This window comes from Salinimicrobium xinjiangense DSM 19287, assembly GCF_000423585.1.
GTDB classification, from domain to species: domain Bacteria; phylum Bacteroidota; class Bacteroidia; order Flavobacteriales; family Flavobacteriaceae; genus Salinimicrobium; species Salinimicrobium xinjiangense.
On sequence record NZ_AUIG01000032.1, the window covers coordinates 1 to 41,947 of the forward strand.

At 41.0% G+C, this 41,947-nt stretch carries 43 protein-coding genes; 34 read left to right on the forward strand and 9 right to left on the reverse strand.

Annotated elements, in window-relative coordinates:
- Window positions 1–538 precede the first annotated feature (538 nt).
- On the reverse strand, window positions 539–1,054 hold the full coding sequence (locus G564_RS0111835; RefSeq protein WP_029037852.1) for an inorganic diphosphatase: 516 nt from the start codon (window positions 1,052–1,054) through the stop codon (window positions 539–541).
- 363 nt (window positions 1,055–1,417) lie between these two features.
- Window positions 1,418–2,398, reverse strand: coding sequence for a pyruvate dehydrogenase complex E1 component subunit beta (locus G564_RS0111845; RefSeq protein WP_029037854.1), 981 nt, complete (start codon window positions 2,396–2,398; stop codon window positions 1,418–1,420).
- Between the two features lie 166 nt (window positions 2,399–2,564).
- Between G564_RS0111845 and G564_RS0111850 the strand changes: the two genes are divergently transcribed.
- The 11 genes from G564_RS0111850 to asnA all read left to right on the forward strand — a co-directional run bounded on the left by G564_RS0111850 (window position 2,565) and on the right by asnA (window position 12,400).
- Window positions 2,565–3,311: an electron transfer flavoprotein subunit beta/FixA family protein gene (locus tag G564_RS0111850; RefSeq protein WP_029037855.1), complete on the forward strand. Its 747-nt coding sequence runs from the start codon at window positions 2,565–2,567 to the stop codon at window positions 3,309–3,311.
- Between the two features lie 84 nt (window positions 3,312–3,395).
- Complete coding sequence (locus G564_RS0111855) at window positions 3,396–4,364, forward strand: electron transfer flavoprotein subunit alpha/FixB family protein (protein ID WP_029037856.1); 969 nt, start codon at window positions 3,396–3,398, stop codon at window positions 4,362–4,364.
- Between the two features lie 84 nt (window positions 4,365–4,448).
- Window positions 4,449–5,072 (forward strand): bifunctional nuclease family protein, encoded by a 624-nt coding sequence (locus G564_RS0111860; protein ID WP_029037857.1) that lies wholly within the window; start codon window positions 4,449–4,451, stop codon window positions 5,070–5,072.
- 11 nt (window positions 5,073–5,083) lie between these two features.
- Window positions 5,084–6,796 carry a NupC/NupG family nucleoside CNT transporter gene (locus tag G564_RS0111865; RefSeq protein WP_029037858.1) on the forward strand — a complete coding sequence of 571 codons (1,713 nt, stop codon included), beginning with the start codon at window positions 5,084–5,086 and terminating at the stop codon, window positions 6,794–6,796.
- 389 nt (window positions 6,797–7,185) lie between these two features.
- The gene (locus G564_RS0111870) at window positions 7,186–8,040 is read left to right on the forward strand and encodes a thymidylate synthase (RefSeq protein ID WP_029037859.1); all 855 of its coding nucleotides are present in this window, start codon (window positions 7,186–7,188) and stop codon (window positions 8,038–8,040) included.
- Window positions 8,041–8,072: 32 nt separating this feature from the next.
- Complete coding sequence (locus G564_RS0111875; protein WP_029037860.1) at window positions 8,073–8,447, forward strand: energy transducer TonB; 375 nt, start codon at window positions 8,073–8,075, stop codon at window positions 8,445–8,447.
- A 19-nt stretch (window positions 8,448–8,466) separates the two neighbouring features.
- Complete coding sequence (locus G564_RS0111880; RefSeq protein ID WP_029037861.1) at window positions 8,467–8,880, forward strand: energy transducer TonB; 414 nt, start codon at window positions 8,467–8,469, stop codon at window positions 8,878–8,880.
- Window positions 8,881–8,889: 9 nt separating this feature from the next.
- Entirely contained in the window at window positions 8,890–9,672 is a 783-nt protein-coding gene (locus tag G564_RS0111885) for an energy transducer TonB (RefSeq protein WP_029037862.1), read from the forward strand.
- Between the two features lie 112 nt (window positions 9,673–9,784).
- Complete coding sequence (egtD, locus tag G564_RS0111890; protein WP_029037863.1) at window positions 9,785–10,753, forward strand: L-histidine N(alpha)-methyltransferase; 969 nt, start codon at window positions 9,785–9,787, stop codon at window positions 10,751–10,753.
- 2 nt (window positions 10,754–10,755) lie between these two features.
- Entirely contained in the window at window positions 10,756–11,037 is a 282-nt protein-coding gene (locus G564_RS0111895) for a DUF427 domain-containing protein (RefSeq protein ID WP_029037864.1), read from the forward strand.
- A gap of 340 nt (window positions 11,038–11,377) precedes the next feature.
- Window positions 11,378–12,400 carry an aspartate--ammonia ligase gene (gene asnA / locus G564_RS0111900; RefSeq protein WP_029037865.1) on the forward strand — a complete coding sequence of 341 codons (1,023 nt, stop codon included), beginning with the start codon at window positions 11,378–11,380 and terminating at the stop codon, window positions 12,398–12,400.
- A gap of 59 nt (window positions 12,401–12,459) precedes the next feature.
- On the opposite strand, the gene G564_RS0111905 is transcribed toward asnA, so the two are convergent.
- Window positions 12,460–13,533: an aminotransferase class V-fold PLP-dependent enzyme gene (locus G564_RS0111905; RefSeq protein ID WP_029037866.1), complete on the reverse strand. Its 1,074-nt coding sequence runs from the start codon at window positions 13,531–13,533 to the stop codon at window positions 12,460–12,462.
- A gap of 64 nt (window positions 13,534–13,597) precedes the next feature.
- Between G564_RS0111905 and G564_RS0111910 the strand changes: the two genes are divergently transcribed.
- The 5 genes from G564_RS0111910 (at window position 13,598) to fabD (ending at window position 16,947) form a co-directional block, all read left to right on the forward strand.
- Window positions 13,598–14,047, forward strand: coding sequence for a 2TM domain-containing protein (locus tag G564_RS0111910; protein WP_029037867.1), 450 nt, complete (start codon window positions 13,598–13,600; stop codon window positions 14,045–14,047).
- A gap of 3 nt (window positions 14,048–14,050) precedes the next feature.
- Window positions 14,051–14,545: a dihydrofolate reductase gene (locus G564_RS0111915; RefSeq protein WP_029037868.1), complete on the forward strand. Its 495-nt coding sequence runs from the start codon at window positions 14,051–14,053 to the stop codon at window positions 14,543–14,545.
- Window positions 14,526–15,386 carry a fructosamine kinase family protein gene (locus G564_RS0111920; protein ID WP_029037869.1) on the forward strand — a complete coding sequence of 287 codons (861 nt, stop codon included), beginning with the start codon at window positions 14,526–14,528 and terminating at the stop codon, window positions 15,384–15,386. The genes G564_RS0111915 and G564_RS0111920 overlap by 20 nt, the downstream gene beginning before the upstream one ends.
- Window positions 15,387–15,477: 91 nt before the next feature.
- Window positions 15,478–15,978 (forward strand): pyridoxamine 5'-phosphate oxidase family protein, encoded by a 501-nt coding sequence (locus G564_RS0111925; RefSeq protein WP_029037870.1) that lies wholly within the window; start codon window positions 15,478–15,480, stop codon window positions 15,976–15,978.
- Window positions 15,979–16,065: 87 nt separating this feature from the next.
- Complete coding sequence (gene fabD / locus G564_RS0111930) at window positions 16,066–16,947, forward strand: ACP S-malonyltransferase (protein ID WP_029037871.1); 882 nt, start codon at window positions 16,066–16,068, stop codon at window positions 16,945–16,947.
- 128 nt (window positions 16,948–17,075) lie between these two features.
- Here fabD and G564_RS0111935 read toward each other — a convergent pair whose 3' ends face one another.
- On the reverse strand, window positions 17,076–18,350 hold the full coding sequence (locus G564_RS0111935; RefSeq protein ID WP_029037872.1) for a metal-dependent hydrolase family protein: 1,275 nt from the start codon (window positions 18,348–18,350) through the stop codon (window positions 17,076–17,078).
- Between the two features lie 6 nt (window positions 18,351–18,356).
- Window positions 18,357–19,490, reverse strand: coding sequence for a DegT/DnrJ/EryC1/StrS family aminotransferase (locus G564_RS0111940; RefSeq protein WP_029037873.1), 1,134 nt, complete (start codon window positions 19,488–19,490; stop codon window positions 18,357–18,359).
- A gap of 84 nt (window positions 19,491–19,574) precedes the next feature.
- Between G564_RS0111940 and G564_RS0111945 the strand changes: the two genes are divergently transcribed.
- The 4 genes from G564_RS0111945 (at window position 19,575) to G564_RS0111960 (ending at window position 22,501) form a co-directional block, all read left to right on the forward strand.
- Window positions 19,575–20,810, forward strand: coding sequence for a 3-deoxy-D-manno-octulosonic acid transferase (locus tag G564_RS0111945; protein ID WP_029037874.1), 1,236 nt, complete (start codon window positions 19,575–19,577; stop codon window positions 20,808–20,810).
- 103 nt (window positions 20,811–20,913) lie between these two features.
- Complete coding sequence (locus tag G564_RS0111950; RefSeq protein ID WP_029037875.1) at window positions 20,914–21,132, forward strand: hypothetical protein; 219 nt, start codon at window positions 20,914–20,916, stop codon at window positions 21,130–21,132.
- Window positions 21,133–21,201: 69 nt separating this feature from the next.
- Window positions 21,202–21,426, forward strand: a complete 225-nt coding sequence (locus G564_RS0111955; protein WP_029037876.1) for a hypothetical protein — start codon at window positions 21,202–21,204, stop codon at window positions 21,424–21,426.
- Window positions 21,427–21,640: 214 nt separating this feature from the next.
- Window positions 21,641–22,501, forward strand: a complete 861-nt coding sequence (locus G564_RS0111960) for a glycerophosphodiester phosphodiesterase family protein (RefSeq protein WP_169578129.1) — start codon at window positions 21,641–21,643, stop codon at window positions 22,499–22,501.
- Here G564_RS0111960 and G564_RS0111965 read toward each other — a convergent pair.
- The 4 genes from G564_RS0111965 to G564_RS20725 all read right to left on the reverse strand — a co-directional run bounded on the left by G564_RS0111965 (window position 22,498) and on the right by G564_RS20725 (window position 26,813).
- A complete protein-coding gene (locus G564_RS0111965) occupies window positions 22,498–22,872 on the reverse strand; it encodes a response regulator (protein WP_037373949.1) in 375 nt (124 codons plus the stop codon). The two genes, G564_RS0111960 and G564_RS0111965, sit on opposite strands and share 4 nt — an antisense overlap.
- Window positions 22,865–25,510 (reverse strand): PAS domain-containing sensor histidine kinase, encoded by a 2,646-nt coding sequence (locus tag G564_RS0111970; RefSeq protein WP_029037879.1) that lies wholly within the window; start codon window positions 25,508–25,510, stop codon window positions 22,865–22,867. The genes G564_RS0111965 and G564_RS0111970 overlap by 8 nt, the downstream gene beginning before the upstream one ends.
- A gap of 416 nt (window positions 25,511–25,926) precedes the next feature.
- Entirely contained in the window at window positions 25,927–26,259 is a 333-nt protein-coding gene (locus G564_RS0111975; protein WP_029037880.1) for a hypothetical protein, read from the reverse strand.
- Window positions 26,260–26,339: 80 nt separating this feature from the next.
- The gene (locus G564_RS20725; RefSeq protein ID WP_029037881.1) at window positions 26,340–26,813 is read right to left on the reverse strand and encodes an N-6 DNA methylase; all 474 of its coding nucleotides are present in this window, start codon (window positions 26,811–26,813) and stop codon (window positions 26,340–26,342) included.
- A gap of 180 nt (window positions 26,814–26,993) precedes the next feature.
- Between G564_RS20725 and G564_RS0111985 the strand changes: the two genes are divergently transcribed.
- From G564_RS0111985 to G564_RS0112050, 14 genes are all read left to right on the forward strand, one after another.
- Window positions 26,994–27,866, forward strand: coding sequence for a hypothetical protein (locus tag G564_RS0111985; RefSeq protein ID WP_029037882.1), 873 nt, complete (start codon window positions 26,994–26,996; stop codon window positions 27,864–27,866).
- A gap of 117 nt (window positions 27,867–27,983) precedes the next feature.
- On the forward strand, window positions 27,984–28,496 hold the full coding sequence (locus G564_RS0111990) for a cupin domain-containing protein (RefSeq protein WP_029037883.1): 513 nt from the start codon (window positions 27,984–27,986) through the stop codon (window positions 28,494–28,496).
- Window positions 28,497–28,941: 445 nt separating this feature from the next.
- A complete protein-coding gene (locus G564_RS19200) occupies window positions 28,942–29,433 on the forward strand; it encodes a hypothetical protein (RefSeq protein WP_156879225.1) in 492 nt (163 codons plus the stop codon).
- Between the two features lie 142 nt (window positions 29,434–29,575).
- Entirely contained in the window at window positions 29,576–30,592 is a 1,017-nt protein-coding gene (locus tag G564_RS19965; RefSeq protein ID WP_051205442.1) for a S41 family peptidase, read from the forward strand.
- Between the two features lie 270 nt (window positions 30,593–30,862).
- Entirely contained in the window at window positions 30,863–31,150 is a 288-nt protein-coding gene (locus tag G564_RS0112005) for a hypothetical protein (protein WP_029037884.1), read from the forward strand.
- Window positions 31,151–31,163: 13 nt separating this feature from the next.
- On the forward strand, window positions 31,164–31,616 hold the full coding sequence (locus G564_RS0112010) for a hypothetical protein (RefSeq protein ID WP_156879226.1): 453 nt from the start codon (window positions 31,164–31,166) through the stop codon (window positions 31,614–31,616).
- A gap of 145 nt (window positions 31,617–31,761) precedes the next feature.
- A complete protein-coding gene (locus G564_RS0112015) occupies window positions 31,762–35,958 on the forward strand; it encodes an AAA family ATPase (RefSeq protein ID WP_029037886.1) in 4,197 nt (1,398 codons plus the stop codon).
- 2 nt (window positions 35,959–35,960) lie between these two features.
- Entirely contained in the window at window positions 35,961–36,617 is a 657-nt protein-coding gene (locus G564_RS0112020; protein WP_029037887.1) for a response regulator, read from the forward strand.
- Between the two features lie 263 nt (window positions 36,618–36,880).
- Complete coding sequence (locus G564_RS0112025) at window positions 36,881–37,765, forward strand: SDR family oxidoreductase (RefSeq protein ID WP_029037888.1); 885 nt, start codon at window positions 36,881–36,883, stop codon at window positions 37,763–37,765.
- A 110-nt stretch (window positions 37,766–37,875) separates the two neighbouring features.
- On the forward strand, window positions 37,876–38,631 hold the full coding sequence (locus G564_RS0112030; RefSeq protein WP_029037889.1) for a hypothetical protein: 756 nt from the start codon (window positions 37,876–37,878) through the stop codon (window positions 38,629–38,631).
- A 186-nt stretch (window positions 38,632–38,817) separates the two neighbouring features.
- Window positions 38,818–39,576 carry a DUF5602 domain-containing protein gene (locus G564_RS19210; protein WP_051205444.1) on the forward strand — a complete coding sequence of 253 codons (759 nt, stop codon included), beginning with the start codon at window positions 38,818–38,820 and terminating at the stop codon, window positions 39,574–39,576.
- Between the two features lie 82 nt (window positions 39,577–39,658).
- Window positions 39,659–40,243 carry a hypothetical protein gene (locus G564_RS0112040; protein ID WP_029037890.1) on the forward strand — a complete coding sequence of 195 codons (585 nt, stop codon included), beginning with the start codon at window positions 39,659–39,661 and terminating at the stop codon, window positions 40,241–40,243.
- Between the two features lie 10 nt (window positions 40,244–40,253).
- Window positions 40,254–40,706, forward strand: coding sequence for a cupin domain-containing protein (locus G564_RS19215; RefSeq protein ID WP_037373952.1), 453 nt, complete (start codon window positions 40,254–40,256; stop codon window positions 40,704–40,706).
- 45 nt (window positions 40,707–40,751) lie between these two features.
- Window positions 40,752–41,444: a hypothetical protein gene (locus G564_RS0112050; RefSeq protein ID WP_029037891.1), complete on the forward strand. Its 693-nt coding sequence runs from the start codon at window positions 40,752–40,754 to the stop codon at window positions 41,442–41,444.
- The last annotated feature ends 503 nt before the right edge of the window (window positions 41,445–41,947 follow it).

Below are 41,947 nucleotides of genomic sequence, written 5' to 3' on the forward strand. Positions count from 1 at the left end.
GATTCCGTCCTATCCTTTTGCAGCCAGGTACCTTTCGATATTTTCTGCATTCTTCCCTTCATAAGGTAACAGTCATTGACTACTTACTTCTTAAGGTTCACCCCTTCCCGGTGTAGTCGATTCTTCCGGTACTATGGGCTCGGCTGACTTCTCACAGTAAATCTTATTTCAACCACAGCTTCATACTCTGTTTCAGTCTGTGTCTGTGAGACCTCCCGCGATAAGACGTATCACTTTCATTCCATGTGCCTGCATCATCTACACCCCGATCTCTGTATAGCTTTAGGACTTCGCTTTGTATTGCAAGCTCATCCAGATCGGATATGCCTTATATGATGTTCGTGTTCCTCGGGCCGGAACTTTGCCGCCGGCTTCCTTCAGATTCCACCTCGCGATGGACACCCTTACCCTTGGCTAATGATAGGTAGCTATAAACCCTCATAGCGGACTTGCACCGCCTAGTGATACGCCATGCACGGCGCACAATAAAAAAGGCAGCTATATTTCTACAGCTGCCTTGAAAAAATTTTAGAAAATTTTAAAGAATAGAGAAATTTCCTTTTTCTCCATTACTGTCTTTATATCGCTGAATACAATCTTCAATGATCTGCTTTGCTTCACTTAAGTTTCCCCAACCTTCAACATCTACCTTCTTCTGCTCAAGATCCTTGTACACCTGGAAAAAATGCTCGATCTCCTTTAAAAGGTGGCCGTTCACATCATTAAGATCATTTAATCTGTTCCAAATGGGATCTGAAACCGGAACGCAGATCACCTTTTCATCGGGACCTTTTTCATCAGCCATATGGAAAACGCCGATCGGTTTAACCTCCATAATACAACCCGGGAAGGTTGGCTCGGTAACAAGCACAAGTACATCCAAAGGGTCTCCGTCTAAGGCAAGTGTTTCGGGAATGAATCCATAGTCTGCAGGATACATCATTGAAGAAAAGATCATCCTGTCGTAGCGGACCTTCTTAAGGTCAAAATCATATTCATATTTGTTTCGGCTCCCCTTGGGGATCTCGATAAGAACGTCGAATGTTTTAGTCATTATTATATGTTTAGGTCTGTTTTTCTCTTAGGGGCGGCAAATATACTACTTCATTCTGTTTTTAACAGGCTTAAAATGTTGAGAAGTTGCTCCTTGCAGAAAGTTTAGCTTTTTTTTCACAAAAAGCCGAAGGCAAATTCCAATAAATAATTTCCAAATTCCAATTTGGATCATGGGGTGGGCTTCCTGCATTTGGAATTTGGTGCTTGGAATTTGGTGCTTGATGCCTGGTGCCTGGTGCTTGGCCCTCCTGCGCTTAAAAGCTTCGGCGGGTAAATGCCTGGAATTTGGTGCTTGGAATATGGAATTTTCAATAAAAAAGCCTCCATAAAGGAGGCTCTGAAATATCATTTTTGGAAGGATTTATTCCTTGTACATTACTTTCTTTACAGCTTTGATCACATCATTGTGATTCGGCAACCACTCTTCCAGTAGTACGGGAGAATATGGCGCGGGAGTATCTGCAGTGTTGATCTTTACAATAGGAGCATCAAGATAGTCGAATGCCTGTGACTGCACCTGGTAAGTGATCTCTGTGGCAACGTTGCCAAACGGCCATGCTTCTTCTACAATAACCAATCTGTTGGTTTTTTTCACCGACTCCAGGATAGCTTCATGGTCCATCGGGCGAATAGTACGAAGATCAATGATCTCACAGGAGATCCCTTCCTTTTCCAATTCTTCAGCAGCCTTGTAACAGATCTTGATGATCTTTCCGAAGGAAACTATAGTCACATCGCTACCTTCTCTCTTAATATCGGCTTTACCAATTGGCAGCACATATTCTTCTTCGGGCACTTCTCCCTTGTCACCATACATTTGTTCAGATTCCATGAAGATCACAGGATCGTCATCGCGAATAGCGGCTTTTAAAAGTCCTTTTGCATCATAAGGATTAGAAGGCACAATCACTTTAAGCCCCGGAGTATTCGCATACCAGCTCTCGAAAGCCTGGGAGTGCGTCGCTCCTAATTGTCCTGCAGAGGCTGTTGGTCCGCGAAAAACGATAGGAATATTGAACTGTCCGCCACTCATTTGACGCATTTTAGCAGCATTGTTTATGATCTGGTCAATTCCCACCAAAGAGAAGTTAAAGGTCATGAATTCGATAATAGGCCTGTTACCGTTCATGGCACTACCTACGCCAATCCCCGAAAAACCTAATTCTGAAATAGGGGTATCAATCACCCTGTCCGGACCAAATTCGTCCAGCATACCCTTTGAGGCCTTATAAGCTCCATTATATTCAGCAACCTCTTCACCCATAAGATAAACAGTTTCATCCCTGCGCATCTCTTCGCTCATTGCCTGGGCAATTGCTTCCCTGAATTGAATTGTCTTCATTCTATGTATAGATTAATTTTTTTCGAACCACAAAAATAGTAATTCAAAAAAGGATAACCGACTACTTCAGAACAAAATTTTCTTATGCATGCACAGTAAATTTCCTCACTTTTTCCGTATCTTCGTAGACCATTTTATAAACTTTATTTAAAAATTTCTGAGAAATATGAAAATATTAGTGTGTATTAGTCACGTACCTGATACTACGTCAAAGATCAATTTTTCTGAAGGCGATACAAAATTTGATACAGCGGGAGTACAGTTCGTGATCAATCCAAATGACGAATTTGGCCTTACAAGGGCCATGTGGTTCAAAGAAAAACAAGGTGCCAGCGTGGATGTGGTAAATGTTGGAGGAGCCGAAACAGAACCTACTTTACGAAAAGCTTTGGCTATTGGAGCCGATAATGCCATTAGGGTGAACACCCCGGCTACAGACGGGATCTATGTTGCAAAACAAATCGCAAAAGTAGCAAAAGACGGAGGTTACGACCTTATAATTGCCGGACGTGAATCTATCGACTACAACGGCGGAATGGTACCCGGAATGGTAGCAGGCCTTATAGATGCTAATTTCGTAAATACCTGTATTGGTCTTGAAGTAGAAGGCAATGAAGCTACTGCGATCAGAGAGATCGATGGCGGAAAGGAAACCCTAAAAACCAGTTTACCACTTGTGGTTGGTGCTCAAAAAGGAATAGTTCAGGAAAGCGATCTTCGTATTCCAAATATGCGGGGTATCATGCAGGCACGCAAAAAGCCGCTGAATGTTGTAGAACCTGTGGAAGCAGGAACACATTCTGAAGCCGTGAAATTTGAAAAACCGCAGCCTAAAGGAGATATTAAACTAGTTGATGCAGATAATCTGGATGAATTAGTGAACTTGCTTCACAATGAGGCTAAGGTAATTTAAAACAATTGAGAGTCTAGAATCTAGACTCTAGAATCTAGATTCTTTCGTAGTCAATATTCACTATAAAATATTCAATAAAAAGATATGTCAGTTTTAGTATATACAGAATCAGAAGAAGGAAAATTCAAGAAGACAGCTTTTGAGGTGGCTTCTTATGCCAAAGGAGTGGCCGACATGCTGGGAACAGATGTTACAGCAGTTTCCTTTAACGCCCAGAGTGCAGGAGACCTTGGAAAATACGGTGTGAGCAAGCTGCTGAAGGTAAACGATAGTAAGCTTGAAAAATTTAACGCAAAAGCCTATGCCGATGCTATAAAACAAGCTGCGGAAAAAGAAGGATCAAAAGTGATCGTTCTCAGCCAGAGTGCAAACGCAAAATATCTTGCACCTCTTTTAGCAGTGCAACTGGAAGCAGGATATGCGTCAAACGTAGTTACCCTGCCCGAAGGCACAGAACCTCTTAAGGTTAAAAGAACTGCCTTCACCAATAAAGCCTTTAGTTTCACCACTATTTCTACAGATGTAAAGATCATAGGTCTTTCAAAGAATGCTTTTGGATTAAAGGAAAACGCAACAGAAACCAGTGAAGAAGATTTCTCACCTTCTCTTTCTGAAGGAGATTTCGCCATTAATGTAGTCTCTGTAGACAAGGCAGCAGATAAGGTTACCATAGCTGATGCCGAGATTGTAGTTTCCGGCGGAAGAGGAATGAAAGGACCGGAGAACTGGGGCATGCTGGAAGAGCTTGCTGAAACTCTGGGAGCGGCAACAGCCTGTTCCAAACCTGTAAGTGATATGGGTTGGAGACCTCACAGTGAACACGTGGGACAAACAGGAAAACCTGTAGCTGCAAACTTGTACATTGCCGTGGGTATTTCAGGTGCTATTCAGCATCTTGCCGGAGTAAGCGCATCCAAAACAAAGGTGGTGATAAACAATGATCCCGAAGCTCCCTTCTTCAAGGCGGCTGACTACGGAGTAGTAGGAGATGCATTCGAGATCGTCCCCAAACTCACCGAAAAATTAAAGGAATTTAAGGCTAATAACGCATAATTTTTATAAATTGCGTGCCGTTAAAAGGGCTGTCTAAATTAGGTTTTTTGCCCGTTTAGACAGCTTTTTTTGTATTTTTGATGTATGAGTTTAGTGCGCCTTAATATTAAAGGAATTTCTTACAGTCAAACCCAGAACGGGGCCTATGCCCTCATCCTGAGCGAGGTAGAAGGAGAACGTAAACTCCCCATTGTTATAGGAGCCTTTGAAGCACAATCTATAGCAATTGCTCTTGAAAAAGAGATCAAACCTCCGCGACCCCTTACCCATGACCTTTTTAAAAATTTTGCCGACAGGTTTGAGATCATTGTAAAACAGGTGATCATTCATAAACTTGTTGACGGGGTATTTTACTCCAGCCTCATTTGTGAAAGAGATAAGATCGAAGAGATCATTGATGCCAGGACCAGCGATGCCATTGCGCTCGCATTAAGATTTCAGGCTCCCATTTTTACTTATAAGAATATCCTGGATAAGGCGGGTATTTATTTAAAAGGGGATGAGAAAAAGGAGGCAGAAGAAGAGCAGGAAAAAGAAGATATCATCGTAGAAGAATTGTTTTCCAACGAGGCCAAACCGGCAACTGACAGGCCCGATTATAAAAAACTTTCCCTCAGCGAACTAAATAACATGTTAGATCAGGCCGTGAAAAGCGAGGACTATGAAAAAGCGGCCCGTATTCGAGATGAGATCTCGAAGCGAAAATAATCCCCCCATTTATGAATAGAATCTGGTGCTGCCTGTTCCTGATCTTCTTCGGAATATCCCCCTCTCTTGCCCAATCGATTTCTAAAACCTGGAATTTTGAAGCTGTAGAAGACAGCACGGCAAATGCCTTTTTTGAAGTCTCTCCCGGAGTAGATTATCTCAAACTTGACAACGGAAGCTTTGAGCTTTCCCTAAGCCAGGAATCCACACCCCGTTCCAGCGGAAATTATGTCTTTCAAAACGAAGTGCTCGTACTTTTTCACGACAGTCCGCAAGACAGTATACAAAATTTCAGGGTAAAGACCCTTACCGATTCCACCATGGTACTCGCATCAAAGTATGGAGAATATTTTCTAACAGAGTTACCTCAAACAGTAGGAGAAGTACTGCCGGTAGAAACTGCAAAGACAGTCATACCCAATCAGGGTTTCACCTTCACCAGCTTCTGGCGAGGAGCAGTGGGAATGATTTCCCTGATCTTACTTGCCTTTATCTTTAGCAGCAATCGCAGGGCCATTAACTGGAAAACCGTTTTGGTAGGCCTTGCTGCCCAACTTCTGCTTGCCATAGGGGTGTTAAAAGTGACAGTTATTCAGAATATTTTTGAATTCGTAGGGAGTATTTTTGTACTGATCCTGGACTTTACAGCCGCCGGAAGTGAATTCCTGCTCGGCGGCCTGATGAGCGTTGAGAGTTACGGCTTTATTTTCCTATTCCAGGTGTTACCTACCATCATCTTCTTTTCGGCACTTACTTCTGTCCTGTTTTATCTTGGAGTGATACAGGTTATTGTAAAAGGAATGGCGTGGGTACTTACAAGGCTAATGGGTATATCGGGGCCTGAGAGTTTGAGTGTGGCCGGAAATATCTTTTTAGGACAAACTGAAGCTCCTCTAATGATCAAAGCCTATCTGGAAAGGATGAGCCGCTCGGAGATCCTGCTTGTAATGGTTGGTGGGATGGCCACTGTGGCAGGCGGTGTACTTGCAGCTTACATTGGTTTTCTGGGAGGAGATGACCCTGCCCTACGTCTGGAATTCGCAAAGCATCTTCTTGCTGCATCTGTAATGGCTGCGCCCGGGGCAATTGTGGTTTCCAAGATCCTTTACCCACAACAGGATAAGATCACTACAGATGTTGAAGTTTCTTCAGAAAAAATAGGTTCGAATATTCTTGATGCTATAGCCAACGGTACTACCGAAGGATTACGACTTGCAGCTAATGTAGCCGCGATGTTGCTGGTTTTCATCGCTTTTATAGCTCTTATAAATTACGTTTTGGGCTGGTTTGGGGATTTCACCACCCTTAATGCAGTAATGGCCGATAATACACCGTATGCGAAACTTTCGCTGGAGTCACTGCTGGGGCTCATCTTTGCGCCACTCATGTGGCTTATTGGAGTGGCTACCGAAGATATGATGCTCATGGGACAACTTCTCGGGATCAAACTGGCTGCCAGTGAATTTGTAGGTTACATCCAGCTCGCCGATCTAAAGAATCCGGTGAATGCGCTGAGCCTTACCTATGAAAAATCCATTATTATGGCTACCTATATGTTGTGTGGATTTGCAAACTTTGCTTCCATCGGGATACAGATTGGAGGAATTGGTTCCCTGGCTCCCGGGCAGAGAAAAACCTTATCTGAATTCGGAATGAAAGCCCTTATTGGAGGTACTATTGCTTCCCTGCTTTCGGCCACCATCGCAGGTATGATCATTGGTTAATTTGCATTTGTAGCTCTTGAGGGAACCTGGAACCAAGAGTCTAGAATCAAGACATATAATTTTTTATATTTTTAGGGTCGTATCTTATTAACAGGTACACTTTGTCCTAAATGCTATGGTTAATAAGTCTGTAAAAACTCCTTTCCGGAATTAACTTTTTTAATCGGGGTAGTTTTCTATTTTAGCTGAAAGTCAGCCGGAATTGAATAGGTTCTGACCTGCAAGGTTTTAAAAACCTTGTAGGTCTCAACGCTTCATGAGACCTGCAAGGTCAGAAAAAGACCTTGCAGGTCTCATGAAGTAATTATCGGCAGCAGTTTTTAAATAAGAAATATTCCAGACTTACAAGGTTGAAAAAAAAGCTTGCAGGTCTACATAAAAATTAAATCATGAAGCAGTATCACGACCTGATCAAACATGTCCTTGAAAACGGAAATGAAAAAGGAGACCGTACGGGTACCGGCACCAAAAGTGTATTTGGTTACCAGATGCGCTTTGACCTGAGTGAAGGATTTCCCATGGTCACCACAAAAAAGTTGCACCTCAAGTCAATTATCTATGAACTGCTATGGTTTCTCAACGGTGACACCAATATAAATTACCTGCAGGAAAATGGTGTGCGCATCTGGAATGAATGGGCAGATGAGAATGGCGACCTGGGACCGGTTTATGGACACCAATGGCGTAACTGGAACAGCGAAGATATTGACCAGATCAAAGAGATCGTTGAAACCTTGAAGACAAATCCGAACAGTCGCAGGATGATGGTCACCGCCTGGAATCCTTCCGTTTTACCGGACACCTCAAAAAGCTTTTCAGAAAATGTAGCTAACGGCAAAGCCGCGTTGCCACCCTGCCACGCTTTTTTTCAGTTCTATGTAAGCCCCCCTGCCGGCGAAGGGGGAGAAAATGCAAAACCCAGATTATCCCTACAGCTTTACCAGCGGAGTGCCGACATTTTTTTAGGAGTACCTTTTAACATCGCCTCCTATGCTTTGCTTACCATGATGATGGCGCAGGTTTGTGGTTATGACCCCGGAGATTTCATTCATACTTTTGGGGATGCCCATATTTACAATAATCACCTTGAGCAGGTTAACCTGCAGCTTTCCAGAGACTTCAGACCTTTACCGGTAATGAAAATCAACCCTGAGGTAAAAAATATTTTTGATTTTAAGTTTGAAGATTTTAAATTGGAAAATTATGATCCGCATCCGGCTATAAAAGGCAAGGTTGCGGTATAATTAATTTCTAATTTTTAAAATTTTAAAGACTTATGAAGAAGTTCTTAATGATCACCTGTTTTTTCTTTGGAGGATTGGCAGTAAGCCAGGCACAGCAAACTTCGCCGGTATGGCCGGGATGCGAAGATACTGAGGACAAAGCAAAGTGTTTTAATGAGAAACTAAGTGCCCATGTAAGAGAACATTACGAGTACCCAATGAAAGATAATGAGTACATTAGGGCACAGGTAAAAGTTTCTTTCGATGTCAATGAAAAGGGAGTGGTTGTTGTGAAATCGGTTGAAGGTCCTGAACCACTGGTCAACGAAGCAGCAAGAAAAATGCTGGAAAAGATCCCAAACATGCAACCGGGAACTTTAAACGGAGAGCCCGATTCCCGTAACTTCTCTACCACCTACAAATTCTAAAAACCAAAAGCCCCTGAAAATGAAAAACTTATTTCTAATTGTATTTTTATTTGCAGGGGCTACTGTCTTTGCCCAGGACGGCGTAAATTTCTCCGGTAATACAATGACCACCAAGGAAACCCCGCCTGTGTGGCCGGGTTGCGAACAATCCGAAAAATCCAAAAAAGCCTGTTTCCAGGAGAAGCTTGTTCAGCATTTAAAGGAGAATTACAAATTCCCAAAAGACGCCGATGGTAAGATCATAAGAGGGAAATCTGTAGTTTCTTTTATCATCAATAAAGAAGGTCAACCGGAAATTACAAAAGTAGAAGGCCCAAGGAAAGAATTGAATGACGAAGCTAAAAGGATCATTCTTTCGATTCCAAAGATGCAGCCGGGAGAACTGGCAGGAAAACCTGTAGCAGTGAGCTATAAAGTGCCATTCACCTTTTAATCTTTCTCCTTGAAATATTTACTCCCTTTCCTGTTCATCTTTTTCCTCACATCTCAGGTATTATCCCAACAACAGGAGGACACTTCTGTCGCCTTTGTTCATATTTTAAAAGCTGAAAAATATCCCTTTTCTGCAAATTGTGTAGAAAGATCTCCTGCCTGTGCGGCCACAGAAATTCAGAATTATATTTTCAGAGATATCCATCGAATAGGTCCGTTGTCTGAGCTGCAATCAGGCAAAATTGAGATCCCGGTGAGGGTGATCATTGACACAGAAGGAAAAGTAAGTTGGGCTTCAGTAAAAGAATTGCCGGCCGACAGTGCGGAACTGCTTGCCGATCTTCTTAAAAAAATGCCTGCATTCACGCCCGGCGAACACGAGGGTAAAAAAGCTAATATCATTGTGGATCTCAGGCTCCCTCTGTATTTTTCGGAATCAGACGACCTTGATACTGAGGTAGTCTCCTTTGAAGATGTAGCAACTAAGCCTGCATGGAAGAACTGTCGAAAAGCCGGGGATCCCTCCTGTACGACAATAGCAATTAATGACTGGATGAACAGGAGTGTCAGAACTTCAGTCATTAAGGAGCCCGGGAGCTACAAATTGACCGCCACGTTTGTAATAGGTACCGATGGAAAAACCGGAAGAATAGTAGTGTTTGGCGGCGGAGATGAATTCGCAACAGAAGTAATTCACCAACTAAAAAAAATGCCACGCTTTGAGCCCGGAAGTGAAGCAGGTAAACCTGTAGCCGTAAATTATACTCTACCAATGTCTTTAAAAAAGCGCTGATCCATTGTTAGTATTCCTTTAACTAAAAAGGAATTATAAAATTCTAAATTTGAAGGAAACCCGTCGGTTTCCTTTTTTTTATATGAAAGGAGCTACGGGAAATTCTTTTCATATGAACGACACCAAGCCGCCTGAATTTAAAACCCAGTTTGCCGAAGATGTATTTCACGGCCTTACCTCCTATCCGAAAAAGATAAGTTCAAAATTCCTTTATGACGAAAAAGGAGATGAACTCTTTCAAAAGATCATGGAGCTGCCGGAATATTATCTCACCGGGAAGGAATACCAGATCCTTATGCGCCACCGGGAGGAAATAGGGAATGCCTTTGCTTCTCTTGAAGGATTTGACCTCATAGAACTCGGGGCAGGAGACGGTAAAAAGACCAAGGTCCTGCTAAGACATTTTGAGCAAAAGAATTATGATTTTAAATACCTACCGGTTGATATAAGCCATAGCGTACTGGACCAGTTAAGCCAAAGCCTAGATCGGGAGATCCCGGGAGTGGAGGTAGAACCACAGCAGGGAACCTATATGCAGGTTTTAGGAAAGCTGGCAGATTATAAAGAACGAAAAAAGGTGATCCTTTTCCTCGGTTCCAACATAGGAAACCTATCCCAGCAGGAAGCGGTATCCTTTCTTCAGAAGATCAGGAATTCCATGCATAAAAAAGACATGTTCTTTATGGGAGTCGATCAAAAGAAAGATCCTCAGGTGATACTGGATGCCTACAACGACAAAGCCGGAGTGACAGAAGCTTTTAATAAGAACCTCCTGCACCGCATGAACCGGGAACTGGAAGCCGATTTCGATCCCGATACTTTTTTGCACTGGCCGCTGTACAATCCCGAAACCGGAACAGCAAAAAGTTACCTGGTAAGCACAAAGGAACAAAGCGTTCAAATCAACAGTCTTGATCTTGAGGTACATTTTCAGAAATGGGAGACTATCCACACAGAAGTTTCCCAGAAATACGACGACACCTCTATTGCCTGGCTGGCTGAAGAAGCCGGATTACAAATTGCAGGTAGCTGGACAGATAAGGAAAACTGTTTTAAAAATTACCTTTTTCAAACTATATAATTATGAAAGCAATCTGGAACAATACAGTTGTAGCCCAAAGCGACCAAACCATTGAAGTAGAAAATAATCATTATTTTCCTCCCGATGCCATTAATTCTGAATTTTTCCAGCTTAGTGACACCCATACAGTTTGTCCATGGAAAGGCAGAGCCTCCTATTTTCATCTGAAAGTTGGAGAAGAAAAAAATCCCGATGCCGCCTGGTTTTATCCACATCCCAAACCTGAAGCTTCAAAGATCAAAGATCATGTGGCCTTCTGGAAAGGAGTGGAAGTGAAAAAATAATTTGGCGGTAAAGAAAAAAGAATTAAGTTTACAAAAATCAAAAGAAACAGAACAGGTGATCCTGAACAACAACAATAATAATTTCAATAACAATCTTAATCAACTAAGATTGCGGAAAGCTATTATTGTTTAACAAGATCCCTTAAACAATATTCAAAGCCTTTCCGTCACCAGGAAAGGCTTTTTTTTTTGCACTAATATGAAACGACTTCAAATAAATAATATCAATAATAATAGTCCGCCACCCGGGGGAGAGGATCTCTGTGCCTAAAAGCCTGCCTCCCTCCCGGGGCGGGCTTTTTTATTTCCAATAAATAATAAAAACCTAAAGAACAAGAATATGAAAACTACAGTACAACAATTATCAGAAAAACTAGCAACCGAAGAAGCGGTTCAATTTGTAAAGACAGGATTTGAAACACATTTGAAAGAGCAGCTATCACTGCTAAAGGTATCGGCTCCAACAGTGGTGCTCCATGGTACAGGGATCAACGATGACCTCAACGGCATTGAAAGACCTGTAAGTTTTCCGATTAAATCCATGCAGGAGCGCCGGGCCGAAGTTGTTCAATCCCTTGCGAAATGGAAGAGATTAAGACTTAAAGAATATGAACTGGAACCCGGTTTCGGAATAGTGACCGATATGAAGGCCCTGCGTCCTGATGAAGATCTTGGACCGCTGCATTCAATCTCGGTAGACCAGTGGGACTGGGAAAAAGTGATGAGCCCAGAAGAGCGGCATCTGGATTTCCTAAAGCAGCAGGTAAGCCGTATCTATAAAGCTTTACTGGAAACAGAAGCTGCTGTTGCTAGCTCCTATCCTCTTCTCACACCTTTTCTACCTTCAGAAATCACCTTTTTACACGCTGAAGACCTGTTAAAGCAGTATCCTCACCTCACTCCAAAGCAAAGGGAAGATAGAGCCGCGAAAGAGTTCGGCGCTGTTTTCCTGACAGGCATTGGCGGACAGCTGGAAAGCGGAGAAGCTCACGACGGCCGTGCACCCGATTATGATGATTGGAGCACCCCCACCTCGGCTACTACAAAAGGTCTCAATGGTGATATTTTAGTATGGCATCCGGTCCTGGAACAGGCTTTTGAACTCTCTTCAATGGGAATAAGAGTTGATGCGGAAGTGTTAGAAGAACAACTAAAACTAAGACAGGCCGAAGGCAGAAAAGAACTGTTCTACCACAGTGAACTTTTGAAAGGTAGTCTGCCGCAAACGATTGGTGGTGGAATAGGACAGTCGAGATTATGTATGTTCCTGTTAAGAAAAAAACACATTGGAGAAGTGCAGGTAAGTATCTGGCCCGAAGCTATGAAACAGGAAATGGCAGGTGCCGGAATATTTTTACTTTAAAGACCACAAACAACCTATCAAATTAAAGGGTACCCAAAAATGTCATTTTTGGATACCCTTTAATTTATGTTCTTAAGCAGATGATCGATATCGGCCTCAGAATTGAAATAATTAAAACTAACTCTTAATCCATCTCCACGCATGGAGCAAATGATCTTGTTGCTTCGCAGTTTTTGGAACAGTTGCTCGTCTCCTTTGATGTTGAAAATAGAAGAATGAAGCTTCCTCCTTACCACTGAGGGTTCTAAAAGCCCTTTCTCGGCAAGTTTTTCTTTTGCCTGTAAAGAGAGTTCTTCAATTCGGGCTTCAATTTCTTTCATTCCCACCTGATTTATGAGGTCAATCGCAACTTTTAAACTTCCGAAGTTAAGAGTGTCCAGATGTCCGGGTTCAAACTTCCCGATAAAGCTGCCTTTGTGAGGCTTATTTTTTCCCTGAAGTTCCATTAGCTCCAGTTCTTTAGGTGCTATAATGTCTTTCATATGCTCCTTAAAAAGAAAAAAACCATTCCCGTAACCGGCATTGAGCCATTTGTAGGCACTTGCGCCAAGCACATCAATACCTGAAGCTTCAAAATCAAATTCTTCGGTTCCGCAATACTGGGTACCATCAGCGAAAAGCAGCAGCTGCGGATGCTCTCGTTTTAGCTTCAGAAGAAAATCCGGATCTATTTTGATACCGTTGATGTACTGCACAAGGCTAAAGGCGAAGAGATGAGGTTTTTCTTTTTCTACAGCTTCAGCAATATTCTCCTCCAGGTGCTCATTGATTTCAGCATAACACACTTCAAAACCACGGGATTTTACTGCCCAGTTTACTGAAGGATAATCATTGTGAAGCAGAAGAACCTTTTTCTTCCTGTCGATTCCCTCCATGAGCAGGTTAAAACCATAGGAAAAATTTGGCGTTAGTGCCACCCGGTTTGGAGCGCATCCCAGTAATTCTCCCACTGCCTTTCTTGTTTTGAGAAAGAGGCTGTCCCTCTTTTCCCTAAACAGGCTTCCTCCAATCAAAAAATCGAGGTCATGATCCTGCCGGAATTCCAGGACCACTTCAGGCAAAAGACCCGAAGCAGCTGTATCGAGATATATGTATTGCTCAAGTAAGGGGAATTGTTTCTTAAAATTCTTCATTATTCCAAAATTTTCCGAAGTAAAATCTATAAATTTGAGAGAATCTCTAAAATAGTCCTTTAAAATGACCTCCAAAAACAAAAGTTCTTCAAAAATTGATCCCGAACAGCGGGAGTTAGTTGAACGTGCTCAACATAGAGCAAGACAAAAGCGACGGTTGTATCAGCATTTTGTCGTCTTCCTGCTGGGATCTGTGGTTTTGATCCTCATCAATGTCATTTTTGAGATTGGAACAGACATCAATCCTTTTGGACTGGACTGGTTTGTGTGGGCGATCATTTTTTGGGCGCTAATTCTCCTTATCCACGTCTTTAATGTTTATGTTACAAATAAATTCTTTGGAAAAGATTGGGAAAATGAGCAGGTAGACCGGCTGGTTGCTAAACAGCAAAGAAAGATTGCCGAGTTACAGAAGCAGGTAGAAAAGGATCATCCTTTGCCGCACAGGAATGAACCCTATATCCCACCCACTACAGAAAGACCCATTGATCCAGATGAACCTATAAATTCCTGAGAAATGGGAAAAGTGACTTTAATAGCCGCCGCAGGCGAAAATAATGAACTTGGCAAGGATAAGGACCTGGTTTGGCACCTCCCCGATGATTTCAAAAGATTTAAGAGCCTTACCACCGGCCACTACATAATTATGGGTCGCAAGACCTTTGAAACCTTTCCAAAACTGTTACCTAATCGCACCCACGTCATCATCACCCGGAAAGAAGATTATAATCCCAAAGGAACCATTGTGGCCAATTCGCTTGACGAGGCACTCGAAGTTGCAGAGGAAGACCCGCAGCCTTTTGTCATTGGGGGTGGAGAGATCTATAAACTTGCACTTGAAAAAGCAGATGCTATAGAGCTCACCCGTGTCCACGGAACTTTTGAGGCCGACACTTTTTTTCCCGAGCTTGATGAACAAAACTGGAACCTGGTAGCTTCTGAAATGCACCCAAAAGATGATCGCCACAATTATGCTTTCACCTATCTAACCTATGAGCGTGCCGGCCGATGAGAAATTTCTGAAGATCCTGGGAGATGATCTGGGTTTTGAGATAAACAATATCCAGTCGCTTGCCGGGGGCAGCATCAACAATGTTTATCTTCTTGACACTTCCGAAGGAAAAAGGGTCATCAAGATCAACTCTGCCGGAAAATTTCCGGGTATGTTCCCTGCAGAAAAAAAAGGGCTTGAGACTCTTGCCGGTGCTGAAGCATTTGATGTTCCAAAAGTTTATGCCAGCGGAGAACTGGAAGGTACAGCCTACCTCCTGCTGGAATATAAAAAAGAAGGGGCTCAAAAATCACATTTTTGGAAGGTATTTGGGGAGCAGCTTTCACAATTGCACCAAACTTCATCTGAATATTTTGGATTTTCTTCTTCCAATTATATTGGAAGTCTGCCGCAGTACAATGAGCAGCGGGAATCTGCAGCCGACTTTTATGTGAATCAGCGGCTGGAACCACAAGTGAAGATGGCTTCCGAAAGAGGATTTTCGCTGGGAGATCTTTCAGATTTCTACAGAAACATTTCCGAAGAAATCCCTGATGAACCTCCCGCACTATTGCACGGTGACCTTTGGAGTGGGAACTATCTGGTCAATGAAGAAGGTCTCCCCTGTTTAATTGATCCTGCAGTCTGCTTTGGTCAAAGGGAAATGGATCTTGGCATGATGAAATTATTTGGAGGTTTCCCTTCTGAAGTCTTTGAAGTTTACCATCATCAGTTTCCGCTTCAGCCGGGATGGGAAGAACGAATGCCCCTTTGGCAGCTTTACTACCTTTTGGTACACCTTAATATCTTTGGGAGCAGTTATCTTCCGCAGGTAAAAAGAATTATAAGCCGGTTTTCATAATCTTAACAGGCTTGCAGGTTCTTTTAGCAGTTCTTTAGTGGAGCTTCCATGTTAAATCATTTATATTTAAATAGTTAAATAAAATGATGATATGAGCACAGAAAATCTAAATAAAGAAGAATCCTGGAAAAAACTAAGAGATCTTGTGGATGATATAAAAGTAGCCATGATGGTGACCGGACTTGAAAAGAGGCCAATTAACGCCATTCCCATGAGAACAAAAAAAATTGATGATAATGGACATATCTGGTTCATTAGTTCGGCAACCAGCGAGCATAATAAAAACCTGCAGATCAATGAACAGGTACATCTTTTATATAGTGATCCCGATGACAACGAGTTTGTAACTCTTTACGGACAGGCAGAGATCACCAAAGACAGAACTATTCTTGAGGATCTTTATAGCGCCACAACAGACAACTGGTTCGATGGGGCAGATGATCCTAATCTAACTGCAATTAAAGTAAAACCTGTAGAAGCCTATTACTGGGACTCTAAAACAAATAAGTACGTAACCCTGCTAAAAATGGGAGTTGGAGCCCTAACAGGAAATAAGCAGGACATTGGTGAAAAAGGAAAATTGAACCTCTAACCTGAAACCGGCAAGCCCGAAAACCTTACAGCCCGAAACTGTAAGGTTTTTTATTTTTGTAATTTTGCATACCTAATCAATAAAATTATGAAGGCATACATATTTCCGGGACAGGGAGCCCAGTTCAAAGGAATGGGACAGGACCTGTTTGAAAAGTCCCCTCTTGCAAGAGAGCTTTTTACGAAAGCGAACGAAATACTTGAATTCTCCATTACCGATATCATGTTCGAAGGTACAGACGAGGACCTGAAGCAAACAAAAGTGACTCAGCCGGCTGTTTTCTTACATTCGGTCATCCTTTCTAAAGTTTTGGGAGATTCTTTCCAGCCAGATATGGTGGCAGGACATTCTTTAGGAGAATTTTCGGCCCTGGTTGCCAACGGGGTACTTAAATTTGAAGATGCCCTGAAGCTTGTTTCAAAACGGGCGCGGGCTATGCAGAAAGCCTGTGAGCTGGAAGAGTCAACCATGGCTGCTGTTCTGGGATTGGAAGACCACCTGGTAGAAGCCATTTGCGCAGATATTAATGGGGTTGTTGTGGCAGCAAATTACAATTGCCCGGGACAGCTTGTAATATCGGGAGAACTTTTAGCCGTAGAAAAAGCCTGTGAGGAATTAAAAGATCGTGGTGCCCGTCGTGCGATGGTCTTGCCTGTAGGTGGCGCATTTCATTCACCTCTAATGGAACCGGCACGCGAGGAATTGGCCGCTGCTATTGAAGAGACTGAATTTCACAAACCTCTTTGTCCAATATATCAAAACGTTTCGACCTTTGCCGTTACAGACCCTGCCGAAATAAGAAAGAACCTCATCTTTCAACTGACTGCTCCCGTGAAATGGACCCAGAGCGTTCAAAATATGATCAAAGATGGCGCAACAGAATTCATTGAAGTTGGACCGGGTAAGGTACTGCAGGGACTGGTGAAGAAAATTGACAGGAATGCAGAGGTGAGATCGGCGGAATTTTAAAAAAGAATCAAGATCGCTGCGCTTCCAGAGCCAAGAGCCAAGACGACAATAAAAAACCCCTGGCTAAAACCCGGGGTTTTTATTTAATTCTATTTTTTCACTGATCACTGATCACCGGCCACTGAACACTAATTTTTATAAACCTTCCCCTCTTTCATTACAAATTCCACTTCTTCAAGGGTTTTTACGTTCTTAGTGGGATCTTCTTTTACAGCAATGATATCAGCGAAGAATCCGGGAGCTACCTGACCCAGTTCATTTTCCATTTTCAAAATCTTTGCCGGTTCTATTGTGGCTGACTGAATGGCTTCCATTGCAGGCATCCCTGCTTCTACCATATAACCAAATTCTTTTGCGTTCTTCCCGTGCACAAAAACTCCCGCATCGGTTCCAAAAGCTATTTTCACTCCTTTTTTATAAGCTCGGCCAAAAGTGCTCTGTAACTTAGGTCCTATATCCCTGGCCTTTGGCACTACCAGTTCGGGATAATAATTTTCTATCTCTGCCTTTTCACTCACTTCTTTTCCCGCGGTGATTGTGGGAACCAGATAAGTGCCATACTGTTTCATGAGATCCATGGTAGCATCGCTCATTAAAGTACCGTGCTCTATGGTAGTTACTCCACCTTTTACCGCACGCTGCATTCCTTCATCGCCATGGGCGTGAGCTGCAACGTGGAAATCATAATCTTTAGCAATATCTACAATCGCTCTGATCTCTTCAACAGTAAATTGTGGATTAGAGCTGCTCTTAGCAACACTTAAGACACCCCCGGTTGCGGTGATCTTGATCAGATCGGCTCCGTTCTTATAACGTTGTCTAACAGCTTTACGAGCGTCTTCTTCACTATTCACTACGCCCTGTGCGGGACCGGGATCACCTGCCAGCAAGCGGTTCATTCCATTCGAAGGATCTGCATGCCCTCCTGTGGTGGCTAAAGATTTACCCGAAGTAAAAATACGGGGACCATTGATCTTTCCTTTGTTGATCGCGTTGCGTAGTGCAATATTCACCCCTGTACCTCCCAAATCTCTTACGGTTGTAAATCCTGCGAGCAGCGTAACTTCTGCAAAACCTACTGAATTAAAGGCATCATCTGCCTCATTATTGGTAAAGCGCTCCAGGTATTTTGAAGGATTGGTTTCACTCTCCAGGTGCACATGCATATCGGTAAGGCCCGGAAGCACCCACATATCTTTCAGATCAATAAGACTGTCTGAAGCTCCTGGCTGAATAAAACCATCTTCGACACTTTTAATTTTATCTCCGGAGATTATGATTGTCTTGTTGCCCAGGACTTTGCCTGATTTTGTATCTACAAGATTTCCGCTGTGAATATAAATGTCTTGTGCAGCAGCCGTGAAAGTAAAAAGCAGGCAGAAAGCCCTGAGTAAAATTTTCATAGGATCTTATTTCTTTAAGAATTCTTTTATTGTGCTGGTAATATAATCAATTTGCTCATCATCGAGCTCCGTATGCATAGGCAACGATATTACTTCTTTCACCAGCTGATTGGTAACAGGAAAATCCTCTTCCCTATACCTGTCGTCCCTATAAGCCTTTTGACTGTGTAAGGGTATTGGGTAATAAATTCCGAAGGGTATTCCCTTTTCCCCCAAATGCTTTGCGAGAGCATCTCTTTTTCCATCGGCGATCTTAATCGTATACTGGTGGTATACATGAGTATCTTTTTCACCTGCAGTGAATGGAGTGGTGATTTGCTCAAAATTCTCAAAGGCTTTAGAATATTTATTTGCCGCTTCCTGCCTCGCTTGGTTGTATTTGTTAAGCTTCGGAAGTTTTGCCCTGAGCACAGCCGCCTGTATACTGTCCAGTCTTGAATTCACACCCACAACATCATGATGATAACGTTCATACATCCCGTGGTTCACAATTCCCCGGATAGTATGTGCGAGTTGATCATTATTAGTAAAGATTGCGCCACCATCCCCATAACATCCCAGGTTCTTGGATGGGAAAAAGGAGGTGGAAGCCACATCTCCAATAACTCCGGCTTTTTTTGTACTGCCATCTTTAAAATGATAGTTTGCCCCAATAGCCTGCGCATTGTCTTCAATTACGTAAAGATTATGCTCCTGTGCGATCTCCATGATAGCGTCCATATTGGCAGTCTGTCCAAAAAGATGTACCGGCACTATGGCTTTAGTCTTAGGAGTAATTGCTCTCTTTATAGCCTCTGGATCGAAGTTAAAGGTGTCCGGTTCCACATCTACCAATACCGGAGTGAGTTGTAGTAAAGCAATTACCTCAACTGTAGCCGCAAAGGTGAAGTCGGCCGTGATCACCTCATCACCGGGTTTAAGATCCAGTCCCATCATAGCAATTTGTAAAGCGTCTGTTCCATTAGCACAGGGAATCACATTTTTCACACCTAAATAATCCTCCAGCTCCTTTTGAAAGCTATGAACCTCCGGGCCGTTAATAAAGGCGGTAGTATCTATAACCTCCAGAACAGATGAATTTACCGTATCTTTTATTTTTTCGTATTGACCTTTAAGGTCTACCATTTGAATTTTCTTCATCGTATAAAGTTGTAGCTACGAAAATACGAAGAATGCCACTTTTGCCAATGCGATTTTCTTAATTTAGCACTCAAACTACAAGGCTTGAAGTTTCTATATAATTTCGCTATATCCTCTGCTGAAAAGCTTCTCCCGGTTGCAGCCAGGTTTAATCAAAAACTGAAGTCTTTTACTGAAGGCCGGAAAAATCTTTTTGAGAAGCTCGCTGCTGAAGTTTCTCCCACTGACAAAACAATCTGGATCCATGCTGCATCTCTTGGGGAATATGAACAGGCTGTACCTGTCCTCGTGGAAATGAGGAAAATTTTTCCACAGCATAAAATTATTGTCAGCTTTTTTTCACCCTCGGGATACGAGGTTAAAAAGAACTCCTCCCTGGCCGATGTGGTTACCTATCTTCCTTTAGACACAAAAACCAACGCACAAAAATTCCTTGACATTGTTCATCCGGAGCTTGTACTGTTCGTAAAATATGAATTCTGGCCTAATTTTTTGAAGGAACTGCAGCGGAGGAAAATCCGCAGTCTTTTGATCTCAGGAGCTTTCAGGGAAGACCAGGCATTTTTCAAGTTCTACGGAAAATGGTTGCGGAAATATCTTAAAAGTTTTGAGTTCTTTTTCCTTCAGAATAAAGAATCATTAAAACTCCTGGAAGGAATGGGCTTTATTAATGCCCGGGTAAGTGGAGACACCAGATATGACCGGGTTTATTCCCAGCTTTCACAGGATAACCGGCTGGATTTCATTGAGGAGTTCGTAGATGGCCGGTTATGTGTAGTAGCCGGTAGTACATGGCCTGAAGATGAAGAACTGCTCCTTGACCTGATTAACAATGACAAAACCGGCACAAAATTCATAATAGCACCTCATGCGCTTAAAGTCGAAAAACTGAAGCAATTACAGGAAAAACTTCATGTTCCATGGGTTCTTTATTCCAAAAAAGATAAGAAACAGCTGCAGGAGCAAAAAGTTTTTATCATTGACACCATAGGTTTACTAACCCGCATATACAGCTATGCAGATATAGCTTACGTAGGTGGTGCTGCGGGAGAAACCGGCCTCCATAATGTGTTGGAGCCGGCAGCTTTTGGTGTTCCGATTGTTATAGGCAAGAACTTTTCCAAATTTCCGGAAGCCGGTGAAATTCAAAGCCTTGGCGGCCTTTTTTCAGTGAAAAACAGCAGCGAAGCACAGGAAGTTTTCGATAAGCTCATATCTGACAAACAATTTAGAAACAGCAGGGGTTCTGTAGTAGCTGAATTTGTAGAAAATAACCGGGGTGCAACAAAGAGGATCGCAAAATATATTTCTGATAAATAATAAAAACTCCCATGTCTTCGTCTCCTGCTGCACTTTATCCAAAGACTTCTTTGGATATATAAAAAATAGTTTAAATTTGTTTTAACTAATTAAACATACTAACATGAAAAAATTATTTTTAGGACTACTTGTTGCCGCATTTACTCTATCTATCTACTCTTGTAGAGAAACTACTGAAGAGAATGTAGAAACTGACATAGAGCGTACAGAAGAAGACATTGAATCTGGTCTTGAAGAAACCGGAAATGAAATCGAACAAGCCGGTGAAGAAGCTGAACAGGAAATAGAAGAAGAAGTTAACGAAACTGACGACGTACAGTAGTTTCTAACTTCAAAGAAGTCTAAAGCCATAAGTTCACTTATGGCTTTTTTTAATCAAAAATTTTATACCATGAAAAAATTCTTTTTAAGTTTGATGCTAAGCCTGTTTGCGCTAAGCATTTATTCCTGCCGGGAGACCACCCAGGAAAAAACAGAAGATGCCCTTGAAGCCATTGGAGAAGATGTAGAAGATGGTACCCGCCGTGCAGCCGATAAGCTGGAGGAAGGAGCAGAGAATATCGAAAAAGAAGTGCATGAAGAAATGCATGAGACCGATGACCACATGGAACATTAGTCAGCCCAAATTAAATTGGCTAAGACCTTTTATCATTGTTGTCCGGAAATAGAATTTAGCTCGCTCCGCTAAAAAATATCATTAAAGCAGGCCGCTCGAAATGAGCGGCTTTTTTTATTTTCACATTTCCGGTAATTTCCTATCTTATAATAAAGAGATTACGATGATAAAAAATGTGATCTATTTGTTTCTCCTAATTCTCCTTAATTCCTGTATGGGTATAAAGCATCAAAGTTCTGCACAAAATTTGGAGGTAATAGGCCATAGAGGTCACGTCTCCACTTATCCTGAAAATACTGTTGAAGGTTTTATTAGTCTTTTAGACACAGGCGCAGAAGCATTGGAACTGGACCTCGTAATTTCGGCAGATAAGGAGGTGGTTGTTTCACATGAGCCATACATGGCAGCTGCTTATATGTCAAAACCCGACGGAAGTCGCATTAAGAAATCTGAAGAGAAGACATATCAATTATATGGAATGACCTATGATAGCATCCGTAGATTTGACAGCGGATCACGATTTAATTTAAAATTCCCCTTTCAAAAAAGAATACCAACTTATAAACCCCTTTTAAGAGAAGTATTTTCCAAAATAGAAGCTCATAGTAATCAACACGAACATCCAGGTTTAAAATATTATCTGGAATTAAAGTCGCAGCCCTCAGAGTACGGCATTACACAACCTCCCCCGGGAGAATTTGCACAGCTTGTAATGGAGGTAGTGCAGAAAAATAACATGGAACAACGAGTCATATTGCAATCCTTTGATGCGCAATTGCTTAACGAAGTACATAAAAAATATCCCCAGGTAACAACCTCCTTCCTACTTTATAAGAAATCTATAGAGGAAGGACTTTCTGAACTGGATTTTCAACCCGATATTATTAGTCCGTACTTTAAGCAAATAAAGAACAGGGAAAGAGTATTACAACTACAGAAACAGGGCTTTAAGGTGCTGCCCTGGACAGTTAACCGAAAACTACATATTAAAAGAATGATGAATTATGGAGTGGATGGAATTATTTCCGATTATCCCGAGAAAGTGCTGAAACTAAAGAAAAGAAGGAGCAACTAGGAATTCCGTTTCTCCAGTATTTCCCTGATTTTGACGGTAAGATCTTCCATTTCAAAAGGCTTGGCAATAAAATCGTCAGCTCCGGCTTCCTTACATATTTTACCCGCATCATGTAAGGCAGACATCATAAGTACAGGAGTATTTGCCGTTTCCGGATTACTGCGAAGATCTCTGCATACATCTGTTCCATTGACCCCGGAAATTAACATATCCAGCATCACAAGATCTATTTGTTTTTCAAGAATGAGTTTTTCAGTCTCTTCGGGTTTTGGTGTAATGCTAACTTCATAACCATAATATTCCAATAAAGTCTTTAGCATCTCTCCTATTCCGGAGTCGTCATCTACAACAAGAATTCTTTTTTTATCCATTATTATGAACTTTATCCTGACCTTCAGAAAGAATAAAACTAAAATCTGATCCTTTCCCTTTTTCGCTTTTTACTTCAATCACACCTCCGTGTCTTTCAATGATCTCATTTGCCACGTATAATCCTATCCCAAAACCGGAGTAGGTGTCCTCATTTTCCCCTTCTATCCTGTAGAACCTTTTAAAAATGGATTTTTGATCCTTCTCCTCTATTCCTATTCCTTTGTCTCTAACGCTTACAGCTACCTTGTCATTTCCCACTTTTAAAATGTGTATCTCAATATATTGACTTTCGGGAGAATATTTGATCGCATTGGTTATAAAATTGATCAAAACCTGTCCTATCCTGTCCTTATCGGCAAAAACTTCACACCTGCAGGAATGGAAAATCTCCATTTGATGCCGGGTATTTGTCAACTGAATGTCCTGAACAGTCTGAACGACCAGATCATTAATATTGAATACTTCTTTCTGAAGTTCGAGCTTTTGCTCCTCCAGCCTGGAAAGATCGAGCATTTCGGATATTAAACGGGTAAGCCTCACAATTTGATTATCAATCCGTTCCAGGGAGGGCTTTATTGGGAGGGCTGAAGCCGGCCTGTGTTCCTCCTGTCTCAGCATATTTAAGAGCAACTGTACATATCCTTTGATGGAGGTCACCGGAGTCTTCAATTCGTGGCTAACCATCTTAAGAAAATCCCCCTTTCTCTTCTCCTCCTCCTTGAGCTTCTGTATTTGTGTATTGGTGCCTATCCACATAAGGATCTCTCCTGCTTCCCCTTTAACCGCTTCTGCCCTGCTTAAATGCCACAGGTAATTTCCTTCTTTATTCCTGATCCTGAGTTCCATTTCAAAACCGGATCCGTCCCGCAGAGATGATTGCCATTTCTCATTGAATTCTTTTTGTTCATCTGGATGAACAAATTTCTTCCAGTCTACATTCTTCAGTTTTTCACTCGTAAGGCCTGTATAATCAAGCCAGTTTTGATTAAAATATATTGCTTCTCCTTTTGCACTGGTATTGATAACTTTTTCGGGCATAAGATCGGCCATTAGCCTGAAATGCTGCTCCCTTTCCTTTAGCAGGTTACGAGATTCTACCATTTCGGTGACATTTAATGCCATGTTAAGGATCCCATAGATCTTTCCGGCACCATCCCGAAGTGGTTTGTATGTAAAATTATAAAAACCGGTCTCCATTTTCCCATTGCGCATAAGATCTACCCGGTCTTCTTTTCCCCAATAAATCTCTCCGGTTGTAAAAACATTTTGAAGAAGTTCGTGAAAAGGTTGTCCTTCCAATTCCGGTAAGGCTTCCCTTAGCGTTTTCCCGATTACTTTTCTGTCCTTTCCCCAAAGATTCAGCATGGCGTCATTCGCAAGATCTATACGCATTTCTTTTCCGGTATAAACCGCAGTTGGTACAGTGGCCTCTTCAACAATACTCCTGGTCCTGTGTTCCTTTTCCCGGATCAACTGTTCTTTCAATTTGTCTTCATGAACGTCAATCACACTTCCGGTCAATCCCTGGAATTCACCTTTCGGGCTATATTTGGGTCTCCCCCGGTCTGTTACCCAGCGATAGCTTCCATCATTGGTTCGAAGCCGGTAAGAAACCTGAAATTCCTGTTGTTCCCGGTGGGAAAGTAAAAACTCTTTTTCCACCCGATCATAATCTTCCGGATGAACTGCTTTTAACCGCCCCCTCCCTATTGATTCAGCCCATGTTTGTCCGGTATATTTATACCAATTTTTGTTGAGATAAGATCCCTCTCCATCCGGATTAGTAAGCCAGACAATCACGGGCACCGAATCAATCAAATTCCGCAATTCCTTTTCACTGTCTTCAAGAGCCCGGCGGTTCTGTACCTTTTCTGTAACATCTATAGCATGTACAAAAATACCTTCAACATCTCCCGAAAAATTCTTTATAGGCTGATAGATAAAGTCTACCAGTGAACTCTTTAACTTCCCCTCCTTTTCCAACTTTAAAGGAACCTCTTTTCCTATATAGGTTTCTCCCGAATTATAAACAGCATTCAGTTTCTCAATGAAACCCTGGTTTTCTACTTCGGGTAAAGCCTCTTTTACACTTTTCCCAATGATATCGCGGTTCCCAACCAGTTGTAAATATTTTTCATTGGCCAATTCAAAGACATGTTCAGGTCCTTTAATCGTACAAATCATGGCGGGAGCTTCAGAAAGAACTTCATTAAGGAGCTTCCTGTAATTTATGACCTCATTAGCAGCTTTGGTCTTCTGAAAGCTAAGGAGGTAAAAAACCTTGTCCTCACCGGGAAAAGTCAGGGAACTGGCACCTATAGAAACATTTGTTTTAATTCCTTTTCCCGAAGGTAATTCGACGTTTAGTTGTTGAACCTTATCTTCACCTTTTTCCAGGTTTAAAAGAAGTTGCCGCAATACATCAAGCTCCCAAAGGCCATTGAGGAAATCAAAGATTGTCTTATCCTGAAGATCTTCAGGCCTAAAGAAAAATTCTGAAAAGAAACTTTCACTACCTGCCAGGATCTGTGAATACTGACTTAACACCAAAACGGGTTCCCGCATAGCAGCTACGACGGAAGAGGCAAATTTTTTATATGCAGGACTTACTGTAAAAGGTTCCCGGGAGTCTGTCATTCGAAATTTAAAATCAGGCAGAAAAAAGCTAAAATACCTTTTTGAGCTCTCTTTTTTCTAAAAGAAAACCTAAAATGAAAGAGGGGAAACACTTCAGTTATTTGAAAGTTCAGGAAGTATAACGTAAAACGATATAAACTGCCAATAGTACACTAAAGATAAGTACGAGAGGTCGCCAGATTCTGGAGTATTGATTAAGCATGACAAGGAATTCTTTGGGATAAAAGTAATGAAGGAGTGACCAAAATCATATAAGGGAAATCCCCCGGTTTGTTGAGTGAATTAAAAACTACAATTCCAACTATTTACTATATTACTTCAACAAGGATTTTAGGAGGGGGCATTAATTTTATGCCTGCGGATCTTACAATTATTGACAAAACCTAAGACTAATTTTAAAGCAGCAGAAAGTATGTTTATCTGTAAGATCCTATTTTTACTTCTTTCTCTATTATATGCTCCTCCTTTTCTATGAATAAAGAATCATTTCTTTTTGCCAATAAATTTGAATGAAACTCAAAAGGCTTTATAAGGCAATAAATACCGAGAACATAAAAAAGATTGTCAACATACCTCAATTCGGGAACTTCTAAAAAGTATATTGAAAACACCACCAAATCTGAAATAGTTAATCCTAAAACAGAAATAAAATAATATGAAGAGATGTTACTTTCCAGATTGGTACTATAGAACAAAGCCGCAATCCCTAATGTGATAATAACAAATCCATTAATATAAAATAATGTCATTAGCAGTCGATCTTCAATAATTTCAGAAAACCAAAAACTTAATGGGAGAAGAATTATAGAATTGATAATATAGAATAAAACTAAAGCCAGAATTTCCCCAATTGATATTGCAGGGTTTTTTTATTCTGTAAGTGCTTAAAAGTTAAAAAGATTAAATAAAGACAAATTCCACTATGGACAGTATAATAGAAAAATTTCGAGGGTATATATTCCCATTCAAGAAAAATTGGGTTTCGCTTTGGGTAATTTGCTGCTCGAGGCGTTACCTTTCTCCAATTAGGCTTCGACTTTGGCGACAATGGCTTTTTGTTCCAGTACCAAATTTCCTTAGTGCGTTTACCTTTTTCAAAAAACAGCAAATTGGTGCTTACCGTAGCTGGAAAAAAGGTGCTTTGAGACAGGCGCACGATAGTATGCAAATTTGCAACTGAGAGTAGCTTTTCCCGTATCCTGGCTTTTACGCCATCGCCGGTTATGAAACCGTCGGGTAGAACTATGGCGCAACGGCCTAAGGTAGAAATCACCATATCAGTCGGGTTATCTGCTAATTTCACTCTTCTTACCTCCCTTTTTTCATTCCTACAGAAAAACCTCTTATCTACCTGTTAGAGTGTAGGTAAACAAATAAAAATATACCCTGAACAAGGCAGCTTAAATACATGTAAGAGGGGATTTCACAAATTCCGTTTATCCCACAACTTTGTATATCAGATAACAACGTAAACTGAAATAACATGAAACCAATTTATCTCCTTTTTAGCTGCATTATTTTAGGCGGCACTCTCGCCTTTAGACCCAAAGATGTTTTCAATGATCTAAACATCACCCATCAAGAGGTAAAAACCCAGATCTTGAATGGAATTAAACAGGAAACCTACAGATTTCCTGTCAACAAACTGGCAAAAACGCTTTCTCCCGAAGCAAGGGCGGCTGCCGTAACAGCCCTGGCAGTATTTGCAAGGGAGTATGTCAGTTCAAAAGATTTCCTCTACGATTACATGGGAACCGGCGAAGCCACTTATGAGGATATTTCAGGAGCTGAGGAGAATCTGGCTGTCCAGTTTGCTTCTGCGGAAGCTTCATCATTTCAAATGCAAATCGATTTTTCGAGGCAGGGCATTGAATATATGAAAAAGGCCTTCGACAATCCTTATTTGGGAGCAGCCGAAAAAGCTGAAATGAAAAAACAAATAGCCGAAGCTGAAAAGGAGCTGAACGTATTTGAGCAGGAACATAAAGAACAACAGCTGGAAATTGAGAAGGAAGCAAAAGAAAACAACAGGAAAAGTTATGCGCAGGCACAACAGGACCTGGAAGATCAAAAAGCACAGCAGGAATTGTTGGAGAGATTACAGAAAGAAGAGGAAGAAAAAGTTGCAACAGAAATCAGGAGCCAGCTTAAAAACCGGCTTGAAAAGTTCCTGATCGACACAGAAGGCATGGATTTTAACGCAAAACTTGTTCCGGGAAGAAACGGAGTGTACAAATTTACCGATCCGCAACTGGAGGCAAAAGACAAGCAGTGGAAACTATATTTCCGCGCAGGGGAAGCCCCTGTTATGGCAGCCCGATCCTTTGCCAAAGACTGGTTGAAAGACTTGCAATAAGGAAAACCAAAACCTCTCCTGCTTCTTTTAAGAATAAGATTTAAACCGAATGGGTAGAAACAAATAACATGGGACAGGAAACCTGTAAAAAAAAACAATAATTAAAAACCATTAAAAATGAAACGAGAAGAAATTTTAGAAACATTGGCTCCCAGAGTAGAAATTACAACGGCTACGGCTATTAAAACTAATGAAGTTAATGCGAAATTCCTCAATGATGGGGAAGGTAAAAAACTTAATGTCTTGGGCGACCAGATGATCATAAAGCTTACGGGAAAAGACACTAACAATCAATTTACACTTGTTCAGGATCAGATTGAGCCCGGTGTTGGCATCCCTCTCCATGTGCATGATAATGAAAATGAAATTTTTCGAGTTCTGGAAGGAGAACTGGAAATAGGAGTAGGTGATCAAAAAAGAATATTAAAAGCAGGAGATCTTGGCTTTGCCCCCAGGGGCATCCCACACTACTGGAGAGCCGTTGGGGACAAAAAAGTCTTAATGGATACCAGTGTTTTTCCGGCCGGTTTAGAAAACATGTTCTCTGAGCTCGGAAATCTTCCTTCTGGACCACCAGATTTCGCAAAAATTGTAGATATCTGCGGAAAGTACGGAGTAAGGTTCCTTTAACTGACAGAAAGCTTAATCTGTACTCCATAATAGTTCCGCCGTTAGTCACTAACGCGCAAAAAGTTATGCAGATTTTGAATTATATGCCACATCTCAATTTTTGGAACAGCCGGGATGTGGCATCTTTTAACTGTTTTTGCTATAAGAGGCACTTCATTCTTACCTGTCAAACATTCAGTAATGTTATTAAAACCCAGTTAATATAATTTTCTATACCATGGAACATCTATCCTTTTTCAACCATTTAATTATAGTACTGTCTTCAGTATTTGTTATTTATATGCTTTTCAAAGCGGCCGGAAAGCCAAAAAATTTTCTAATACTAGTCCTGGTGTGGGCGGGTATTATCAGTTTTTTCGGCTTTACCGGTTTCTATAGGGAGGTAAATGTTGCTATACCTCGTTTTTTGTTTCTTGTGGGTCCTGGAATAGCATTTAGCCTTCTAATGCTTTTAACTAAAAGAGGAAGAAGATTGATAGATTCTGTAGAGCTCACCGACCTTACCCTTTTACATACTGTGCGATTTCCTGTAGAAATAGTTCTTTTTCAACTTTATGCCGCGGGCATGGTGCCGCAGATCATGACCTTTAATGGTTATAATTTTGATGTAATTACAGGACTAACTGCTCCTGTAATTTTTTATTTAGTCTTCAAGGCGGAACTAATAGGAAATAGAGGGCTGCTTGCATGGAATTTCTTAGGACTGGCCTTACTTTTAACCATTATGTTCATAGCAGTTGCGTCTTCACAAACTCCTTTTCAGCTATATGGATTTGAACAACCTAATATTGGAGTTACTTATTTCCCTTTCGTCCTGTTGCCCGGGATAATAGTCCCCGCTGCTCTTTTTGCCCATTTGGTCAGCATAAGAAGACTTGTTATTAATGTACTTAAACATTCGGCCAATTTTCAGCCTAAATACACTCCCGAAATCTAAAAAACAGGTTAAATCTCGATTGAACAGCGATTGACTAAACATTATCTAAATGGTCATTACGATAGTCTCATTTCTGAAGAAGATTTCGCTTTTAGTGTTACTTAAGATCTGAGGGAAAATAACACAGGATCTTCACCTGGGTTTGACTTATTATCCCGTTGAAAATTCTGAAAATGGTGTTGAAAGTGACGAGAAAGAGAAGGAAGAATATTTGAAGATGGTTTTAGGCTCATCCGGCTTTGGCTTTAGAAAAAAAGAAATCCTTCCAGGAAATATTGGTTACCTGGAAATTCCTCTTTTCGGACCATTGGACCGAGTAGCGGACACACTCGTAGATGCCATGCACAAGATAGCCGACACAGATGCTTTAATATTAGATCTTCGGGAATGCAGAGGAAGTATGGATCAAAACACAGTCCCTTTCCTTCTAGGCTATTTCTTCCAGGATCCGGTGCATCTAATGGATTTTCATATTCGAGAAACAAACTTCATAAGACAATTTTGGAGTGCCGCCTGGGTTCCCGGTAAAAAGTATCTGAACAAGCCGGTTTACGTGCTTACCAGCGGCCGAACTTTTTCGGGAGGGGAAGCTCTGGCCTTCCTGATGCAAAAGGAGCAACGGGCAACAATCATAGGCAATATTACCCGCGGAGGATCCCACCCATTCCAACTGATGAGGCTGAACAATAAATTTGGTGTTAACGTTCCCTATTCAACCTCCGTAGATCCCGTTGATGGTAGTTCCTGGGAAGGAGTGGGAGTAAATCCGGATATATTCGTAGACACTAAATTGGCTTTACACGAAGCTCACCTGCTTGCCCTCCATGATCTCCTGAAAAAAAATTCAGGAGTTGAACGTAAGAGATTGGCAAGTATTTTCGAAAAACAGCAGGCCGATAAACCTATTTTTAAACATTTAACTTTTAAACTAAAGGCTTTTCCTGATGCCAAAATGGTAATAGTTACCGGCAGTTTTAATTCCTGGGAGCGGGAGAGTCTTTTTATGGAACGTAAGGGTGATGAATGGATTTTATCAACAGAAGTTTCTCCCGGCAGACATACCTATAATTTTATTGTAGATGGCAAATGGATACTGGACCCTGCAAATCCTGAAATTGAGAAAGGAGAGTTTGAGAATTCGGTTGTATGGGTGAAATAAAAGATATGTGCTATTAATCTTTCTTTGGTACAGAAAAACAGAAAAATCATGTGCATTCTCCCGCTCTGTTAATTGGTCTACCCTGAAGATAAAAGAAAGGTTTGAATATTTTATGTTTCCGAATTCTCTGTAATTCCCACTGCTCACCGATTTGAAATACCCTATAGACGGTAGACAAAATCCCTCTTAAAGGGTATTTCATATACTTTATTTCGGTCACACCTTTGTATCATAAGAATTACTCTTTTCTAAGAACTAAAGATAGAACACATGGAAACGATAGACAGGTTATTTGGAAATTACGGTAGTGAGCACCTGGCAAGGGTATTCAAAAGCTATTGGAGCCTATTGCTGCTTATGAAACAGGTGACGTTTTCTTTATTCCTGATCGGATTACCCATTCAGGATCAACTGCCTGTCGAAAACACAGAAATTATTAAAGAAGTCACAGTTAGGGACCGGGAAGAAAATCTGAACAATCCCAATTTTTTCCGGCTCATAGTAAGCCTGGCCCAGGTTAGTCCCAATGAACAGTTCGAAAAAACCTCTGTAAACTAAAACCTCTACTCAATTGCCTACTTTAAACCCACATCATCTCCAGGAAGTGATCCTGGCTGAAAACGCAAATTACATGTTATCATCTAATGCTGCGGGAACAATTCTTTATCAGGAACACTTTAAACCACACCTGCTAAAGCGAACCGAACTTAAAGAGATATTACATGCAATGTCCAACGGAAATTTTAAAGCTTACCTCATAAAGATCAACAATGGAAATATTTTACCTCCCGAAGACATGTCCTGGGTCGAGCGATTTAATCTCATGCGACTCTATAAAGCCGGAATATCAAAAGTGGCTTATGTTTCGCCACAAAACATTTTTAACAGCCTGGAAATGGAAAAGGAACTGGCCCCTGGAAAGATCTTCCACATCAGGATTTTCCGAAAAACTCCAGATGCAGTAAAATGGCTGGAAAGTTATCTCCAGGAAGGGGATACTTCTGAATATTCAAAAGGCCTTTAGTTTATGCGACCTTCAGATGTATGCTAAGCAGTGAGACAAATTTGATTTATTTCATAAAATTTTGGTAAGTATAATTTCATTTATGAATTTAAATTACATTTATTCTCCCCTATTACAGAAACGTCGAAAGATTAACAGCTAACCTATGTCTGGTCTTACAATCGTCTCCAAACCAGCCAACAGGCTTTTAGGTCGAAACAGAGAATTAAAAAAAATCTCTGAAATTCCTTGGGACTCACAAAAGACTTCTCTACTCCTCGTGGAGGGGCCGGCGGGGATTGGAAAGACCAGCCTTATCAAACATGTGCTGGAAGAAAATCTGCAAAAAAACCACTTTAAGCTCTATGGTAAGTTTCAGAATAACCGGGGAAACACCCCTTATTCGGCATTTCGCCAGGCATTTACTTTATGGAGTCAACAGATCCTCCTGTTAACCGATAAAGAATTTGATGAACTTCGGGAAAATGCTACCTCTGCCCTGCAAACTCATATTAGGGTAATCACCTCTGTATTTCCCGATCTGGAAGTGTTTTTTAACAGGAAACATCTTGCTCAGTACCCCAACAAGGTAGATTCACATCAAATTAAAGCCAGGTTCTACTACTTCCTGAAGAAATTCTTTAAAAGTATTACCGCACTCAGATACGAAGTAGTCCTTTTTCTTGACGACCTGCAGTGGGCAGATAAAGCTTCCCTGGACCTACTTGAAGAATTGACCAGGAACCATATTCGAGGATTGAGACTTGTAGCTGCCTACCGTCCGCAGGAGGATCCTACTTCTGCCCTTTCCCAACAATTGGGAAATATATTTACTGACAGCAAGGTGAAACTAATACGGCTCGAACCTTTTCCCCGTTCTGTTGTTGCCCGTATGATCCCACCGGAATGGAATTTCTCTAAAGAGAATCAAACTTCTTTCTCGAACTACCTTTGGATGGAAACAGAAGGAAACCCTTTTAAAATACAAGAGATCATCAAGGCGGTCGAAAGCCGGGACCTATTGAGCTTAGGGCCCGGAAATCCTCTTTTTTGGGAACGTTTGCCCAGGCTTGGAGGAGAAAAGGATTCTGTAGTTTTTATTAGAGAGCAAATAAGAGCTTTACCATTTCACCAGCAGAAACTCATTGCAGCTGCTTCCTGTCTGGGTTTCTATTTTACTCCGGAAGCGCTCCAAAATATTTATGACCCGTTTGACGAAGAATCCCGTAAATCTTTGGGTCTACTTAGCACCCGGGGGCTTCTCATAAAGAAGGGGGCAACTTACGTATTTGCTCATGACCACGTCTTCTCTGCTGCCAATTCCTTACTTTCCAATTCAGAAAAATGCGACCTGCACTTGAAAGCTGCAGTCTATATGCTCAAAGGCTGTGGAGATTACCAGAATGCAGATTTATTTAAAGCCGTGAATCATCTTAACCGGTCCAAAGAACTGGCCGGTTCAGGAAAGATCTATTCCCAGGAAATTGTTCTTCTTAACATACAGGCTGCCCGCCTTGCGATCAACAACTCGGCTTTTGAAACTGCATTAGGCTATATTCAAAATGCCGATAAATTTTTCAGGGAGAGTGAAAAACCAATTAGGATCAAGGATCCGGCCCTACAAAGGATCTTTGAAGGAAAGAAACTCGGGATTGAAAGTATTGGGTATCTCATCTTTCATGGATATGCTGAAACCAATTTCCTCCTGCAAAAATTTGAGGTTGCCCTGTCTTATGCTCAAAAAGTACTTGACCTCAATGGCACCCGACATCAAAGGGTGAAAGCTATGTTGATCAAGATTAGGATCTGTTCTGCATTGATGTATCAAAAGAACACTTCTCACCTCCTGGAACACGGGCTTAGCAGCTTTGAGCAGATACTGGGAGAATTCGGCATTCACTTTCCATTCCCGGTTGAAAAAATGGAGAAAGAAAACATCAAGAACTGTCGCCTGCTACAGGAAAAAGCTGCTGCTTACACCGAAAAAACAGATTTTACCCGGCTACTCAATCCAGATAAGGAATACCAGGACCTGCTAAAGCTCATAACCACTTCCCTCACCTTTCTTTACTACCTCGATGTGAGGAAACATCTTTATCTAACGATTAAAGGTCTGCTTCTAATCGTTGAAAAAGGACATACCCCGATGAGTCCGGTGCTCTTTTCGGCTAGTTTTGTCATCTCTTCCCTGAGCCGGGAGAACAGGGATCTTGCTTATTTCCTGGGAAGACTTTCTCTTAAGATGATCGAAAACGATCCTTTTAAAAGATATTCCCATATCATTTACTATGTAGGTACTCTTAATTTTTTTGCCTGGAATAATCACTACAGGATCTGCAGTAAAAAACTTAAAGAATCTGTTGTAAAAGCCTATGAAGCCGGAGACCCTCATTATGCTGCCTTTTGCTCTACCAACATTCGTCTGCTGGACTGTTATAGAGGCAGGAACCTTCTGAAACATATAGAGGCCACAAAGAGGTTGGAAAAGAACTACCACATTTTTTTTATCAGCAGCAGCGATGAGGATCTTACTAATTATCTCTTCGGAACTAAACGGGGTTTGGAGAAGGGAAAATTCCGGTTCTCAAAAGATCTTTTAAGGCAGTCGGAACAAAATCTGAATAGCCGGTACCATTTAAATCTTGCTTTACAAAAGCTCAATTATATTGCCGGTTATAATGAGGCTGCATTAAAAGCAGGAAAGGTTTGTGAGAGTCTGGGGCACATCTATAAAGGATTCCAGATCGAGCTGGAACATTTTTTCTTTTATTCATTAAGCCTGTTACAGGAAGCATATTCAAACCCCGGATCTTTTCCGGAAGTTCTATCCAGTGTTCAGCCTAAACTTGAGGAATTCCAACGGCTCACAGCCTTTGGTTCGGGTAATTATCTCCACAAGGTTTATTTGCTGCAGGCAGAAATTGCAAAGTGCAGAGGGGATTTTGAAGAAGCCACCCTGCTGTATGACCGGGCCATTGAGCAGGCCCAAAAGATGAAATTCACTCATCACGCCGCTATTGCTGCAGAACTGGCTTTTAGGTATTATCAAAGCAAAAACAGAACCGGACTGGCAAAACATTATTTTGAAATATGCCTAAAGAACTACAAACGCTGGGGAGCAATGGCGAAAGTAGATCAACTCCAGTCAATGTATGGATATCTTATTCCAAAGAAGAAGCGATCACAGGAGAAAATTGAGCTCAGCGGGCACTATGAAACCATTAAAAAGATACTCCGTCGTAATATTCCTTCAGGGAATATAATTTTAGAAGAGCTGGGGCAATATGTTTTAAACCTGTTGATTAAAGATCTAAAAGCAAAGAAAGGCGGGATTTTAATACTTAAAGACAATAACTGGCAGGTTCTTGCCTCCAAATCTCTGAAGGTACAGGTTCATGATGCATTAAAGGATCTTAGGGAGAAACTTCCCGTCAGTGTACTGAATTACAGCATCAAAAAAGGCGAAAAATTGATTCTTCAGGAATTACTGCGGGAATCTCTTTTCGCCGAAGATGAATATCTCAGAGAACAGCAACCCGGGAATATTACCATAATCCCTGTAAAACAAAGTGCAGAAACCATAGCAATATTTTATCTTGAAGACTGCAGGATTGATTCGGAAGCTGAAAAAGACCTCTTTCCTGTCAAGTTAGAACTCGCCTGCACCACTTTTGCAAATGCCGTCTATCATGAAAATACTAACCTCCTGAACAAACAGCTTAAACTGCAGGAAAGGAATCGAATAGAAGCGGTAATTGAATCTCAGGAAAAAGAAAGGCAACGTATCGCAGAGGAATTGCACGATAGTTTAGGTCAAATCCTCGCACTCACCAGGATCAATCTTTCCCGGCTTCAGCCAACAGATACGGCTCCTGACAACGGACTGCTGCTAAAAAATATTTCAGATCTTATTGATGAGAGCTGTGAAGAAGTGAGAAGTATTTCACATAATCTCATGCCTCCCGATCTGGATAACCGCAGTATTGCCGATATTCTACAAAAACTCATTGCAAAAAACAGGGTAGTCAATGGAATTGAATATACATTTTATGCAGAGAGCCTGGAAAGTGAACCTTCCGCAGCATGTAAGTTTACACTATATCGTGTACTTCAGGAGATCATTCAAAACATTATTAAACACGCTTCTGCGACCAAAGTCAACGTTAGTCTCAGTGAGACAGGGGACTTGCTGCATCTCCTGGTAGAGGATAATGGTAAAGGCTTTGACACAAGTGTAACAGGATTCGGCCTTGGATTAAAAAATATTTATTCCCGTATTAAAATTCTTAACGGATATCTGGATATTGATTCTTCAATTAATAGTGGGACAGTTTTCAACTTAACTATTCCCCTAAAAATTTAGGTATGGAAAAAATAAAAATAATACTGGCAGACGATCACCAAATGTTCCTGGATGGATTATCTTCTTTATTGTCACAACTAAAAGAAGTGCAGGTATTGGCAGCGGTGAAAAGCGGAAGCGAAGTTCTGGAGAAATTAAAAGAACTCTCTCCAGATCTTGTCATTGTAGATCTTAATATGCCTGTGCTCAATGGCATCGAAACTACAAAAGCCATAAAGTCGAAATATCCGGAAATCAAAATTCTGGGGCTAACTATGGAAAATGACCTGGATTCTGTCACTGCAATGCTGGAAGCGGGAGCCTCGGGATATATTTTAAAGAATACCGGGAAAGCAGAACTTGAAATGGCGATTATGCAGGTAATGAAAGGAGATCCTTACCTGAGCCAGTCTATAAGCACCCAACTGGCACAAAACCTTCTTCAGAATTTTCAGCAAAGAAAAGAGCAGGAGAATGAACTGGACGTTCTTACTGAAAGAGAGCTTGAAATTCTCAAATTGATCGCTCATGAAAACTCAAATACCGACATAGCGGATGTTCTTTTTATAAGTCCCAAAACAGTGGAAACACATCGTAAAAATCTTATGCGTAAAATTGGGGTGAAAAATTCTCTGGGTGTCTATAAATTTGCTTTAAAGCATAAACTTGTGGAGGAATAAACTGAATTCGTGGGTTTTCTGCATTTCCTGAAACTCTTTTTCACAAGATTTCCTTTTCCTGATTAATAGTGCCGGTACCTTATGTATGGTACATCTAAATCCTGAAAATACCAGATTTGGTGTATATAAAATCCTATAGATAAGGTATTTCAGGATACTCATTTCTTACCCAATTTTGTCCCGTAGCATTTCTGAAATATCAAATGAAATAATTTGGATACAGGAGCTACTTCATCAATCAATCAAATTTAATTTTTTAAAAAATGAAAACACTAGTAATTGGAGGTACAGGTACCGTTGGAAAAGAAGTTGTAATGGAACTTCTAAAAGAAGGAAAAGCACTTAGAGTATTAACTACTTCAAAAGAAAAGGCAAAATCTCAACCTGCAGGAGTAGAGGCCGTTGTGGGTAATACCGGAGACCCTGAGAGTCTTCAAAAAGCATTTTTAGACATTGACAGGCTTTTTATGGTCAATGCCCACACCCAAACCGAAGTCGAACAGGCTATGAATGCCGTTGCCGCAGCAAAAAATGCCGGGGTAAAAAAAATCGTTTACCAGAGTATTCATCGTGCACATGAATTTCAAACCATTCCACATGTAAAATCGAAGGTTTTGCTCGAAAATGCGATCAAAGATTCAGGTGTTAATTACACTTTTGTCTGTCCCAACAATTTTTACCAGAATGATTTCATGTTTCATGAAGCTATAACGAAATATGGTGTTTATCCACAACCAATAGGGAACATTGGCCTAAGTCGTAACGATGTAAGGGACATCGCAGAAGTAGCTGTCAAAGCTTTATTTACTTCAGATCTTGATGGCCTTTCTATTCCTATCGTAGGACCCGATGCGTTGACAGGGAACGATATTGCGAATATACTTACCGGAGTGCTGGATTACAGAGTTCAATATGCCGGTAATGATCTTGTAAGCTGGGCTGCACAGACCAAACAGTTTGTACCGGAATGGATGGTAGAGGACTGGAGGATCATGTATGGCGAATTTCAGAAAAGAGGCTTGATCGCTACAGATGCAGAAGTAGCGCTGCTGACTGATGTATTGGGCAGGCCTCCCAGAAATTATGTGGATTTCCTCAAAGAAAATAAATCACTATTCCAGGGAGTACCTACTGTGGCTGAAAGCTGAATCTTTTTATCTCCGCGTAAAAAGATACCGGTAATTTCCTGAACATGGGAGAACTTGCCCATGTAGAGGTAAACTAATTTCTATTTAATTCTAATAATTCTTTTATTAATATGAAAAAACAGAAAAAATTTTTAATTAGAAGCATCTTCGCCAGCTCAATACTTTTTGCTTTAACAAGCTGCCATCACGAAGGCATCTTCTTCAGAGCAAATAAAGATTCCGAACCTCAATTAAACAGTCCGGATGTGCAGTCGGCAATTGAATTTGACGCAACAGGCCAACCTGAACGCATAAGCCTTATCTTTTCTGAATCGACACTGGCAGACCTCCCACAAAACGTGCATCACCTGCAAATACCTGTGAATGATCCTTCGGGGAAATTCCCTTTTAACCATCTCAGTTTAAAATGGAATCCAACTAAAGACGATGTTGAGGGAATATTTACCACACCCCATTTTGAAACCGGATTTCACCTCATTTCTGCCGAAAAAAGAAGTAGTATAAAAGTTGCTGATCCGTTGGCTGAGCTTCTGCCTAACCGCGAATTACTCCCCCAGGATTTTATTCCCTCTAAAGGTTCTTATTCAGGTACTGGCAAACGATGGCTCAATCCCACTGCATCAGAATTACATGAGCCAAATGAAACATATACTCTTTTGGTTGATTCTTATGCAGGTGAGATCATTTCCTTTGTTCCTTCCTTTACACTAAAATACCTTGAGGAGGCAGAGAACCAAATCTTTACTATTCCTTTTCCAAAAGGAGCACAAAAGGAGGGTGCATTTTATCCAACCCAGTACAGCCTTTCCTTTGATGCTGCAGAGAAGAAATACATAATAAGTCTGTTGGAATTTCAGAGAAGTTAATATCAGTACCAGATTCACGGTAGAAAAGAATAAAAATAAATACCTGAACACTGGTAATTAAAAACCTGTCAATCAGGTATTTAAAACTTTAAATACTCGGCACAACTTTGTCTCTGGAAGTTTTGCAAAACCAAACCGAATTTTCAAGTAAACAAAAATTAATTTATCAATCAAAATTTTTAAACCATGAAAACGCTTAATTCAACTTTTCTGAAACTCTACTTTCTAAGCTTTATTTGTTTAACGGCAGTTAGCTGTCAGGACGATAATCCACTGCCACCAATGACTTTTCATGGGCCGGTAACCCAATTGGGTGATGGGGCCATTAGATCCTTTGTAAAGATAGATGAGGACGGGGCTCCGGAGGAAATAGGACTCACCTTTCCGGAATCCGCTTTAAATAACCTTCCTCATACAATGACTTTTTTTGAGATACAGCTTCCACAACAAGCTTATAAAACTCCTTTTGATCATATTGGATTTGACTGGAATCCTCATGGACATGAGCCTGAAGGAGTTTACAATGTTCCACATTTTGATATGCATTTTTACATGATCCCTTCGGCTGAACGCATTCAGATTGGAGTGGAAGATCCATTATCTGAAAAGCTTCCTCTCCCGGGGTATATGCCTGCCAGTTATATTCCCTTACCTGGATCTGTTCCTCAAATGGGAAAACATTGGGTAGATCCTTCTACTCCGGAACTCAATGGTGGGGAATTCACGCAGGTAATGATGATGGGGTCCTACAACGAAGAGGTAACATTCTATGAACCTATGATTACTCTTGAATATTTAAAAGAAAAGAAAAGCGATAATATTCTCCTTGAATTACCACAGCAGTATCATCAGGAAGGGAAATATTATCCTACGGCTTATAAGATCTCCTTTGATCAAAGGAAAAAGGAATATACCGTTAGTTTAACAGGTTTGACCCTAAGATAAAATTGACAATGTAGGTGTGGCTTTTCGAAGCCACACCTAATTATCGGCATCTAAACCAGATTTAAAAAATACATTTTACATTATGAAAAATCTTTTACTCGCACTTGGATTTTTAAGTCTTACATCCTGTATTCAGGAAAGTAAATCTTACACTCCTGAGGAACAACCTGTAAACCTGTCTCTGGAGGAATCAATTAGAAGAGGAGAATACCTCGTAACTATAATGGACTGCCATGCCTGTCATTCTCCAAAAATAATGACTCCGCAAGGTCCCGTACCGGATCCAAACCGTCTGTTGAGCGGATTTGATGCCTCACAGCCTCTGGAGGAATTGAGCAAAGAAGAAAAAATTACTTCTAAAAAGTGGGTGCTTTTCCATCCACAAATGACCTCAGCCATAGGTCCCTGGGGAACCACCTTCGCCGCCAATATCTCTTCTGATGATACGGGCATTGGAACCTGGTCCTATGAACAGTTTAAAAAAGCACTTACAGAGGGAAGGTATAAAGGTCTGGTAAATACGAGGCCTCTGCTACCGCCTATGCCTTGGCAAACCTATCAGGATCTCGAAGATAAAGATGTGCGTGCCATCTATGATTATTTGAAAACCACTACCCCTATAGAAAATATAGTACCGGCACCACAACTTGCAATGCAGCCACAGTAATAACAGCATTATGCATTTCATAGAGTCAGAAAATTTTAATGCAGGCAGGATCTTTGGTCCCGAACATGGTGCAGGAGTAATCTTTAGAGACAGGGAACGGCACAAAGAAGGATTTTTTGTTGGCCTGCACATTCATGAAGGAGACGAATCATTTGAAGTCCTGGAGGGTAAAATCCGTTTTACAGTTAACGGACAGCAAAAAGTATGTGGCCCTGGATCAATCATATTTATACCCGCCGGGATAGAACATGGATTTCTTGTTATAGAGAATGCATGTCTGGATGTTATTTCCCAGCAGAAAATGGGCCTTACTGTTAAGATTCTGGCTCCTGACGGTTCTGTGACTTTTGAGGAAGTATATTTGAAGGATTTCCCTTCCTGTAGATTTCCGCCTCCTGGCAAAGATTTTGATTCTCGGGAACGGGTTCGGCATCTCTATCAATCCACCAGGCATCTCCTTTAGTTCTGTAGCCTGAGCAAACTTCCTCTCTTATTTAAAACTTTTCAAATGAGAATAGAGCAGTTATCCCTTAAGACCTCGGACATAAAAGGTGCAGGGAAATTCTATGGAGATCTTCTAAATCTACCTGTTATCAACGGTACCCGAAGTAAGATCTCCTTTCAGGTTGGATCGAGTATCCTCAGTTTTTCCAAAGCTTCACATAAATGTTTTTATCACTTCGCCTTTAACATTGCACCCCATCTTTTTGACGATTCCTTTAAATGGATAAGGAATAGAGCCCGGATATTACCTTTTTCGGCCAGCTCTCCTATCGCCGATTATCCCGGATGGCATGCTAAAGCATTTTATTTTTATGATCATGAAGAGAATATAGCCGAATGCATCGCGCGTTTTGATCTTCCTAATCCTCCCCCTGCAGTCCCTAAAATTATCCCTTCATTTATTTCAATAAGTGAAATTGGAATTGTGGTAAAGGAAGTAGAACTGGTACTTCATCAAATCAACCAGGTATATGAAATACCCTTATTTAAAAAAGGACCGCAACTGCCCGATTTCACTCCAATGGGAGATGATGAAGGTTTGCTCCTCATAACACAAAATTCCAGGGGATGGTGGCCCACCCAGCGACCTGCAGAGCAACATGATGCAGAAGTATGGTTTACCCAGAATAAAAAGGTCAGAAATCTAAAAGTGGAATCTGGTAAAATTCTGATACCAAAAAATAATACTTTTATTTAGTCCCTCTTAGTTCCTGTCCCTATGTTCTATTTTTAATTAGCTAAAATAGTGGCCTTTAATCTCATATTAACCCAAACTATAAGAAAGACCCTTTTTAAATTTTACGGAGAAACCACGGAGAAAATTAAGTTTTATTAAACAAAAAAACTGATAATCAATAGATTAACAGGGTTTAAAGTACTCGGAGCGGGTCCCGATAGCTACCTTAGGTTTGTATTGATACTTTTTTAATTAAAAGTAGTATAATTGAAAACCTGTCAGCGATCCAGCGATAGCCTTAGAAACGCACTATCCCGATATTTGGAACTGACAGGTTTTAATGAACCAAGACCTGTATAAGATATCAGCCCTGACCTGTTAAGGTTTTTAGGTAAAGGTTCTTCTTTTTTAACTCAATCTAAACTATGAAATTTAAATCATTTATCGGAGTCGATGTTAGCAAATTATCCCTGGATATTTGTTCTATCACAGAAGACGGCGAAATTAAAAATTTTAAAATTGAC

Excerpts from the sequence above, each read along its gene's own strand:
- G564_RS0111835 (WP_029037852.1), bottom strand. The coding sequence starts at position 1,054 with ATGACTAAAACATTCGACGTTCTTATCGAGATCCCCAAGGGGAGCCGA.
- G564_RS0111845 (WP_029037854.1), bottom strand. The coding sequence starts at position 2,398 with ATGAAGACAATTCAATTCAGGGAAGCAATTGCCCAGGCAATGAGCGAA.
- G564_RS0111850 (WP_029037855.1), top strand. The coding sequence starts at position 2,565 with ATGAAAATATTAGTGTGTATTAGTCACGTACCTGATACTACGTCAAAG.
- G564_RS0111855 (WP_029037856.1), top strand. The coding sequence starts at position 3,396 with ATGTCAGTTTTAGTATATACAGAATCAGAAGAAGGAAAATTCAAGAAG.
- G564_RS0111860 (WP_029037857.1), top strand. The coding sequence starts at position 4,449 with ATGAGTTTAGTGCGCCTTAATATTAAAGGAATTTCTTACAGTCAAACC.
- G564_RS0111865 (WP_029037858.1), top strand. The coding sequence starts at position 5,084 with ATGAATAGAATCTGGTGCTGCCTGTTCCTGATCTTCTTCGGAATATCC.
- G564_RS0111870 (WP_029037859.1), top strand. The coding sequence starts at position 7,186 with ATGAAGCAGTATCACGACCTGATCAAACATGTCCTTGAAAACGGAAAT.
- G564_RS0111875 (WP_029037860.1), top strand. The coding sequence starts at position 8,073 with ATGAAGAAGTTCTTAATGATCACCTGTTTTTTCTTTGGAGGATTGGCA.
- G564_RS0111880 (WP_029037861.1), top strand. The coding sequence starts at position 8,467 with ATGAAAAACTTATTTCTAATTGTATTTTTATTTGCAGGGGCTACTGTC.
- egtD (WP_029037863.1), top strand. The coding sequence starts at position 9,785 with ATGAACGACACCAAGCCGCCTGAATTTAAAACCCAGTTTGCCGAAGAT.
- G564_RS0111895 (WP_029037864.1), top strand. The coding sequence starts at position 10,756 with ATGAAAGCAATCTGGAACAATACAGTTGTAGCCCAAAGCGACCAAACC.
- asnA (WP_029037865.1), top strand. The coding sequence starts at position 11,378 with ATGAAAACTACAGTACAACAATTATCAGAAAAACTAGCAACCGAAGAA.
- G564_RS0111905 (WP_029037866.1), bottom strand. The coding sequence starts at position 13,533 with ATGAAGAATTTTAAGAAACAATTCCCCTTACTTGAGCAATACATATAT.
- G564_RS0111910 (WP_029037867.1), top strand. The coding sequence starts at position 13,598 with ATGACCTCCAAAAACAAAAGTTCTTCAAAAATTGATCCCGAACAGCGG.
- G564_RS0111915 (WP_029037868.1), top strand. The coding sequence starts at position 14,051 with ATGGGAAAAGTGACTTTAATAGCCGCCGCAGGCGAAAATAATGAACTT.
- G564_RS0111920 (WP_029037869.1), top strand. The coding sequence starts at position 14,526 with ATGAGCGTGCCGGCCGATGAGAAATTTCTGAAGATCCTGGGAGATGAT.
- G564_RS0111925 (WP_029037870.1), top strand. The coding sequence starts at position 15,478 with ATGAGCACAGAAAATCTAAATAAAGAAGAATCCTGGAAAAAACTAAGA.
- fabD (WP_029037871.1), top strand. The coding sequence starts at position 16,066 with ATGAAGGCATACATATTTCCGGGACAGGGAGCCCAGTTCAAAGGAATG.
- G564_RS0111935 (WP_029037872.1), bottom strand. The coding sequence starts at position 18,350 with ATGAAAATTTTACTCAGGGCTTTCTGCCTGCTTTTTACTTTCACGGCT.
- G564_RS0111940 (WP_029037873.1), bottom strand. The coding sequence starts at position 19,490 with ATGAAGAAAATTCAAATGGTAGACCTTAAAGGTCAATACGAAAAAATA.
- G564_RS0111950 (WP_029037875.1), top strand. The coding sequence starts at position 20,914 with ATGAAAAAATTATTTTTAGGACTACTTGTTGCCGCATTTACTCTATCT.
- G564_RS0111955 (WP_029037876.1), top strand. The coding sequence starts at position 21,202 with ATGAAAAAATTCTTTTTAAGTTTGATGCTAAGCCTGTTTGCGCTAAGC.
- G564_RS0111960 (WP_169578129.1), top strand. The coding sequence starts at position 21,641 with ATGGGTATAAAGCATCAAAGTTCTGCACAAAATTTGGAGGTAATAGGC.
- G564_RS0111965 (WP_037373949.1), bottom strand. The coding sequence starts at position 22,872 with ATGGATAAAAAAAGAATTCTTGTTGTAGATGACGACTCCGGAATAGGA.
- G564_RS0111970 (WP_029037879.1), bottom strand. The coding sequence starts at position 25,510 with ATGACAGACTCCCGGGAACCTTTTACAGTAAGTCCTGCATATAAAAAA.
- G564_RS0111975 (WP_029037880.1), bottom strand. The coding sequence starts at position 26,259 with ATGACATTATTTTATATTAATGGATTTGTTATTATCACATTAGGGATT.
- G564_RS0111985 (WP_029037882.1), top strand. The coding sequence starts at position 26,994 with ATGAAACCAATTTATCTCCTTTTTAGCTGCATTATTTTAGGCGGCACT.
- G564_RS0111990 (WP_029037883.1), top strand. The coding sequence starts at position 27,984 with ATGAAACGAGAAGAAATTTTAGAAACATTGGCTCCCAGAGTAGAAATT.
- G564_RS19200 (WP_156879225.1), top strand. The coding sequence starts at position 28,942 with ATGCTTTTAACTAAAAGAGGAAGAAGATTGATAGATTCTGTAGAGCTC.
- G564_RS0112005 (WP_029037884.1), top strand. The coding sequence starts at position 30,863 with ATGGAAACGATAGACAGGTTATTTGGAAATTACGGTAGTGAGCACCTG.
- G564_RS0112015 (WP_029037886.1), top strand. The coding sequence starts at position 31,762 with ATGTCTGGTCTTACAATCGTCTCCAAACCAGCCAACAGGCTTTTAGGT.
- G564_RS0112020 (WP_029037887.1), top strand. The coding sequence starts at position 35,961 with ATGGAAAAAATAAAAATAATACTGGCAGACGATCACCAAATGTTCCTG.
- G564_RS0112025 (WP_029037888.1), top strand. The coding sequence starts at position 36,881 with ATGAAAACACTAGTAATTGGAGGTACAGGTACCGTTGGAAAAGAAGTT.
- G564_RS0112030 (WP_029037889.1), top strand. The coding sequence starts at position 37,876 with ATGAAAAAACAGAAAAAATTTTTAATTAGAAGCATCTTCGCCAGCTCA.
- G564_RS19210 (WP_051205444.1), top strand. The coding sequence starts at position 38,818 with ATGAAAACGCTTAATTCAACTTTTCTGAAACTCTACTTTCTAAGCTTT.
- G564_RS0112040 (WP_029037890.1), top strand. The coding sequence starts at position 39,659 with ATGAAAAATCTTTTACTCGCACTTGGATTTTTAAGTCTTACATCCTGT.
- G564_RS19215 (WP_037373952.1), top strand. The coding sequence starts at position 40,254 with ATGCATTTCATAGAGTCAGAAAATTTTAATGCAGGCAGGATCTTTGGT.
- G564_RS0112050 (WP_029037891.1), top strand. The coding sequence starts at position 40,752 with ATGAGAATAGAGCAGTTATCCCTTAAGACCTCGGACATAAAAGGTGCA.